56 protein-coding genes and 2 tRNA genes (1 of these 58 cut by a window edge) are annotated in these 53,265 nt (G+C 64.5%); 20 read left to right on the top strand and 38 right to left on the bottom strand.

What is annotated here, in order from left to right; translation table 11 throughout:
- Positions 1-307: 307 nt before the first annotated feature.
- The gene (locus tag JNM03_RS11815) at positions 308-514 is read right to left on the bottom strand and encodes a hypothetical protein (RefSeq protein WP_294036810.1); all 207 of its coding nucleotides are present in this window, start codon (positions 512-514) and stop codon (positions 308-310) included.
- 137 nt (positions 515-651) lie between these two features.
- On the opposite strand from JNM03_RS11815, the gene JNM03_RS11810 reads away from it, so the two are divergent.
- The 3 genes from JNM03_RS11810 to JNM03_RS11800 all read left to right on the top strand — a co-directional run bounded on the left by JNM03_RS11810 (position 652) and on the right by JNM03_RS11800 (position 2,758).
- On the top strand, positions 652-1,257 hold the full coding sequence (locus JNM03_RS11810) for a hypothetical protein (RefSeq protein WP_294036808.1): 606 nt from the start codon (positions 652-654) through the stop codon (positions 1,255-1,257).
- A gap of 10 nt (positions 1,258-1,267) precedes the next feature.
- Entirely contained in the window at positions 1,268-1,855 is a 588-nt protein-coding gene (locus tag JNM03_RS11805; RefSeq protein WP_294036807.1) for a hypothetical protein, read from the top strand.
- Between the two features lie 123 nt (positions 1,856-1,978).
- Entirely contained in the window at positions 1,979-2,758 is a 780-nt protein-coding gene (locus JNM03_RS11800) for an NYN domain-containing protein (RefSeq protein ID WP_294036806.1), read from the top strand.
- A gap of 6 nt (positions 2,759-2,764) precedes the next feature.
- Here the strand turns inward: JNM03_RS11800 and JNM03_RS11795 are convergent, their stop codons facing one another.
- Both JNM03_RS11795 and JNM03_RS11790 read right to left on the bottom strand, forming a co-directional pair.
- Positions 2,765-2,986: a conjugal transfer protein TraD gene (locus JNM03_RS11795; RefSeq protein ID WP_294036805.1), complete on the bottom strand. Its 222-nt coding sequence runs from the start codon at positions 2,984-2,986 to the stop codon at positions 2,765-2,767.
- Positions 2,987-3,023: 37 nt separating this feature from the next.
- Entirely contained in the window at positions 3,024-3,329 is a 306-nt protein-coding gene (locus tag JNM03_RS11790; protein ID WP_294036804.1) for a conjugal transfer protein TraD, read from the bottom strand.
- A gap of 173 nt (positions 3,330-3,502) precedes the next feature.
- Between JNM03_RS11790 and traA the strand changes: the two genes are divergently transcribed.
- Together traA and JNM03_RS11780 are read left to right on the top strand one after the other, a co-directional pair.
- Positions 3,503-6,448, top strand: coding sequence for a Ti-type conjugative transfer relaxase TraA (traA, locus tag JNM03_RS11785; protein ID WP_204994263.1), 2,946 nt, complete (start codon positions 3,503-3,505; stop codon positions 6,446-6,448).
- A gap of 9 nt (positions 6,449-6,457) precedes the next feature.
- Positions 6,458-7,162 carry a DUF6118 family protein gene (locus JNM03_RS11780; protein ID WP_204994264.1) on the top strand — a complete coding sequence of 235 codons (705 nt, stop codon included), beginning with the start codon at positions 6,458-6,460 and terminating at the stop codon, positions 7,160-7,162.
- Positions 7,163-7,394: 232 nt separating this feature from the next.
- Here JNM03_RS11780 and JNM03_RS11775 read toward each other — a convergent pair whose 3' ends face one another.
- The 12 genes from JNM03_RS11775 to JNM03_RS11720 all read right to left on the bottom strand — a co-directional run bounded on the left by JNM03_RS11775 (position 7,395) and on the right by JNM03_RS11720 (position 19,629).
- On the bottom strand, positions 7,395-7,622 hold the full coding sequence (locus tag JNM03_RS11775; protein ID WP_204994265.1) for a hypothetical protein: 228 nt from the start codon (positions 7,620-7,622) through the stop codon (positions 7,395-7,397).
- Entirely contained in the window at positions 7,619-7,774 is a 156-nt protein-coding gene (gene ccoS, locus JNM03_RS11770; RefSeq protein WP_095386789.1) for a cbb3-type cytochrome oxidase assembly protein CcoS, read from the bottom strand. The genes JNM03_RS11775 and ccoS overlap by 4 nt, the downstream gene beginning before the upstream one ends.
- Positions 7,771-9,891, bottom strand: coding sequence for a heavy metal translocating P-type ATPase (locus tag JNM03_RS11765; RefSeq protein WP_294036801.1), 2,121 nt, complete (start codon positions 9,889-9,891; stop codon positions 7,771-7,773). Before JNM03_RS11765 ends, ccoS begins: the two co-directional genes overlap by 4 nt.
- Positions 9,888-10,358 carry a FixH family protein gene (locus JNM03_RS11760; RefSeq protein WP_204994267.1) on the bottom strand — a complete coding sequence of 157 codons (471 nt, stop codon included), beginning with the start codon at positions 10,356-10,358 and terminating at the stop codon, positions 9,888-9,890. The genes JNM03_RS11765 and JNM03_RS11760 overlap by 4 nt, the downstream gene beginning before the upstream one ends.
- The gene (gene ccoG, locus JNM03_RS11755) at positions 10,355-11,806 is read right to left on the bottom strand and encodes a cytochrome c oxidase accessory protein CcoG (protein ID WP_294036800.1); all 1,452 of its coding nucleotides are present in this window, start codon (positions 11,804-11,806) and stop codon (positions 10,355-10,357) included. The genes JNM03_RS11760 and ccoG overlap by 4 nt, the downstream gene beginning before the upstream one ends.
- Positions 11,793-12,713, bottom strand: a complete 921-nt coding sequence (ccoP, locus tag JNM03_RS11750) for a cytochrome-c oxidase, cbb3-type subunit III (protein WP_294036798.1) — start codon at positions 12,711-12,713, stop codon at positions 11,793-11,795. The genes ccoG and ccoP overlap by 14 nt, the downstream gene beginning before the upstream one ends.
- A complete protein-coding gene (locus JNM03_RS11745; RefSeq protein WP_204994270.1) occupies positions 12,700-12,864 on the bottom strand; it encodes a cbb3-type cytochrome c oxidase subunit 3 in 165 nt (54 codons plus the stop codon). Before JNM03_RS11745 ends, ccoP begins: the two co-directional genes overlap by 14 nt.
- Positions 12,861-13,637 carry a cytochrome-c oxidase, cbb3-type subunit II gene (ccoO, locus tag JNM03_RS11740; RefSeq protein ID WP_204994271.1) on the bottom strand — a complete coding sequence of 259 codons (777 nt, stop codon included), beginning with the start codon at positions 13,635-13,637 and terminating at the stop codon, positions 12,861-12,863. Before ccoO ends, JNM03_RS11745 begins: the two co-directional genes overlap by 4 nt.
- A gap of 13 nt (positions 13,638-13,650) precedes the next feature.
- Positions 13,651-15,309: a cytochrome-c oxidase, cbb3-type subunit I gene (gene ccoN / locus JNM03_RS11735; protein ID WP_294036813.1), complete on the bottom strand. Its 1,659-nt coding sequence runs from the start codon at positions 15,307-15,309 to the stop codon at positions 13,651-13,653.
- A gap of 489 nt (positions 15,310-15,798) precedes the next feature.
- Positions 15,799-17,004, bottom strand: coding sequence for an NnrS family protein (locus JNM03_RS11730; RefSeq protein ID WP_204994272.1), 1,206 nt, complete (start codon positions 17,002-17,004; stop codon positions 15,799-15,801).
- Between the two features lie 2 nt (positions 17,005-17,006).
- Positions 17,007-19,259, bottom strand: a complete 2,253-nt coding sequence (locus tag JNM03_RS11725) for a nitric-oxide reductase large subunit (protein ID WP_204994273.1) — start codon at positions 19,257-19,259, stop codon at positions 17,007-17,009.
- Positions 19,260-19,290: 31 nt separating this feature from the next.
- The gene (locus JNM03_RS11720; protein ID WP_204994274.1) at positions 19,291-19,629 is read right to left on the bottom strand and encodes a cupin; all 339 of its coding nucleotides are present in this window, start codon (positions 19,627-19,629) and stop codon (positions 19,291-19,293) included.
- A 210-nt stretch (positions 19,630-19,839) separates the two neighbouring features.
- Here JNM03_RS11720 and JNM03_RS11715 point away from each other — a divergent pair, with 210 nt between their 5' ends.
- The gene (locus JNM03_RS11715) at positions 19,840-20,022 is read left to right on the top strand and encodes a hypothetical protein (RefSeq protein WP_294036794.1); all 183 of its coding nucleotides are present in this window, start codon (positions 19,840-19,842) and stop codon (positions 20,020-20,022) included.
- A 305-nt stretch (positions 20,023-20,327) separates the two neighbouring features.
- On the opposite strand, the gene JNM03_RS11710 is transcribed toward JNM03_RS11715, so the two are convergent.
- The 5 genes from JNM03_RS11710 to JNM03_RS11690 form a co-directional block, all read right to left on the bottom strand.
- Positions 20,328-20,403 (bottom strand) — tRNA-Glu (locus JNM03_RS11710).
- A 125-nt stretch (positions 20,404-20,528) separates the two neighbouring features.
- Positions 20,529-22,295 (bottom strand): single-stranded-DNA-specific exonuclease RecJ, encoded by a 1,767-nt coding sequence (recJ, locus tag JNM03_RS11705; RefSeq protein ID WP_294036793.1) that lies wholly within the window; start codon positions 22,293-22,295, stop codon positions 20,529-20,531.
- Complete coding sequence (locus JNM03_RS11700; RefSeq protein WP_294036791.1) at positions 22,292-23,794, bottom strand: PH domain-containing protein; 1,503 nt, start codon at positions 23,792-23,794, stop codon at positions 22,292-22,294. The genes recJ and JNM03_RS11700 overlap by 4 nt, the downstream gene beginning before the upstream one ends.
- Entirely contained in the window at positions 23,791-24,318 is a 528-nt protein-coding gene (locus JNM03_RS11695; RefSeq protein WP_294036789.1) for a PH domain-containing protein, read from the bottom strand. Before JNM03_RS11695 ends, JNM03_RS11700 begins: the two co-directional genes overlap by 4 nt.
- Positions 24,319-24,343: 25 nt before the next feature.
- Entirely contained in the window at positions 24,344-26,308 is a 1,965-nt protein-coding gene (locus JNM03_RS11690; RefSeq protein WP_294036788.1) for an alkyl sulfatase dimerization domain-containing protein, read from the bottom strand.
- Positions 26,309-26,370: 62 nt separating this feature from the next.
- On the opposite strand from JNM03_RS11690, the gene JNM03_RS11685 reads away from it, so the two are divergent.
- Positions 26,371-26,856, top strand: coding sequence for a flavodoxin family protein (locus tag JNM03_RS11685; RefSeq protein ID WP_294036787.1), 486 nt, complete (start codon positions 26,371-26,373; stop codon positions 26,854-26,856).
- A gap of 267 nt (positions 26,857-27,123) precedes the next feature.
- Positions 27,124-28,002 (top strand): OmpA family protein, encoded by an 879-nt coding sequence (locus tag JNM03_RS11680; protein ID WP_294036786.1) that lies wholly within the window; start codon positions 27,124-27,126, stop codon positions 28,000-28,002.
- Between the two features lie 186 nt (positions 28,003-28,188).
- Here JNM03_RS11680 and glpX read toward each other — a convergent pair whose 3' ends face one another.
- On the bottom strand, positions 28,189-29,163 hold the full coding sequence (gene glpX / locus JNM03_RS11675; protein WP_294036784.1) for a class II fructose-bisphosphatase: 975 nt from the start codon (positions 29,161-29,163) through the stop codon (positions 28,189-28,191).
- A 129-nt stretch (positions 29,164-29,292) separates the two neighbouring features.
- Between glpX and JNM03_RS11670 the strand changes: the two genes are divergently transcribed.
- Positions 29,293-29,715, top strand: a complete 423-nt coding sequence (locus JNM03_RS11670) for a hypothetical protein (RefSeq protein ID WP_294036783.1) — start codon at positions 29,293-29,295, stop codon at positions 29,713-29,715.
- Here JNM03_RS11670 and JNM03_RS11665 read toward each other — a convergent pair.
- The 3 genes from JNM03_RS11665 to JNM03_RS11655 all read right to left on the bottom strand — a co-directional run bounded on the left by JNM03_RS11665 (position 29,712) and on the right by JNM03_RS11655 (position 32,900).
- Positions 29,712-30,545, bottom strand: a complete 834-nt coding sequence (locus tag JNM03_RS11665; protein ID WP_294036782.1) for a hypothetical protein — start codon at positions 30,543-30,545, stop codon at positions 29,712-29,714. The two genes, JNM03_RS11670 and JNM03_RS11665, sit on opposite strands and share 4 nt — an antisense overlap.
- Before the next feature lie 82 nt (positions 30,546-30,627).
- On the bottom strand, positions 30,628-31,959 hold the full coding sequence (locus tag JNM03_RS11660) for a homoserine dehydrogenase (protein WP_294036781.1): 1,332 nt from the start codon (positions 31,957-31,959) through the stop codon (positions 30,628-30,630).
- A 128-nt stretch (positions 31,960-32,087) separates the two neighbouring features.
- Positions 32,088-32,900 (bottom strand): hypothetical protein, encoded by an 813-nt coding sequence (locus JNM03_RS11655; RefSeq protein WP_294036780.1) that lies wholly within the window; start codon positions 32,898-32,900, stop codon positions 32,088-32,090.
- Positions 32,901-33,240: 340 nt separating this feature from the next.
- Between JNM03_RS11655 and JNM03_RS11650 the strand changes: the two genes are divergently transcribed.
- The 5 genes from JNM03_RS11650 (at position 33,241) to JNM03_RS11630 (ending at position 36,722) form a co-directional block, all read left to right on the top strand.
- Entirely contained in the window at positions 33,241-33,894 is a 654-nt protein-coding gene (locus JNM03_RS11650) for an energy transducer TonB (RefSeq protein WP_294036779.1), read from the top strand.
- A 67-nt stretch (positions 33,895-33,961) separates the two neighbouring features.
- The gene (locus JNM03_RS11645; protein WP_294036777.1) at positions 33,962-34,774 is read left to right on the top strand and encodes a MotA/TolQ/ExbB proton channel family protein; all 813 of its coding nucleotides are present in this window, start codon (positions 33,962-33,964) and stop codon (positions 34,772-34,774) included.
- 120 nt (positions 34,775-34,894) lie between these two features.
- Positions 34,895-35,413, top strand: coding sequence for a biopolymer transporter ExbD (locus JNM03_RS11640; protein WP_294036775.1), 519 nt, complete (start codon positions 34,895-34,897; stop codon positions 35,411-35,413).
- A gap of 35 nt (positions 35,414-35,448) precedes the next feature.
- Positions 35,449-35,874 (top strand): biopolymer transporter ExbD, encoded by a 426-nt coding sequence (locus tag JNM03_RS11635; protein WP_294036774.1) that lies wholly within the window; start codon positions 35,449-35,451, stop codon positions 35,872-35,874.
- 278 nt (positions 35,875-36,152) lie between these two features.
- Positions 36,153-36,722, top strand: a complete 570-nt coding sequence (locus JNM03_RS11630) for a superoxide dismutase family protein (RefSeq protein WP_294036772.1) — start codon at positions 36,153-36,155, stop codon at positions 36,720-36,722.
- Positions 36,723-36,872: 150 nt separating this feature from the next.
- Here the strand turns inward: JNM03_RS11630 and JNM03_RS11625 are convergent, their stop codons facing one another.
- Entirely contained in the window at positions 36,873-38,471 is a 1,599-nt protein-coding gene (locus JNM03_RS11625) for an MFS transporter (protein WP_294036771.1), read from the bottom strand.
- Positions 38,472-38,578: 107 nt separating this feature from the next.
- On the opposite strand from JNM03_RS11625, the gene JNM03_RS11620 reads away from it, so the two are divergent.
- The gene (locus JNM03_RS11620; protein ID WP_294036769.1) at positions 38,579-39,061 is read left to right on the top strand and encodes a low molecular weight protein-tyrosine-phosphatase; all 483 of its coding nucleotides are present in this window, start codon (positions 38,579-38,581) and stop codon (positions 39,059-39,061) included.
- On the opposite strand, the gene thpR is transcribed toward JNM03_RS11620, so the two are convergent.
- Positions 38,977-39,585, bottom strand: a complete 609-nt coding sequence (gene thpR / locus JNM03_RS11615) for an RNA 2',3'-cyclic phosphodiesterase (protein ID WP_294036768.1) — start codon at positions 39,583-39,585, stop codon at positions 38,977-38,979. The two genes, JNM03_RS11620 and thpR, sit on opposite strands and share 85 nt — an antisense overlap.
- 159 nt (positions 39,586-39,744) lie before the next feature.
- On the opposite strand from thpR, the gene JNM03_RS11610 reads away from it, so the two are divergent.
- Both JNM03_RS11610 and JNM03_RS11605 read left to right on the top strand, forming a co-directional pair.
- Positions 39,745-40,476, top strand: coding sequence for a Bax inhibitor-1/YccA family protein (locus JNM03_RS11610; RefSeq protein ID WP_294036765.1), 732 nt, complete (start codon positions 39,745-39,747; stop codon positions 40,474-40,476).
- 76 nt (positions 40,477-40,552) lie between these two features.
- A complete protein-coding gene (locus JNM03_RS11605) occupies positions 40,553-41,452 on the top strand; it encodes a DUF2785 domain-containing protein (RefSeq protein ID WP_294036764.1) in 900 nt (299 codons plus the stop codon).
- A 135-nt stretch (positions 41,453-41,587) separates the two neighbouring features.
- Here the strand turns inward: JNM03_RS11605 and JNM03_RS11600 are convergent, their stop codons facing one another.
- A complete protein-coding gene (locus tag JNM03_RS11600) occupies positions 41,588-42,217 on the bottom strand; it encodes a glutathione S-transferase family protein (protein WP_294036763.1) in 630 nt (209 codons plus the stop codon).
- Between the two features lie 103 nt (positions 42,218-42,320).
- On the opposite strand from JNM03_RS11600, the gene JNM03_RS11595 reads away from it, so the two are divergent.
- Complete coding sequence (locus tag JNM03_RS11595; protein ID WP_294036762.1) at positions 42,321-43,082, top strand: molybdopterin-binding protein; 762 nt, start codon at positions 42,321-42,323, stop codon at positions 43,080-43,082.
- Here JNM03_RS11595 and JNM03_RS11590 read toward each other — a convergent pair.
- Positions 43,055-44,293, bottom strand: coding sequence for a TCR/Tet family MFS transporter (locus JNM03_RS11590; protein WP_294036760.1), 1,239 nt, complete (start codon positions 44,291-44,293; stop codon positions 43,055-43,057). The genes JNM03_RS11595 and JNM03_RS11590 overlap by 28 nt on opposite strands.
- A 60-nt stretch (positions 44,294-44,353) precedes the next feature.
- Between JNM03_RS11590 and JNM03_RS11585 the strand changes: the two genes are divergently transcribed.
- The gene (locus JNM03_RS11585) at positions 44,354-45,154 is read left to right on the top strand and encodes a transglutaminase family protein (RefSeq protein WP_294036759.1); all 801 of its coding nucleotides are present in this window, start codon (positions 44,354-44,356) and stop codon (positions 45,152-45,154) included.
- Positions 45,155-45,171: 17 nt separating this feature from the next.
- On the opposite strand, the gene JNM03_RS11580 is transcribed toward JNM03_RS11585, so the two are convergent.
- The 7 genes from JNM03_RS11580 to yhhA form a co-directional block, all read right to left on the bottom strand.
- A tRNA-Gly gene (locus JNM03_RS11580) sits at positions 45,172-45,245 on the bottom strand.
- Between the two features lie 7 nt (positions 45,246-45,252).
- On the bottom strand, positions 45,253-45,627 hold the full coding sequence (locus JNM03_RS11575) for a hypothetical protein (protein WP_294036758.1): 375 nt from the start codon (positions 45,625-45,627) through the stop codon (positions 45,253-45,255).
- A gap of 22 nt (positions 45,628-45,649) precedes the next feature.
- On the bottom strand, positions 45,650-45,982 hold the full coding sequence (locus JNM03_RS11570) for a helix-turn-helix domain-containing protein (protein ID WP_294036756.1): 333 nt from the start codon (positions 45,980-45,982) through the stop codon (positions 45,650-45,652).
- Between the two features lie 96 nt (positions 45,983-46,078).
- Entirely contained in the window at positions 46,079-46,795 is a 717-nt protein-coding gene (locus JNM03_RS11565) for an HEXXH motif-containing putative peptide modification protein (protein WP_294036754.1), read from the bottom strand.
- A 7-nt stretch (positions 46,796-46,802) separates the two neighbouring features.
- Positions 46,803-47,384, bottom strand: a complete 582-nt coding sequence (yhhC, locus tag JNM03_RS11560; protein ID WP_294036753.1) for a cyclophane-containing peptide 2OG-Fe(II) oxygenase YhhC — start codon at positions 47,382-47,384, stop codon at positions 46,803-46,805.
- A complete protein-coding gene (gene yhhB, locus JNM03_RS11555; protein ID WP_294036751.1) occupies positions 47,381-48,505 on the bottom strand; it encodes a cyclophane-forming radical SAM/SPASM peptide maturase YhhB in 1,125 nt (374 codons plus the stop codon). Before yhhB ends, yhhC begins: the two co-directional genes overlap by 4 nt.
- 13 nt (positions 48,506-48,518) lie before the next feature.
- Positions 48,519-48,671 carry a YhhA family cyclophane-containing RiPP gene (yhhA, locus tag JNM03_RS11550; RefSeq protein WP_294036750.1) on the bottom strand — a complete coding sequence of 51 codons (153 nt, stop codon included), beginning with the start codon at positions 48,669-48,671 and terminating at the stop codon, positions 48,519-48,521.
- 285 nt (positions 48,672-48,956) lie between these two features.
- Between yhhA and JNM03_RS11545 the strand changes: the two genes are divergently transcribed.
- The gene (locus JNM03_RS11545; protein ID WP_294036749.1) at positions 48,957-51,035 is read left to right on the top strand and encodes an SIR2 family protein; all 2,079 of its coding nucleotides are present in this window, start codon (positions 48,957-48,959) and stop codon (positions 51,033-51,035) included.
- Between the two features lie 69 nt (positions 51,036-51,104).
- Here the strand turns inward: JNM03_RS11545 and JNM03_RS11540 are convergent, their stop codons facing one another.
- From JNM03_RS11540 to JNM03_RS11530, 3 genes are all read right to left on the bottom strand, one after another.
- Positions 51,105-51,773, bottom strand: a complete 669-nt coding sequence (locus JNM03_RS11540; protein WP_294036747.1) for a hypothetical protein — start codon at positions 51,771-51,773, stop codon at positions 51,105-51,107.
- A gap of 277 nt (positions 51,774-52,050) precedes the next feature.
- Entirely contained in the window at positions 52,051-53,178 is a 1,128-nt protein-coding gene (locus tag JNM03_RS11535; protein ID WP_294036745.1) for a tyrosine-type recombinase/integrase, read from the bottom strand.
- Positions 53,175-53,265 carry the end of a hypothetical protein gene (locus JNM03_RS11530; RefSeq protein ID WP_288990432.1) on the bottom strand. 116 nt of this gene lie beyond the right edge of the window, so only the last 91 of its 207 coding nucleotides appear in the window; the start codon falls outside the window, past its right edge — the gene reads right to left on this strand; its stop codon occupies positions 53,175-53,177. The genes JNM03_RS11535 and JNM03_RS11530 overlap by 4 nt, the downstream gene beginning before the upstream one ends.

The raw sequence follows: 53,265 nt of genomic DNA, 5'->3' as shown, positions 1-53,265 counted from the left end.
GTGCCAGCAGCCGCTTGACCAGAAGCCGAAATCAGTGACAAACCAGCCCATCGATCAGGCACTCTCGCCCGGGCGGCATCAGCTCGGAATGGTGGGCGCGATCAGATCGGAATAGGTGGGCGGCATCGTCGGAATCCGCATCCGAGCAGCTTAAGGCGTCCGGCTAAATTGAATAGGCCGGAAAACAAATCAATCTCGTGGATGGCTGGCCTGCACTATCTCGCCGCGCTGTCCCAGCGCTCCCAACGCACGAAAAACACCGCTGGATTGGCCCGAGGCACGAGAACCCCGTTTCGGGGGTTTTCCGTCAGGGTGCAAACGGCCCGCCTTCTATCTTGCGTTGTTCGCTCTCCAGCCGCTCGACTTCGCGCTCCAGCACGTCCCGGATAAACGCTGCGCGGCGTTGACGCCCGACGAGCTTGTCAATCCGTTCGCCCAGACCTTCCGGCAAACGGACGTTGGTCGATTTCACGTTGAGCGGCGGCCTTCCCATAGTCGCGTCGTAACCGCGCATCCTGCCCGTTCAATCAGAAGCTGAGTAAGCGGCACCGCTTATTGAATATTCCCTGCCTTTAGTGATATAAGCGGTGCCGCTTATTGCCCCTGAGCGTCCTGAGGCGCCTCGGCACAGTGAAGAGGAAAGGCAGACCCATGACTTCACGCGGTACCTTCTTGAGTGATTCGGGGGGCGGAGCGTCGCGCCGCGCTCTGCTGCGGGGGCTGGCGGCAGCGCCGGTTATGGTTCCGGCGATCGTGTCGCCCTGGGGCGAGGGGCTGGCGTCGCTTCACGCGGACTATGGCGACGATCCGGCCGCGATCGTCCGAACTAAAGAGCGGCGAGCCTTGAGCCGCCGCCGCTATCATGTCGCCGAGGGATTCTTTCCCGCCGAGCATGAACGGGCGGATTGGCGCGGCTATCTGTATCGGGCCGGGATCACCGCCCAGCTCGCTTTGTCCTCTCATTTGCTGGACGTGGGTTTTGCTGATGACTGGTGCGCCCGTCATATCGGCCTGCGTGTCGCGAAATCGCTCGCCTACGCGAATGCGACCGGATTGGGGCACGACTGCCCCGACATGGCGCGGCTGGCGGTTGTCCTCACACCCTATTGGCGATGGAACCAAGTGCGGCTCTTTGGTGAGCCGGAACCCGATGACGATGGACTGACAGCCCCGCAGGTTCATGCGCTGCTCCGCGCCCTGCTGGACGGTGTGCGGGACGTAACCGGCCATCCGCGCCCGCGAGGGCGGCGCAGTTGATGCCATAGCCATGACGGACGACCGGCACGGCAGAATGAAAGTGGCCGGTCCCCTGCTGTTGTCGGCGCTGGCCCACATTGCACTGTTGGTGCCGCTCTCGATTCCCGGTTGCTCGATTCCGCAGCCGCCGGATGAGCAACCGGAACAGCCGGAAGAGATCGACGCTTTGACAGTCGATTTGTTGGACGAGTTTCCGCCTCCGCCGAGCAAGCCGCCGCACCTCGCAGGCGAGATATGCGATCCCAACGCTCCCGCCGAATATCAGTATTTCGATATAAAGCCCGGCCCAACAATCGATCGGATACGTCAGGCCGCTGACCCCCACTTTCGCGAGATAATCATGGCAACGGATTCCGTGACGGGAAAGCGATCACGCGCGTTGCAGGGCTGGTTCAGACCATTTGATGCCGTGCGGCTGCTGGCAGGGGATGCAGGCCTATGCGCCATCGATTTGAGGGAGGGCGTCGGCATCAATTACTGTCACGGATCACACGTCCTTTTCCGCAGATCGAACGAGGCGTGGATGCGGCAGGAATGGGAGCCGACGGATTGCACGACACCAAAGCCCGCGCCGTTGCAGAAGCCAGCCGCCGCCTAGCTATTGCGGATGGCGTTTATCTCGCTTCCGCGCAATGATGACCGCAATATTATGGCGACGGGGGCAAACGGAATAATGGAAATAGATGATCGCGCGCGGAACGGCTCTGATCGCAGGATCGCATTGCTGATCGACGCGGACAATGTGCCGCATAGCAAGATTGCCGACATGCTGGCGGAGCTTTCCAAATATGGCACCGCCAACATTCGGCGCGCCTATGGCGATTGGGCGAGCGCGGGCCTCAAAAACTGGAAAGACAAGCTGCACGATTTTGCGATCCGGCCCATTCAGCAGTTCAGCTATTCGACCGGCAAGAACGCCACCGACATTGCGCTGGTGATCGACGCCATGGAATTGCTCTACACGCAGGAACTGGACGCCTTCTGCCTCGCGTCGAGCGATGCGGATTTCACGCCGTTGGTGATGCAGCTCAAGGCCAACGGACATGAGGTCTATGGTTTCGGCGAACGCAAGACGCCCGCGCCGTTCGTGAACGCCTGCACCGCCTTCCTCTATCTCGACACATTAGACGAACCGCTTGCAGCCGCCGCACCGATGGAACCCGCGACAAAGCCCAAAGCCAAGACCAAAGCGGAAGATAAGGCAAAACCCGCACCCGCCGCGAAGCCAGCGGGCAAGCCGCTGTCGCAAGACACCAAGCTTGTCACCATATTGCGCGGCGCCGTCGAGGCCACAGCCCGCGAGGACGGTTGGGCCGCGATGTCAGCGGCTGGACTTGCCGCACGGCGGCAAGCTCCGATCGATCCTCGCAATTATGGTGTGAGGAATTTTACGACGCTGTTCGAGGCGACGGGGCTGTTCGACATAGCCCGCGTCGAGAATGGCAAGAGCTATGTCGCCGACAAGCGCAACAAGGACCGAACGCCGCAACCGAGCCGATAGGCGGGGTCAGTTATTCCTCGCCTCCTGTTCCGCCTCGAACGCACGCTTGCCCTTGCGTTGCCATAACGCCAGCGCGTTGGCGCGTTCGTCGCCTTGCAGTTTGCCCGCGACCGCGAGGAACGCGCCGTAGAGGGCAGCGCGATCATCGTCGGTCAGATCGACCAGCCCCGCCTTGACGACGAGGCCGCCGAGTTCGATCAGGTGCCGCGTTCGCTCGCGCCGTTTCATTACCCATTCCCGCGTGTCGGTTCTTGCCTTACTTGCTTCAATGCGATGCCGCGACGCCTTCGAGCGGCAGAGCGCTCTCCGGCTGGCGTTCAGATCGCGGCGCAGGCTTACGTTGCTTGCCGCGAAAGAACGCAGCGCCCGCCTTGCGCCAGCCCTCCCGTTTCGCGGCGTCCTTGGTGGCGACAGCATCGAGCAACGCCCCGGCCAATAGTTCAGCGTCTAACGCGTCAGCGCCGGTCGCAATGACGAGTTCGCCAAGCTGGCGTGTGCGTCGTTCCTTGATCGCCTTGGCCTTGTCGGCAAGCGCCTTGAGTTCCGAATCAAAATCACGGGGTTTGCGCATCGTAAAGTCTCCATTGAGTGACGATGCAGCCATGTTAGAAGAAGCGCGCCTCTAGCGCAGTAGAGTCGCCGGGACAGTCTGACACCGCCTAGTCCCTGCTCGGAATTTATTCGAGGAGGGCGCGCTTATACGTCGTGCCGACGTCCGCTTAGTGGCGTAGATGGATTGCCGTCATGGCAATCTTTCACTTCTCCGCGAAAGTCATCGGGCGCACCGCCGGGCGCAGCGCCGTCGCCGCTGCCGCCTATCGCGCGGGCGAGCGGCTGCACGACGAGCGGCTGGATCGCGACCATGATTTCCGCGCCAAGTCGGGGGTCGAGCATAGCGAGATCATGCTGCCCGATGGCGCGCCCGAACGCCTGTTGGATCGCGTGACACTTTGGAACGAAGTCGAGGCGGTGGAGGTCCGCAAGGACGCGCAACTCGCCCGCGAAGTGGAGTTCGCCATCCCGCGCGAGATGAGCAAGGCCGATGGCATCGAGTTGGCCCGTGATTTTGTGCAAGCCGAGTTCGTCGATCGCGGGATGATCGCGGATTTGAATGTGCATTGGGACATCGGTGCGGACGGCATGGCGAAGCCGCACGCCCATGTCATGCTCACCATGCGCGAGGTCGGCGAAGACGGTTTCGGCGCCAAGGTCCGCGACTGGAACCGCACCGAACTGGTCGAGCAATGGCGCGAGCGATGGGCCGACCATGTGAATACGCGCCTTGCCGAACTCGATATCGAAGCGCGCATCGATCATCGCAGTTTGAAGGCACAGGGCATCGACCTTGAGCCACAAGACAAGATCGGCCCCGCAGCGACGCGCATGGGTGAGCGCGGTCTTGAGTCCGAGCGTATCGAGGATCATCGCGCCACCGCGCAGCGGAACGGCGAACGCATCATCGCGGAACCGCGCATCGCCTTGGACGCGATCACGCACCATCAGGCGACGTTCACGCGGCGCGACATGGCGATGTTCGTGCATCGCCACACAGACGGAAAGGACCAATATGATCGGGCGATGAGCGCGGTTCGCGGTTCGCCCGACTTGATCGAACTCGGCAAGGACGGGCGCGGTGAAGATCGGTTCACGTCGCGCGAGATGATCGAGACCGAGCAGCGGTTGCAGCGCGCCAGCGAGTTGATGGCCGAGCGCGAGCGGCATCGTGTCAGCGAGAGCGACCGGGAGGGCGCGCTTCGCGCGGCGGCGGCGCGTGGGCTGGACCTGTCGGGCGAACAGCGCGCGGCGTTCGACCATGCGAGCGATGGCAGGGACTTGAGCGTCGTCGTCGGCTACGCCGGGACCGGCAAGAGCGCGATGCTGGGCGTGGCGCGCGAAGCATGGGAGAACAGCGGCTTCGAAGTGCGTGGGGCGGCGCTGTCGGGCATCGCGGCGGAGGGGTTGGAGAATGGTTCGGGCATCGCGTCGCGGACGATCGCCAGCATGGAACATGGCTGGTCGCAGGGGCGCGAAATGCTCGGCCCGCGCGATGTTCTCGTCATCGACGAGGCCGGCATGGTCGGCACGCGCCAGATGGAGCGGGTGCTGTCCCATGCCGCCGATGCCGGCGCCAAGGTCGTGCTGGTTGGCGACCCGCAGCAATTGCAGGCGATCGAGGCGGGCGCGGCATTCCGCGGGGTTTACGAACGGCATGGCGGCGTCGAGATTACCGAGGTCCGTCGTCAGAACGAAGGCTGGCAGCAGGATGCGACCCGGCATCTTGCGACCGGTCGAACCGGCGAGGCGATCCATGCCTATGTCGAGCGCGGCATGGTGCATGCGGCCGACACGCGCGAAGCGGTGCGCGGCGCGCTTGTTGAACGGTGGGATCGCGAGCGCATCGCCGCGCCCGATCAATCGCGCATCATCCTCACCCACACCAATGCCGAGGTGCGCGAGCTCAACGAGGCGGCGCGCGACCGGATGCGTACGGGCGGCGAGCTCGGCGATGACGTATTGGTGAAGGCTGAGCGTGGCGACCGCACCTTTGCATCCGGTGACCGTGTCATGTTCTTGCGCAACGAGCGCAGCCTGGAGGTGAAGAACGGCACGCTGGGGACGGTCGAGCGGGTTAGCCAGCAGAGCATGACCGTCCGCACCGATGACGGGCGCAGCGTCGCGTTCGACACCAAAGATTATGCCCATGTCGATCATGGTTATGCGGCGACGATCCACAAGGCGCAGGGGATGACCGTGGACCGCAGCCATGTCCTCGCCACCCCCGGCATGGACAGCCACGGCGCCTATGTCAGCCTGTCTCGTCACCGCGAGGGTATGGCGCTTCATTATGCCCGCGACGACTTCAAGGATGATGCCCGCCTTGTCCGCACCCTATCGCGTGAACGCACCAAGGATATGGCGAGCGACTATGCCAAGGCCGATCCGGCGCGCGACTTCGCCGAGCGGCGCGGGATCGGCATTCGCGAACGGGTCGCAGAGATCGTCCGTACCGGGAAGGAAAAGGCGCGCGGGATCTTCGAGGGCTTGCGTCTCTCGCGACCCGGTCAGCAGCGCGAGCCAGGCATGTTCGCGGGGTTCCGTCCGCCCGAACGGACGGGCGAGCAGGCGAAGGCCGAGCCAGCCTATGCCACCGGCCAACGCCGCGCCGTCGAACGCTATGCCCGCGCGGTCGATGACATCGCCCGGATGCGCGATCGGGGCTTGCCGATGCTGCCCCACCAGCATGACGCCCTGAACCGCGCAGGAGAGGCACTGGACGCGATGCGGCCTCAATCCTCCACTGACCTAGGAAACGCCTTCCAGCGCCAGCCAGAGCTGATCCACGAGGCCGCACAGGGTCGAGGTCAGGCCGCGGTGCGTGCGATGAACAAGGAAGCAGAACTGCGCGCCGATCCGTTCCAACGCGCCGACCGCTTTGTCGAGGGCTGGCAGCAGCTCCGGCAGGCGCACGACGACTTGCGTCGCGACGGGGATTTCCGGGGCGCGAAGCGCGTCGGGCAGGAAATGGCGGGCATGGCGAAGAGCCTCGAACGCGACGCGCAGGTCGAATCGCTGCTGCGCGGACGCACTCGGGAATTGGGCATCGATGCGGCCATGGGCCGCAGCGTGGCGCGCGATCTCGCGGACTCGGTGCCGTTCGATCACGGACGCAACCTTGGCATGAGCCGATAGGAGGAAGACATGAACAACGACAGACAGCTACCCCGACTGCCCTATGACGAGCCGGACCCTGATCCGGCGACGCGAGCCTTTACCCGCCTTGAAGGCGAAATGGCCATGATGCGCCGTGCGGTCGAACATCTCGCCACCGAGAAATCCGAGATCGACATTCCAGATTACAGCAAGACGCTGGGAGAGATGGCCAACCGGCTTGTCTCCATCGAGCGCCAGCCCGCCATGCAGATGACTCCGGAGGACTTCGAGGCGCGGATGACGGCGGCGGCGGCGCGCGCGCGACGCGACGACGAGGTCTTGATTGTGGCTGCGAAGCGGGAGCGTGGCGAGGCCATCCGCGATCTGCGGACGATTATCGGCACGGCCAACACCATCTACGAGCAAAAGCGACTCCGCTGGTGGTACGTCGGCGGCGGCTTGCTTGCCGGGTGCCTCCTGTGGTCCGCGCTTCCCGGCTTTGTCGCGCGCATCCTACCGACAAGCTGGCACCTGCCGGAACGCATCGCCGCGCGCACCGTTCGTGAGCCGACCCTATGGGACGCCGGAACCCGGCTGATGCAGGCCGGGAACCCCGAAGGCTGGCAGGCTATCGTTGACGCCGCCGACATGCGACAGGCGAACCGAGATGCCATCGACGCTTGCTTACAGCGGGCCACCAAGGTCAAGCAGCCGGTGCGGTGCACGATAAGGGTGAGGTATCGGCAACCTTGATCGGAGCCGTGCACGGGACAAGCCTGGCGATGGCGGCGTTAGTGCACTGACAATCCGCGCGGACCACGCGGTGGGGGGCTGGTCAATCATCCCGTCAACCACGTCGGAAAATCTCATGTCTTGGACCGCCGTGGCCTGAAAACACGGGTTACGATGCTCTCGCAAAAAGGGATATGGACATAGAGCGCGACCGGGCGCTGCGACATTGACCGGGATCAACGGCGGCGGATTTTCAGCAACAACGCTTCGACTCTACCGATTTGCCGCGACGCTCGGTGACCGCGTGACACGCCTTGGCGCAGTCGCGCCGCTCCGCAGGGTCGGCAGGGTCGCCCGGCAGCAGCATCCGATGCGCCGCGCCGCCGCATGCCCGGAGTGTCAGCACGCGCGCCTCGACCGCGACGGGCGGCTGCATCAGCGCTGCCGCGCCCAGCATCAGGACGACATGGCGCGCGGTCATCGCGCGTCCTCTTCCTCATCCTCGACGAAGATGCGCAGCGCCGCACCGTCGAGATCGTCGAACTGCCCGCCCCGCAGCGACCAGAAAAAGGCGGCGAGCCCGATGAGGCCGAGCCCAAGCGCGACCGGGATCAGGACGAGCAGGCCATTCATCGCGCTGCCCCCTTCAACCGCAGCGCGTTGCCGACGACGATCAGCGACGATCCCGACATGGCGATAGCCGCGACCAGCGGCGTCACATGCCCCATGAAAGCAAGCGGCACCGCGACGATATTATAGCCGATCGCGAGCGCGAAATTCTGCCGCACGATCGCCTGTGTCCGCCGCGCGACGCGGATTGCCTGCGCGACCGGCATCAACCGGTCACCGAGGAAGATGCAGTCGGCGGCATTCTTGCCCGCGTCGCTCGCCGAACCCGGCGCGATCGAGGCATGGCCCGCCGCGAGCGCGGGACCGTCGTTGAGGCCGTCGCCGATCATCAGCACCTTGTGCCCCGCCGCCGCCTGCCGCGCGATGGCGGCGAGCTTGTCCTGAGGGCTCATGCCGGTCTGGGCGGTCAGCCCGAGCACGCGCGCGACCGGCGCGACGGCGGCGGCGCGGTCGCCCGACAGGATGCCTGGCGCAACGCCCGCCTGCTCCAGCGCGGCGATCGTGTCGGCGGCATCGGGGCGCAGCGCGTCGGCGAAGCGGACGGTCATCGCCGGCGCGCCATTGATCGCGAGTTGGGTCGCGAGCGTGCTGTGGGCGGTGGGCTGCGCGGGGCGGCCCAGCGTCACCATGCGCCCTTCCCACTGTGCCTCGACCCCGAAGCCGGGCGTTTCGCGGATCGCCTCGACCGCGAGCGGGGTCACGCCTGCCGCGGTTAGGTCGCGGGTCAGCGCTTCGCTGAGCGGATGGCGGCTGGCGCGTGCCAGCGCGAGCAGCAGGGCGCGGACGGTCGCGTCCGCCCCGTCCAGATTGGTCGCGACCGGGCGGCCCAGCGTCAGCGTTCCCGTCTTGTCGATCATCGCGCGGTCGACCTCGGCCAGCCGTTCGAGCGCCGCCCCGTCCTTCACCAGCACCCCGACGCGCATCAGCGCGCCCGCTGCGACGATCTGCGCCGCCGGCACCGCGAGGCCGAGCGCGCAGGGGCAGGTGATGATCAGCACCGCGACCGCGATCAGCAGGCTGTGATGCCAGCCCGCGCCGACGATCATCCACCCCGCGAAAGCGAGCAGGGCGAGCGTGTGGACGGCAGGCGCATAATAGCGCGCGGCACGGTCGGCGATGCGGACATAGCGCGACTTGCCCTGCGCCGCCTCGCCCATCAGGCGCGCAATATCGGCGATCGCGGTGTCGGCGCCCGCGGCGGTCACCCGGACGCGGATCGGCGCCTCCACGTTCAGCGTTCCCGCGTGAACCGGGTCGCCGAGCGAGACCTCCTGCGGCGCGCTTTCGCCGGTCAGCAGCGACAGGTCGATCCGGCTGGCGCCGCCCGCGACGACGCCGTCCGCTGACAAGCGCTCGCCCGCCGCGACGAGCATGACCATGCCGGGCTGAAGCGCGGTGGCATCGACCCAGCGGCTCGTCTCGTCGGCGCCCGCCACCATCGCGCCGGTGCCCATGTTGCGGAGCAGCGCGGTCACCCCGCCGCGCGCGCGGTCGCGCATCACGCTGTCGAGCCAGCGGCCGCAAAGCAGGAAGAAAAGCAGCATCACCACGCCATCGAAATAGGCGTGCGGGCCGTGCGTCGCGGTTTCATAGAGGCTGAGCGCGGTCGCGATCAGCACCCCGATGCTGATCGGCACGTCCATGTTGGTGCGGCCGTGGCGCACCGCGCGCCACGCCGAGCGAAAGAAGCTGCGCCCGGCATAGGCCACGGTCGGCAGCGCGATCGCCGCCGACAACCAGTGGAAGAGGTCGCGCGTCGCGCCGCTCGCGCCCGACCAGACCGACACCGACAACAGCATGATGTTCATCATCGCGAAACCCGCGACCGCGACCGCGCGCAGCAACGCGCGACTGTCGGACGCGCCGCCATCGACTTCGGCCGGACCGTCGCCGATCGGATGCGCCTCGAACCCGAGCAGCGAAAAGGCGCCGATCAGTTCGGGCGTTTCGGCGTCGGGGGTGCAGGAAATATGCACGCGCTTTTCGGTGAAATTGACACGCGCCGCCGCGATCCGCCGGTCGCGCACCAGCCCCTGCTCCAGCTTGGCGATGCAGCCAGCGCAGCGGATGTCGGGCACCGCGAAATCGCGCTCGACGAGCAGGGAAGCGGCCTGGGTCATTTGAGGTCGATCCGGTAGCGGGCCTCGTCGGCGCCGCGATGCACCGACAGGTCGAGCTGCCAGCGCCCGGCGGGCAAGGCTTCGAGCGAGCGCAGCGCGCCGTCCGCCGCGGCGACGAAGCGCATCGCGCGCGCGGGCGCGCGGCCGAGCGGGTGGCGAAGCGTCGCGACGATGCGCAGCCCCTCCACGGGGGCACCGTCCTTGCGAACGATCAGCCGGACATGGCGCTCCTCGTTGACCGTGACGCTCTTGTCCCAGCCGAGCCGGTCCTGCGCGTCGGCGCGCGCGAGCCATTCGTTGTAATGCTGGCTCGCGACATAGCTGTTGTCGACGACGGTGCCGCCGAAGGTCGACAGCGCGAAGCTCGCCATCACCATGTTGACGCCGATGACGGTGCCGAAGAAGGCGACGAGGATCATCGCCGCATGGCGTCCGGTGAAGGCTTTGCGCTCGCGCTTGTCGGTCATGGTTCGGTCCCCGGCCGGTCGAACTGGATGGTCTCGCGGTCGCCGCGCGGATCGTCGTCGAGCGCGCGCACCGCGATGGTGAAATCCTGCCGCGCCGGTCCCGCGCCGGGGGCGACGACGAACAGCCGCGCGCTCGTCACGCTGTCAGGCGCCAGCGGCATGTGCAGGCTCTGCCGCGCCGTTTCGCGCGATCCGCCGTCGATCCACAATCGCGCCTCGGGCAGGCCGCTGACGCTGATTTCGACCCGACGCGGGCGAAGCTCCATATTGCGCAGCTTCAGCGTGTAATTGTTGCGGATCGCGCCGTCGGACAACTGGACGTAAAGCGGGCTGCGCTCGTGCTGGACGGCCAGGTCGAGCCGGGTGCGCTGGCCGAGGGTGAAGAGCATCGCCAGCCCGATCGCACCCCACAGGCCGAAATAGAACAGGGTGCGCGGGCGGAAGAGCGTCTTGCGGATCGGCGGCGCGACCCCGCCCGCCATTTCGGTCGCGGCGTCGTCGAGGGTGCAATAGTCGATCAGCCCGCGCGGCCGCCCGACCTGCGCCATCACGCTGTCGCAGGCGTCGATGCACAGCGCGCAGGTGATGCAGCCGATCTGCGGCCCCTGCCGGATGTCGATCCCCGTCGGGCACACCGCGACGCACTGGTTGCAGTCGATGCAGTCGCCGAAGGCGCCGGGGTGGGCCATCGCCTTCTTGACGCTGCCGCGCGGTTCGCCGCGCCAGTCCTTATAGGTCACGAGCAGCGATTTTTCGTCCATCATCGCGGTCTGGATGCGCGGCCAGGGGCACATATAGATGCACACCTGCTCGCGCATGAAGCCGCCGAGGATGAAGGTCGTCGCGGTCAGCACGGCGACGGTGCCATAGGCTACCGGCGCCGCCTGCCCGGTCCAGAAATCCTGCGTCAGCGTCGGTGCGTCGGCGAAATACATGATCCACGCGCCGCCGGTCCAGAAGGCGATGACAAGGTAGATCAGATATTTGAGCCCGCGTTTTGCGACCTTCTCGAAGGTCCAGGGTCCGTTCCCCAGCCGGATCTGTGCGTTGCGGTCGCCGTCGACCAGCCGGTCGACGTGCTGGAACAGGTCGGTCCACACCGTCTGCGGACAGGCATAGCCGCACCAGGCGCGCCCCACCGCGCTGGTGACGAGGAACAGGCCGATCCCCGCCATGATCAGCAGGCCCGCGACATAATAGAATTCATGCGGCCAGATTTCGATCTGGAACATGTAGAAGCGCCGGTTCGCGAGGTCGACGAGCACCGCCTGATCGGGCGCATAGGGACCGCGATCCCAGCGAATCCACGGCGTGCCGTAATAGATCGCCAGCGTCACCGCCATGATCGCCCATTTGAAGCGGCGGAAGAAGCCGTTCACCGCTTTCGGGTAAACGCCCTTCCGCGCCTCGTAGAGCGCGGGGTGGGTCAGGTCTTCAGGGCTTGCCATCGGCTTTCGGCCCTTCGGGCGCGGGAGCGGGCTTTTCGCCGCCACCGAGCGAATAGACATAGGCGGCGAGCATCTTGATCGTCACCGGGTCGAGCCGCTCGCCCCAGCGCGGCATGACGCCGTTGCGCGGCTGGGTGATCGTCGCGGTCAGGCTGGCGCGGTCGCCGCCATAGAGCCAGACCGCGTCGGTCAGCTTCGCCGCACCGACCTGCCGCCCGCCTTCGCCACCCGCGCCGTGACAGACCGCGCAATTGTCCGCGAACAGCGTCGCGCCGCGGGCCGACGAGGCGCCCGGCTTTTCCTGCCGGCTGATCGTGCGGACGAAGCTGACGACATCGGAAATCTGCGCCGCGTTCAGGATGCCGTCGCGACCGAAGGCGGGCATCAGGCTGGTACGCGTTTCCTTGTGATCGGGATTCCGGATGCCGTGGGTGATCGTATAGTCGATGGTGGCAAGGTCGCCGCCCCACAGCCAGTCGTCGTCGGTCAGGCTCGGATAGAGCGTCTTCACCCCCGCGCCGCCCGCGCCGTGGCACTGGACGCAATGGACGCGAAAGGCGGCCGCCCCGCCCTGCACCGCCGCCTGCATCAGCTCGGGCTTCGCGGGCAAATCGGCAATCGGCGTTGCGGCGATCGCATTCATCACCGGTGCGCGGCGCGCCGCGTCGGCCCGCATCTCTGCTTCGAGCTGGCCGCGGCTGGTCCAGCCGAGCACCCCCTCGGTCGCGCCATGGACCATCGGCCAGGCGGGGTAGAGGATGACATAGGCGATGCCCCAGACGATCGTCGCATAGAGCGACCACAGCCACCAGCGCGGCATCGGCGTGTCGAGTTCCTCGATGCCGTCCCATTCGTGGCCGGACGTGCTCGTACCGGTCACTTCGTCGATGCGCTTATGATCGGCCATTGTCGTCGTCCTTGAAGATCATGTTCGCCGCTTCGTCGTGATGATGGCGCGCGCCCTTGCGAAAGGGCCAGGCGATGAAGAGGAGGAACATCGCCACCATGACGATCAGCCCCCAGCTGTCGGCGAAATGCCGCACCTCGTCATAAGTCATCGCGACGCCCCCGATGCGACGGCGGGCACATGCGCCTGCTCCTGCGGCGCCGCCTTCTCGACATCGACAAGCGTGCCGAGCATCTGGAGATAGGCGATCAACGCGTCCATTTCGGTCACGCGGGCGGGGTCGCCGTCGAAATCGCGCACCTGCGCCTTGGGATAGCGCGTGACGAGATCGCCCGCGCCCGCATCGGGATCGGCCTGCGCGCGGATGTCGTCGTTCGCCTTGCCGATATCCTGTTTGGTATAGGGAACGCCGACGCGCGAGAGCGCGGTCAGGTCGCGCGTCATGTCGCCCGCCTCGAGATCGCGATCGGCGAGGAAGGCGTAGCCGGGCATGATTGATTCGGGCACGACGCTGCGCGGATCGATCAGATGCGCCTTGTGCCATTCATCCGAATAGCGACCGCCGACGCGGGCAAGGTCCGGCCCAGTCCGCTTCGATCCCCACTGGAACGGATGGTCGTACATGCTCTCGGCCGCCAGGCTGTAATGACCATAGCGTTCGACCTCGTCGCGGAACGGGCGGATCATCTGGCTGTGGCAGGTGTAGCAGCCTTCGCGCATGTAAATGTTGCGCCCCGCCAGCTCGAGCGGCGTATAGGGCCGCATCCCGTCGACCTTCTCGATCGTGTTGTCGATCCAGAACAGCGGCGCAATCTCGACGATGCCGCCGATCGCGACGGCGATCAGCGAAAAGAAGCCGAGCAGGCTGACATTGCGTTCGAGCTTCTTGTGGCTGAAGCGCTTTTCGGCGGGTTGGGTAGCCATTTGCCTTGGCTCCTTATTCGGCAGGAACGGGCGCCAGCGGGCGATCCGCGGCGGCGTTGTGGGGCGTTTCGGTCATGGGCTTTTCCTCGCGGACCCGGCCCGCGAGCGTCGCCCAGACGTTGAACACGAGCAGCAGGAAGCCAGCGAGATACATCGCCCCGCCCGCGGCGCGAATCAGATACATCGGGTGCATCGCCGCGACGGTTTCGGCAAAGCTGTAGACGAGGTAGCCGTCGGCGCCATATTCGCGCCACATCAGCCCCTGCATGATGCCCGCGACCCACATCGAGGCGGCGTAGAAGACGATCCCCAGCGTCGCGAGCCAGAAGTGCCAGTTGACCATGCGCAGCGAATAGAGGCGTGGGCGTCCCCACAGGCGCGGCACCAGATAATAGACCGCGGCGAAGGTGATCATCCCGTTCCAGCCGAGCGCCCCGGCGTGGACGTGCGCGATCGTCCATTCGGTATAGTGGCTGAGGCTGTTGAACGCCTTCACCGACAGCATCGGCCCCTCGAAGGTCGCCATGCCATAGAAGGCGAGCGCGACGACCATCATGCGGATGATCGGGTCGGTGCGGATCTTGTCCCACGCGCCGTTCAGCGTCATCAGGCCGTTGATCATGCCGCCCCAGCTCGGCATCCACAGCACGACCGAAAATACCATGCCCAGCGTCTGCGCCCAGTCGGGCAGCGCAGTATAATGGAGATGGTGTGGTCCGGCCCAGATGTAGAGGAAGATCAGCGACCAGAAGTGGAGGATCGACAGGCGATAGCTGTAGATCGGCCGTTCCGCCTGCTTGGGCACGAAATAATACATCATCGCGAGGAAGGGCACGGTCAGGAAGAAAGCGACCGCATTATGCCCGTACCACCATTGCGTCAGCGCATCCTGCACCCCGGCGAAGGCCGAATAGCTCTTCGACCCGAAGATCGTCGCCGGCACCGCCAGATTGTTGACGATGTGGAGCATCGCGATGGTGACGATGAAACTCAGATAGAACCAGTTGGCGACATAGATATGCGGCTCGCGGCGCTTGACGATCGTGCCGACGAAGACGACGAAATAGACGATCCAGACGATCGTCAGCCACAGATCGACATACCATTCGGGCTCGGCATATTCGCGCGCGCCAGTGACCCCCATCAGATATCCGGTGGCGGCGAGAACCAGGAAGAGCTGATAACCCCAGAAGACGAAGCGGGCGGCGCCGGGAAAGGCGAGCCGCGCGCGGCAAGTGCGCTGCACGACATAGAAGCTCGTCGCGATCAGCGCATTGCCGCCAAAGGCAAAGACAACCGCCGACGTGTGGAGCGGGCGCAGCCGTCCGAAGCTGGTATATTCAATCTCGAGATTGAGCGCCGGAAAGGCGAGTTGCAACGCGATATAGAGGCCGACCGCCAGTCCCGCGACGCCCCAGAATATGGTCGCGATTACGCCCCAGCGCACCGGGTCGTCGTCGTAGGCTCCCTGGTCGGCAGGCATCTTCAGCAATCCGCGCGCCATCCCCGCATAATCGGCGCGTGAGACGCGGAACCACAGCGCGATCATACAGGTGATCGCGATGATAATCATATGAACCGCAAAGGGCGTGTCGACGGCCAGCGCCGCAAAGACCAGCGCCACCAAGGCGAGTCCTAGCCAGCCACCTGCTTTTAAAACCAGATCGTCCATCGTCGCGAATCCCTGTTCTGCGTCGCTCCCTCGCTCGCGCTCATGATCGTCCATCACCGCACCAGCGGTCTTGAACAATGCCTAGATCAACGAGCAACGTCCAGCAGGGACACTGGGGCAATTTGTCCCAGTGTCCGGTCCGGCAGCCCGCAACAGGCCCATATCCAAGGTTTTCTGCCATAAACTGATGCTCGGCCCGCGATAGCTTCCATCGCCGGGCGGCCATTGATCGCGACCTCACGGCGCGACGGCAAGTCGAGCAGACCTTTGGCGCGCATCCAAGTGAGCCGGCGACTCGTCGTTTCGATCGTCAGCCTCAATATGTCGGGGATATGTTCGCGTCCGTTGCGTCGTCCTCTTCCTAGAGCAAATTGAGGCTCGAACAGATGGCCTGGTTACGGACAGCGCAGGATTCACAATCGGTGTCCGATCCGCCATAATCGACTGCGACAATGGTGGGAACGGATGATGGCCCCATATGCGCTCCGCTCAAACTGCGGGAGCCCGCCGCACCGCCATCGGGACATAGGCGATCAGGAACAGCAGGAAAGCCGCCGCCCAAAGCGCGCCGGCGAGCGCGATGACCGCCAAATAATCGAACGGCAGCAACGGCGCGATCACGCGCAGCAGCGCGCCCGAATGAGCCAGAATATAGATGAAGATGGTCGCGCGGTCAGCCTTCAGGGGGCGCCCGGTGTGCCCCCGCGTCGCGCGCGTCATCACCGCCAGCGTCATCGCCCCCATCGCCCCGGCGCCGAGCGCGTGAACGGCGCTCGACACGGGCAGGAACGGAGACAGCATCGCGCCCCCCAGCAGGATGAGCCCGACCGGCAACCAAGCATAGGAAAGATGGAGGACAAAGACGATCGGATCGCCGAGCGCCTTCAATCCCGCCCAGCGCGCGAGGCGGACCACCTGAAGGGCACCCGCCGCGATCAACAACCCCGCCGCGATCGGGCTTTCGGGACCGACGACCCACGCCGCGAGCGCGAGCGCGGTCGATCCGATCACGACCATGTCGAAATGGTTCGGCATGGTCGGTAGGCCTTCTGCGGCACCCTGCCGTACCAGCCAATTACGCGTAAAAGCGGGGGTGATGCGACCGCCGATGAGCGCGATCAGCAGCAGGATCAGCGCGAAGCCCAGGCGCATCCCGAGCATCGGGTCGGCAAGCGCGCCCATCATCGCGGCATGGTCGACTGCGGAAGCGGCGGCGAACAGAAAGAGGATAAGCAAGATCGGCTTGTTATGATTGCCCGACGCGAAAATCTCGCGCGCCGCATAGGCGAGGAGGATGAGCAGATAAAGGCTGTCGAGCGCCGCGCCGAGCAGCGGCGGCACCGTCGCCGAAAACAGGATCGCCAGCCGCGCCGCCAGCCATAGGCCGACCACCGCGGCGACGCGCCACCCGGTCACCGTCGGGCGCCCCGTCCAGTTGGGCATGGCGGCGCTGACGAAGCCGCCGATGATCGCGCCCAGATAGCCGAACAGCATCTCATGCTGGTGCCAAGCGAGCGGCGCCATCGCAGTCGGCATCGTCCAACGATCGGCGAACGCGCCGACCCACAGGACCACGACGAGCGCCGCCCATAATGCGCCGCAAGCGAAGAGCAGTCGATAGCCGCCGCGCAGCCAGAGCGGCGATTCCCCCACGGTCCCCGAACCGCTGGTGCCCCCGGCCGTATGTCGGCCCATCGTCACCCTCGCGCACCCTTGCGCCACAGGCCGAGGATTACAACCTGCCATGCGACCGCGACCGCGCCGACGATGAACACCACGTCGCCGAAGGTGCGGACCCAGCGTAAAGTTTCTAGGAAGTCTTGCTGAAGGAACTCGTCGCTGCGCGCATACCACATGCCGGTGGTCACGCTCGCCTCGAACTGGAACAGGCCGACTGGCAGCAGGCTGGTGAAGATCATCAGCACCAGCCCCGCGTTGAGCCCCCAGAAGCTGAGGCGCATCAGCCGCTCGCTGAACCCGATCTCGGGCCGGATATAGCGCAGCACCAGCAGCGTGAAGCCGAGCGCGAGGAAACCATAGACCCCGAACAGCGCCGCATGGGCATGGACCGCGGTGGTGTTCAGCCCCTGGAGATAGAAGAGCGCAACCGGGGTGTTGATCATAAAGCCAAAGACCCCGGCGCCTAGCATGTTCCAGAAAGCGACCGCGACGAAGCACATAAGCGGCCAGCGCAGCGGGCGCATCCATGGCGCGCGGTCGCGCAGGCTCCAATGCTCCCACGCCTCATATCCCAGCACGATCAGCGGCACGACTTCCAGCGCGCTGAACGCGGCGCCGACCGCCATCACCGGGGTCGTCGTCCCCGAGAAATAAAGGTGGTGGAAGGTGCCCGGAACCCCGCCGACCATGAACAGCGAGGCCGAGGCAAGGCAGGCCGCGGTCGCGATCCGCTTCGACACCAGCCCCATCGACACAAAGACAAAAGCAATCGCTGTCGTCGCGAACACCTCGAAAATGCCTTCGACCCACAGGTGGACAACCCACCAGCGCCAATATTCCATGATCGTGATATGGGTGCGCTCGCCATAGAAGAGGCCCGAGCCGTAGAAGAGCCCGATCGCGACGGTCGAGACGGTGAGCAGCAGGAGCAGGCTCCGGTCTCCCCCCTTCTCGCGCCGCAGCGCCGGCATCATGCAGCGCAGCATCAGCACCAGCCAGACGAGCAGCCCGGCGAACAGCGCGAACTGCCAGACGCGACCGAGGTCGAGAAATTCATAGCCCTGATGCCCGAGCCAGAATCCGAGCCCGTCCGGCATTTCCTGCGCGATCGACAGGTAGTTGCCGCCGAACGATCCGACCACGACAAGGACGAGCGCCCAGAACAACAGATCGACCCCCAGCTTCTGATGCTTGGGATCGCCGCCGTGGATCACCGGCGCAAGAAACAGCCCGGCAGCGAGGAAAGCGGTGGCGATCCACAGCACCGCGCTCTGCACATGCCAGGTGCGGGTCAGCGCATAAGGAAACCACTGCGAAACATCGATGCCGTAAAAGCTTTGCCCCTCGATCGTGTAATGCGCGGTGAAGCCGCCGATGAACACCTGAAAGACGAACAGCGCGAGCACCACGAACAGATATTTGCCGAGCGCTCGCTGCGACGGGGTCAGCGCCGCGAGCGTTAGCGGATCCTTGTCGGCGGCGACGAGCGGCGTGTCGTCGTGGCGGCGCAGGAACGCCCAGCCCCAGATCAGCGACCCGACGCCCGCGATCAGGATGACGACGCAGGCGAGCGACCACAGGATATTCTCGGGCGTCGGCTGGTTGCCGATCAGCGGTTCGGGCGGCCAGTTGTTGGTATAAGTGGCAACCGTCCCCGGCCGCTCGGTCGACGCGGCCCACGCGGTCCAGAAGAAGAAATCGGTCAGCTTCTGCCGCTTCTCCGCGCTCGGCAGCGTCGCGTCCTTCATCGCGTAATTGTCGCGCGTCGCGCGCAGCGCCGGGTCGCTGCCATACAAGCGGTCATAATGATCGGCGGTCTGAGCGATCGCACGCGCGCGCCGATCCGACACCATCACTGCCTCGGTTGCAGGGTCGAGGCTGTTGTGCCGATATTCCTGCTTCAACCGATAGGTGAGCGCCGCCTTCTGCTCGATGGCGAGGTCGTCGAACGGCTTGCCATATGTCTCTTCGGCGGCAAGGCTCAGCCAAGCGGTCAGTTCGCGGTGCAGCCAGTCAGCCGACCAGTCGGGGGCCTGATAGGCGCCGTGCCCCCAGATCGACCCGAGCTGCATCCCGCCCGTGCTCTGCCATGCGGCCTGCCCCGCCATGATGTCCTCGCGGGTCATCAGCACCTCGCCCGAGGCGCTGACGACCTTGGCCGGGATCGGCGGCGCATTGCGATAAACCTCGACCCCCGAAATGCCGAGAATCGCGAAGGTCACCGTCAGGACCGCGATCAACGTCCACCAGAGTTTGCGATATGCGCCCATGAGAACCCCCTGTCGTTTCAAGAAATCCCTGTCAGTCGGCGACTCCGCCGCCTTCGTCGAACAGGATCGTCAGCAGCAGCGACGTGTCGGCGACCGTCTCGACCGAGTGCGGCGTTCCGGGGTAGAGGAACAGCCAGTCCCCGGCCCGCAACTCGGCGGGCGCATCGCCGCCCAGCCGCATATGCCCGGCGATGCAATATAGCGTCATCGACCCGGCGACATGGTGTCGCGCGATCGACTGTCCGGCGCGCACCACCAGTTGGATCGCCTCGAAGGACGGTGTGCGGGCGAGCGCCGCCGTCACCGTCGCCAAATCATCGATCACGCCAAGGCGCGCCACTTCGCCGGGTCCGCAATGATGCAGCGCCATGCTCAATCCTTCCGGGGTTTAGCGCGGCGAAGGCAGGTACGCAGCCATCGCCCGATGATTTTAGCAATGCCGTCATTGCAAGTATGGCGGGTCCGCCGCAGGTCGAGCGGTCCCAATCCGATCACTTCGCCGCATTCCGGACAGAACATCGTTCATCCTCCGTGAGTTGGCCTCGCCCCTCCGTCGTAGTAGGTAGCAAGGTCTCCGGCAATGAATTTGCGCTGGATCAAATTTCTACGCTTCCGGTTCGACGGCCCGTCGAGGGCCGTCATTGATGCCTCGATTGCCGTCGATGCGAAGGCATTTTCAGACACCGCCCTGTTAGCGGCGATACTGCTTCTCTTTCTCGATGGAACAGCCGCCTTGGCCCGCCGGGCTGCACGCTCATCTTGACCCGACGGACTCTGCCCGGCCGAAGCGCGCAAATGACTACCGCCAGCGAGTTATGGCGTCGGTGTGCTCGGGAACGCGGGAACACCGATATTGCGGGACGGGGCGATCTCAAGCCCAGCAGACAGATGACATCGCGCACCCAAGCGCACCACCGTTCGAAAAAATCCTCGGAGCGGGAGCGATTCTGTCCTGTTGCGTTCCGGGATATGCCATCACGCCCCACGGAGAATGTGGGAACGCTTGTGGTATCAGTTCTAGGGCAATTTCAACTTATCGAGTAAAATCAACGCGATAAACCGCTTGACTGGTGACCCCTACGGGACTCGAACCCGTGTTTTCGCCGTGAAAGGGCGACGTCCTAGACCGCTAGACGAAGGGGCCGTCTGATCGGTGAAGCGGCGCCTTAGACTCGGCTGTCCATAGGGTCAAGCGCAGCGACGTCGGCCCGCGCAAAAATATTGCGCCGCAGCGGAATCAACGGACCTTCGACCCGTGCTTGCCGGTTCTCAATCCGCCCAGGCCGCGTCTTCCAGATGCAGCTCGGCGGCGGGTCGGCTTCCCCAATCGTCGCGCTTGGCTCGGCCGGCGAGCCACAGCTTGCGCCCGCGGGCATGGAGCAGCGTCTGCCCCAGTTCGGTTTCGGCATTGCGGAACGCGATCGCCTTGAACCGGCCGCCATCCTCTCCTGCGACGATCAGGCGCAGATGGTCGGTCCCGACGATGCCCGATTCGACGATGCGGACCGGGCCCGTCGCGACGCGCGGCGCGGGCCAGCCGGCGCCATAGGGGCCCGCGCTCTCGATCGCGTCGCACCACAGCGGGCTGATGCCCCGCGGCGCCAGGACCGCGTCGATCAGCAGCGACTTGTCGCCGCTCGCGCGTTCGACGTCGGCGGCGAGGCGGTCGTTGAGAAAGGCGCCGAGTGCGTCGATCCTGTCGGCATGGACCGTCAGCCCGGCCGCCATCGCATGGCCGCCGCCCGCGACCAGCAGCCCCGTTTCCTTCGCGGCGAGGATCGCGGCGCCCAGATCGACGCCGCTGATCGAACGCCCCGAACCCTTGCCGATGCCGGTCTCGTCGACCGCGATGACGATCGCCGGGCGATGCAGTTTCTCTTTCAGGCGCCCGGCGACGATTCCGATCACGCCCGGATGCCAGCCCTGTCCGGATACGATCGCAACCGGCGCATTGGCGCAGGCGATACTCGCTTCCATCGCCTGATCGAGCACCGCCGCTTCGATCGCGCGCCGTTCCTCGTTCAGCCGGTTGAGCTCGACCGCGATGTCGGCGGCCTCCTGCGGATCGTTCGTCGTGAGCAGCCGCACGCCAAGGTCGGACTTGCCGACGCGTCCGCCGGCGTTGATCCGCGGGCCGAGGGCAAAGCCCATGTCGCTCGCGGTGGGCGGCTTGGTCAGCCGTGCCGCGTCCATCAGCGCCGCCATGCCGATGTTGCCGCGCCGCGCCATCACTTTCAGCCCCTGTGTGACCAGCGCGCGGTTGAAGCCCGTCAGCCGCGCGACGTCGGCGACGGTACCCAGCGCGACAAGATCGAGCAGGTCGATCAGCGACGGCTCCGCACGACCGCCGAAAAACCCGCGTGTGCGCAGCGTGCGGAGCAGCGCCGCGCCGAGCAGGAAGGCAACGCCGACCGCGGCGAGATTGCCGTGCAGCGCCGCATCGGGGTCTTCGTCCAGCCGGTTTGGATTCACGACGGCCAGGGCATCGGGCAGGGTGGTCCCGCATTGGTGGTGATCGACGATGATCACCTCGACCCCCGCGGCATTGGCTTCGGCGATCGCGTCGAACGCCTGCGCGCCGCAATCGACCGTGACGACCAGCTTCGATCCCGCCTCGCCGATCCTCACCAGCGCCGCGCCCGATGGACCATAGCCTTCCATAAGCCGGTCGGGGATATAGGCGCCGACGGGAACGTCGAGCGCGCGGAGCAGGCGGACGAGCAGCGCCGCCGACGTCGCGCCATCGACGTCATAATCGCCAAAGATCGTCACGGCTTCGCGTGCCTCGACCGCATCGGCAAGCCGCGCGGCGGCGGCTTCCATGTCGCGGAACAGCGACGGGTCGGGCATGAAACCGCGCAGCGTCGGCACCCGCTGGCGTTCGATGTCGTCGCGCGCCACCCCGCGCGCGAGCAGGAGCTGGGTGACGAGATCGTCGGGCGCCAGCGTCTCCGCGCTCGTGCGGCGCCAGTGCCAGGGCTGGCCGAGAATCGAGCGTGTGATGCCAAGCGCGGCGGTGGCGGAGTCCTCGTTCATGCGCACGCGCCGCCAGCCAGAATGCGCGCGCGCAGGTCGCGGGCGATATCGACCGGAATGGCCGGGATCTCATGGCTCGCAAGGCTGCTGCCGCCGGGCACGCCGAAGATCAGAGTCGCGAGGCCGAACGGACGGAGGATGAAATCGGTCTTGAGGTCGATGCTTTGCACCGACGCATGCGGGAGCAAGGTCGTCTTGGGTTTCCAGAAGCCGCGGCGGATGGCGACCATGTCGCCAAGGTCGCTCCAGTGATGAAAGCGCGAACCGATCATCGCGAACAACCCGATCAGGGCGGCCGCGATGACCGCGAGCCAGCCGATCGGCTGCCCAAAGGCGATTGCGGTACTGCCGCCGAGCGCGGCGCACGTCGCGCCGACGAAACCGCCAAGCGCGACGATGCGATGGCTGTGCTGCCAGGGGATGCCGGCATCGGGGCGGCGGATCGCGATCTCGTCCAGCACGGGATCGATCTCGTCCAGCCGGCCGAAGGGGACGACCTGATGGTCCTTTTCCTTCTCGCCGTCGGTCGCGAGGCTTTGCAGGCGGAGTTCGTGCCAGCCGAACCGCTTGCGAAACCAGCCGGTGACGAGGATGGCCGCCTGGATGCGCTTTACCGGCACGGCGACGTCGGTGCGCGTCGTGAGGCCGCGGGTCCGGCGAAGCGCGCGTGGCTCGCGCGTCAGGCGGAAATTCCAGTTGGCGAATACCATCGTCGCGATGCCGCTTGCGAAGCCGATGAAGAGGAGAGAGATCGCCGCTCCGATCCCCGCGACCCATCGATGCGCCACCAGCCAGGTGTCGAGGCCATAGCCTTCGGCGACATCGATCCAGTCCATCGGATTGAAGATGTTGAAATCGAACGGCAACAAGCCGTCGAAGAACTGCATGCCGGCGCCGACCACCGCCAGCGCGGCGAGCGAGAAGTTGAACAGCCCCGCGATCAGCAGCCGTCGCGGCCCCATTGCGAACAGCAGCCGGTCCTCGCCGGACGGAGCAGACGCGGCTTCAGGAACGTTCGCGGCGGCGGACAGCGGTTCGCTGCGATGCGCGCGGATCGTCGTCCGCAGCGCCTGCGCCGCGTCGAGCCCGATCGCGTCGAGATGCGCGTCATTCTCCTTGCCGCCGCCCGCGCCGGTTTCGAAACCCACCTTGGCGATGCCGAGCGCACGTGCGACCAGGCCCTGCTCGACGCTGACGTCCTGAATGCGGTCGAAGGGGATGGTGCGGTGTTGACGCGACAGCACGCCGCTTTCGATCACGATTTCGTCGGCGCCGACCGCAAAGCGGAAGCGCAGCCAGTGCAGCCAGGCGATGACGAGCGAGACCAGCAGGAAAAGCAGAAGCGCCGGGGCGACATAGACCCATTTCCCGGCGATCCCGATTGCGGCGAGCGCGGGCAGGAAGTTGAGCGTCCGTGGGCCAAGCCGGACGATCGCAAACGCCAGCGTCGCGGGATGCAGACGCTGCCATCCGGTTCCGGGGACGGCGTCTTCGCTCACGCGAAATCGGTCTGGATATGACGGCGGATCGTCTCGCGCATGGCGGCGGCCAGATCCGCATGCAGGCCGGGCAGCGTCACGGTGCTGTTGTGGGTGCCAGAGGTGTGGACGACCAGGTGCGACAGGCCGAACAGCCGCTCGACCGGCCCTTGCCCGACGTCGATGTGCTGGACGCGAACGAACGGCACGATCGTGTCGGTGCGGAACAGCCAGCCGCGCGCGACGCGAAGCTGCCCCTCGCCGATCTTGAAGCCCCAGCGGGCGACGCGCCGCGTGGGCAGGACGGCGATCGCGATCAGCGCGATCAGCCAGGCCGCGGTCGTGACCAGCCCGTAAGGCCCCTCGATCCGCGGCATGATCAGCCGGTCGGCGACGCTCGCGGCGATCGCGATCGGGATCAGGTTCAGCGCTGTCGCGATCCGGATGACGTGGCCATAAGCGGGATTCACCGGATCGAGCCCCTCGGCCGCATTGAGTACGTCGTGCGCAAAGGGGTCGGTGGGGGCGGGCGGCGTTTCGGTCATGATCCTCCGTTAGTCGTTCAAGCCCTTAGGGGACAACAATATTAAAGCGCGGATCGGCCGGCGGATGCAGCGCGAACCAGGACAGGAACGCCATCCTGTCGCCATCGATCCGGATCGCGCCCGACTGCATCAGCGCCGGGAACTGCGCTTGCCCCAGCATCACGTCGTCCAGCGTCTTGCGATCGATGGTGAGCGTCGCGGTCGGCGCGGGGTCGGTGATGCCGTAACGCGGGAATTCGACCCCGCCGCGAACGACCACCGCGACGCTTTCCCTGCTGTCGGGCAGGACGAACTGGAAGACGCCGTTGAGCGCCGATCCCTTTGCCGCATCAAAGCGCGTCGCCAGCGCGTCGAAGAAGACGCTGGTGGGAATCGCGCTCACGAAGCTGCGGCTCTGGCCGTTGCCCGAGGTGCTTTCGACCGCATTGCCGCGCAGGCTTGCTGCTGCGGCAAGATAATAGTTCCGCCATGCCCCCGATTCGGCCTGATAGCCCATCTGGTCATAGGCCGAGGCCAGCGCCGCGCGCGCATCCCCGTTGCCCGGTTCGGCAAAAACCAGCTTGTTCAGAAGCTCCGCCGCCCAGCGATAATCGCCGGCCTTGATCGCATCCCGGCCCGCGGCCAGCAGCTTGTCGGCGCCGCCAGCCAGTGCGACATATTTGGATGCCGACTGTTCGGGCGGCAACGGATTGAAGTTCGCGGGATTGCCGTCCCACCAGCCGAAATAGCGCTGATAGGTCGCCTTCATGTCGTGATTGAGGGTTCCGTAATAGCCGCGCGTTCCGAAATCCTTGCCTTGCACCGGCGCTTCGGCGGTCTGATCGGCCAGCTCGTGCAGGGTCGCGCCCCGGTTGGCGAGAAAGAGCGTCCGGTCGTGGACATAGCGATAGGCGTCGCGCTGGTTGCCCAACAGGGTGCCGACCTCCCCGACCCCCCACGTCGGCCAGTGGTGCGACGCCATCGCAACCTCGGCCTTGCCGCCCCATTTAAGCAGCATCGCGTCGATGACCTTCGACCAGTGCAGCGCATCGCGCACCTGCGCTCCACGCAGCGTCAGCACATTGTGCAGCGTATGCGTCACGACCTCGGTCGTATGCAGCGCCTTGTAGGCGGGAATGTAAAAGACGAACTCCGACGGCGCCTCGGTGCTGCCGGCATCGAGGAACTCGAACGCCAGCCCGTCGATCGTCAGCGTCCCGCCCTTCTCGCTCACCGTCTCGGTCGGCTCCATATAGCCGATCGTTCCGGAGGAGAGTTTCGGGCCCAGCCCGGTATCGACCTGCCCGCGCTCGCCGGGGGGCAGGATCGATCCGAACATGTACAAGGCGCGGCGTCCCATCGCGGTGCCCGCCAGAACATTCTCCGACGTCGCTTCTTCCGAAAAGCCATGGGGCGCGATGATGCGGATCTTCTGCGCCTTCACCTGCTCGGGTGTGACGATGCCGCCGACGCCGCCAAAATGGTCGCTGTGGCTGTGGCTGAAGATCACGGCCCTGATCGGCAGCACCTTGTCCTTCGCCTCGACCGTGTCGGCGAACAGCTTCCACCCCGCCGCCGCCGTTTCTTCGGACAGCAACGGGTCGACGACGATCCATCCGGTCTTGCCGCGGATGATCGTCATCACCGAGATGTCATAGCCGCGAATCTGCCAGATCTTGCCCGGCACCACCTCGAACAGCCCGTGGACGGCATCGAGCCGCGCCTGCCGCCACAGCGACGGGTTCACCGTATCGGGGGCCTTGGCGTTCGATAGAAATTCATACGGCCGGCGGTCCCACACCGTCTTGCCGTCCTTGTCGGTGATGACGCCGCCGGGGATTTCGGCCAGCTTGCCGCGCAGCACATTGGCCTCATCGCGCGGATCGTCCAGCGGCAGGCGCTTGGCGATTTCGGCCTGTGCGGTGCGGGTGGCGTCGCTCGCATCGTCCTGGGCGATGGCGGCAAGCGGCAGGCAGCTCGCGAGCAGCAGGGTTGTCAGTCGGCGGATCATGGTCTCCCCCTCGTTTTGGGGACAGCTTGCGCCGCACGCGCAGGCTTGGCAAGCATCGCGGCATGACCGACGCGCCGCACCTGCTGATCGCCTGGCATAGCCGCACCGGCGGCAGCGAGGCGCTTGCCGACGCCGCGGCCCGGGGCGCCGCCACGGCGCGCCTGATCGCCGCCGATGCGGTGACGCCCGCCGACCTGCACGCCGCCGCTGGCTATCTCTTTGTCGGCCCCGAAAATCTCGCCGCGCTTTCCGGCGCGATGAAGGAGATGTTCGATCGCTGCTACTACCCCTGTCTCGGCAGGCTGGAAGGGCGCCCCTATGCGACGATCATCTGCGCGGGCTCCGACGGCGCGAATGCCCAGCGCCAGCTCGACCGCATCGCCACCGGCTGGCGGCTGAAGCGCGTCGCCGATCCGGTGATCGTCAACACCGCCGCCCAGACGCCCGAGGCGATCTGCGCGTCCAAGACGATCCCGGCGGCCCGCCTCGCCGAAGCCCGCGACCTTGGTGCCGCGCTTGCGGAAGGGCTGGCATCGGGGATTTTCTGAGCTGGGCGGCATCGGTTCTCACACTGTATTATTTATACAATACAGTTTCCCGTGCCTTGGGGCAAGCGCCGTCCCCGCGCACGCCCCATCGCCCGCTCTGCCATCGGCAGCGGCGGAAAAAATAACGGTTCTTCGCCATAGCTTTATCGGCTTGCCGTGCAATTCCGCCGACGACCCGCGCAACTTTCGACATTGCCGCGAGTATCCTTGTGCCAGAAGGGGTCACGAAACAGGTGGACCCTGCTGATCCAATCGAAGGAGTAGCATATGGGTGCCGTTTCCAGGAGTTCGAGACTGTTTTTGATGGCGGCGATGCTCGCCGGAGCCGCGACGGGCGCGCTCGCCGCGCAGGAACAGGATGCGTCGGGCGGCGACGTCATGGCGACCGTCTACGGCACCATTCCCCCGGCATCGGAGATGACGAAGGGACCGAAGATCGAAGGCATCATCTCGGCGCGGACCGAGGGTCGGATGCACGTCACGACCGCCGACGGGAACACCACCACGATCGCGCTGATCCCCGAAACGCGCGTCAAGGCCGGCGGCGGCTTCCTGGGTCTGGGCAGCAGCAAGCTGGCTGCGGATTCGTTGCTGAACGGTCTGCCCGTGACGGTGGACACGCTGCAGTGGAGCGGCGGTCTGGCGGCGGGGCAGGTTGCGCTCAAGAGCAAGGACCTGCGCACCGCGAACATGATCCGCACCGGCACCGACCAGCGCTTTGCCGAACAGACGGCGGCGACAGAGGCGCTGCGCGGCCGCGTCGGCGACATCGACCAGTATAATGTCAAGGCGACGACCAGCGTGAACTTCGACACCGGCAAGGCGGTCCTGTCCGAACAGGCGAAGGCCGAACTCTGCGCCGTGGCGAACCAGGCCAATGGCACCGACAATGCGCTGCTGCTCGTCGTCGGCTACACCGACTCGACCGGCAGCCAGGAGTTCAATCAGACGCTGAGCGAAAAACGCGCCAGCCGCGTGGTGAACCATCTGCAACAGGCGTGTGGCTGGAAACCCTATCGTATGCTGACTCCCACCGGCATGGCAGAGGCCGACCCGGCGGCGGACAACACCACGCCCGAGGGCAAGGCGCAGAACCGCCGTGTCGCGGTGAACATCCTCGTCAGCAAGGCTGTCGACGGCATGTAAGGCGCAGGGCGGGCTTGCCCGTCCTGCCGCCCTCTCTCCGTGGAGAGAATCGGACAGCCGCTTCCGGCAGGAGGCGGCTGTCCCCGTTTTGGGGAACCGACGTCGCCTTGGCGCGGCTCCGCTTTACGCGGCTCTGCGCGACTTCGGTCCGCGGCTCGTTGGGCAAGCCGATCCGCGGACCCGGATTCAAGCGCTCCGGTGTTCGCCCTTCACCCAGCGCACCGTGCCCGAGGAGGCACGCATCACGACCGTCTCGGTCGTCATCACGCCGTCGCGGCGGCGCTTGACGCCGCGCAGCAGCGACCCGTCGGTGACGCCGGTCGCGGCAAAGATCACGTCGCCCTTGGCAAGGTCTTCGAGGTCATAGACGCGGTCGAGATTTTCGATGCCCCACTTCTTGGCGCGCAGTCGCTCGTCGTCGTTGCGGAACAGCAGGCGACCCTTGAACTGGCCGCCGACACAGCGCAGCGCGGCGGCGGCGAGCACACCTTCGGGGGCGCCGCCCGATCCCATATAGATGTCGACATTGGTGTCGGGGTTGGTCGTCGCGATCACCCCGGCCACGTCGCCGTCGGGGATCAGCGCGACGCCGCAGCCGATGGCGCGCAGTTCGGCGATGATCGCTTCGTGGCGCGGGCGGTCGAGAACGCACACGATGATGTCTTCGGGCGCGCAGCCCTTTTCGCGGGCGACCGCCTCGACATTCTCGCGCACGCTGTTGTCGAAATTGACGATATTCGGCGAATAGCCGGCGCCGACCGCAAGCTTGTCCATATAGACATCGGGGGCGTTGAGCAGGCAGCCCTCCTCGGCGATCGCCAGCACGGCCAGCGCGTTGGGGCCGGCCTTGGCCGTGATCGTCGTGCCTTCCAGCGGATCGACCGCGATGTCGATCTTCGGACCCTTGCCCGGCGCATTGCCGACCTTTTCGCCGATGAAGAGCATTGGCGCCTCGTCACGTTCGCCTTCGCCGATGACGATGGTGCCGTCCATGTAGAGCGTGTTGAACGCGGTACGCATCGCCTCGACGGCGGCGGCGTCGGCGGCTTTCTCGTCGCCGCGTCCGATCAGCTTGGCGGCGGCGATCGCCGCCGCTTCGGTGACGCGCACCATTTCGAGCACGAGGACCCGATCGAGGTTGCTGTCGCTCATGTTCGTCATCGCCCTGACTCTCCGTCTTTACTTGTGTCGCCCCCTGGGCATGATGGGCGCCATATGGTCGCCTGCGTCGCTTGTCGAGAATACATCGCCCGATTCGCTGCCGCTTTTGCGGCAATTTGCGTCGTTGCGATGACGACGGCCCCGGGCGGCGCGCAAATGATCGGCCCGCCGGTGCCGAAGCCGGCAAAGTCGGCAGCCGACACCGCGGTCGAAAAGAGCAGGGAGATGACCGACCCCGTCAAACGCTGCAAACCCGCGGATGACGGTTCGATCGATGTCTGTGGCAGCGATACCGAACGCCACCGCTTGTCGCCTGAATTGCGCGCGATCGCCCGCGAGGGCCGTGAGGCGCCACCGAAGCTGCCGCGCGCCGAGGCAAAGGCGATGAGCCTCGACAAGCTGCCGTATAACTGGATGTCCTTGGGCGGTCGCTATGCGCCCGGCCCCGAATATAACGCGCTCTATGAAATGGCGAAGCGCGCGACCGATCCGGACGCCGGCAATCCGACGCCTCCGGCAGAGACGCCCCCTCCGGCAGAGACCCCGCCCTAGGCGAACACCTCGGACGCGGCGCGGGGACGCGAAGCGCGCAGGAATCCGGCGGCGAACAGGATTTGCCCGATGAAATAGGCCGCGAACAGCAGCACCCAGCCAAAACTCATCGCCGTTTCTAGCAGGGTGCCGGGCGCCTGCGCATTGTTCCAGATGACGGCGCCGTGCAGCAGAGCGAGGCCGCCCAGCGCCGCGCCGATCAGCAGGCCATAGAGGAAATAGAAGGCAAAGAGCCGCCATTGGGCTTCGTGGGTACGCCGCCACGATTCGGCGAAGGCCGAAAAGGGTTCGAGCTTGCCCGACGCGCCCATGATCGCGCCGGTCAGGCAAAGCCGCGCACCGATCCAGGTCCCGGCAAGCGACAGCAGCAGACGATAGGCTGCGCTGACCGCGCCGCCGCCCAGGCTATTCCATTCGGCGATACCGATCGTCGCGGTGATCGGCAGGACGGCAAGCAGGCCGGTGCCGACATAGATCAGGATGTTGGCGGCCAGGAAAGCCGTCCCCGCGACCATGCCGTACATGATCTCCGACACGAAGCCTTCGCGAATCTCGGCCAGGATCGCGTTCCACGCCGCCAGCATCGCGCCCGCCGCGACCACCGAAACGATCCCCAGCAGATAGAGCGGCCCCGCGATCGAACCGCTGACATGGGCGCTGTAGGGCGACACGATCATCGACATCACGGTGCGCAGGTCGAAGATCGGTTCGCTCGACAGCAGCAGGTAGGGAATGACGACGCCCAGCACCGTATAGGCGGCAAGCGCGCCCTTGTGTTCGCCCGCCAACGCCCGCGCTTCGGCCAGGCCGCCCCTGATGTCGATATCCATGACGCTCCCCTGTTCCCCGGTGCAACGGGTACCAAAGGACGGCGTGATTACAAGCGTGCAGCGCGAGCCGCGGCGGCTCGTTTCAAAGCGTTAGGATGGGCATGTGCATCGGGGTGCCGACGACATGGTCCGATGCGGCGAGCGCGGCGAGCGCCGCATGAATCGCACTGGTCGGGCCTTCGTGGGTGACCAACGCAATGACCACGCCATCTTCCTCGTCGGTGCCGCGCTGGATGAAGCTTTCGATCGAAACGCCCGCGTCGCGCATCGCCGCGGCGATTTCGGCCAGCACGCCGATGCGGTCCTCGACGATCAGGCGGACATAATGTTTGCCGACGCGCGCGCCCGCATCGGCGATCGGTGCCGCGTCGAGCCTCTCGACTGGCATCGCGAAGGCGGGGCCATATTCGTCGCGCGCGATGTCGATGATGTCGGCGACGATCGCCGATGCCGTCGGCCCCGCGCCCGCGCCCGCGCCTTCGAAGAAGAGCCGCCCGACGAAATTGCCCTCGGCGACGACGGCGTTGAGCGCGCCGGGCACATAGGCGAGCGGATGGTCGGCGGGCACCAGGCACGGCTGGACATGCTGGTAGAGCGCGCCGTTGGCCTGGGCGCCATCGCGCTCGGCCATGCCGATCAGGCGAACCCGGTGGCCCAGCGCTTCGGCCTCGCGAATGTCGGCGGCGATCAGCCCGCGAATGCCGTCGGCAGTCACCGCGTCGATGTCGAGCCGGGTGCCGAAGCAGAGCGCGGCGAGGATCGACAGCTTGTGCGCGGCGTCGATCCCGTCGACGTCGAAGGTCGGATCGGCCTCGGCATAGCCTTCGGCCTGCGCTGCGGCGAGGGCGTCGGCGAAGCTCGCGCCGTTCCGCTCCATCTGCGTCAGGATATAATTGCACGTGCCGTTGAGGATGCCATAGACGCGCGCGATCTGGTTCGCCGACGCGCCTTCGCGGATCGCCTTGATGACCGGGATACCTCCGGCGACCGCCGCTTCATATTTGAGCGGCGTGTCTTTCGCCTCGGCCAGCCGCGCGAGATCCAGCCCGTGATGCGCGATCATTGCCTTGTTCGCGGTGACGAGCGCCTTGCCGGCGCTCAGCGCCTGCCGGGCGAGGGTCAGGGCCATGCCGTCGGCGCCGCCGATCATCTCGACGACGACATCGACGTCGTCGGCGGCGACGAGCGCGCCGAGGTCATCCTCCCAGCGATAGGACGACAGGTCGACGCCGCGATCCTTGTGCCGGTCGCGCGCCGACAGCGCCACGATCTCGATCGCCCGTCCCGCGCGGCGCGCGATCAGGTCGCGATTCGCCTCGAGCAGCCGGACGACCCCGCCGCCGACGACGCCAATGCCCGCAAGCGCGACGCGGAGCGGCGGGCGAGGGGCGGCAGGCGCGGGAGAAGGCGACATCGAGGCACTCCATGTTACGGGCGCGGGCAATTGCCCGCAGAGTGCCAGCGCCCCTATCGGCTTTTCCCGTCGAGGCAAGGAAAAGGTCCGCCCGCCGGCTTTTCGCCGAGGGACGCGGGGCGCGTGCCTCAGTTCCCCGTGGGCGGCGTCCGCGTCCGCGTACAGTCGCCAAGCGCACCCAGCACGACGCCATAATCCGACGCCGCCTTCCGGCGATCCTCGGGTGCCGTGCCGCCGAGCTTGGCGAGGGGCAGGGTGCGCGGCAGGCCGCAGGCGAGGCGATACCAGGCCAGCGTGTCGCGCGCCGGAACCGCGGCCGACCCGTCGACGATTTCGCCGAACGCCGCGGCCCAGCGGCGCGTCCCGTCGGCGGCCGTCAAAATGGTGAGCGACACGGGCTCGCCGGTTCTGGTGTCGAGGAACAATTGCGTCTCTCCCTCGCCGGGCAAGGTGCCGGGGACGTGAAAGCCGTTCGCGATTCCGGTGATCGCCGGGGGTGCGCCGGGCCTGACAAGCTCGGTCAGGATCGCGCGCAGCTTCGCCTCGGTCGCCGGGTCCCAGGGCAATTGCGCATCGGGCGCGACGAGGCGAACGCTCGCGGTGCTGTTCGTTCCGGCGGTCGCCCCCGCGACCGGCCGCGCGAAGATCAGAACCGGCTGCTTCTTTTTGAGCTTCGGCGGCTTGCCCTTCGCGTCCAGCGGAAGGTCGACGAGATAGTTGATGCGCGCCGCCAGCGGGCCGCTGCCGCGAATCAGCCCGACCACGTCGGCTTCGACATAGAGTCGCGCCTGACCCGCTTTCAGACCGGCCGCCTGCTCCGGCTTCAGGGGTACTACCTTATAGATTCGCCCTTGAATCGCCATCGGCGCGATTGTCGCCAAATCGGCGATATCGGCATAGCTATAGGGCGAGGCCGTTGTCACCGGCGTCGCTGTCTGCATGGCAGAAACGCTTGAAAAACCGAATGTTAGCATAGCAAGGCCGATGGCCAGAGCTGGCGGGAGGGCGCGCATTGTCGAACCACCTTCTATTGTTCAAAGCACCCGAACGGGGCCAAAACCCCTTCATGGGGAAGCGGACATTAACCGCTGATAAAGGGTTTGCGAACTTGCCGCCACCGCGATAGGACGGGCGACGAAGCGTCCGGCAAGACCATAATAAAGCCGGCTGCGACGCCGCCGGGTCTGTGAAACGCATCGGAAATCATCCGGGCATTTGGCAACCGAACCCGTCGGTGTGGATTTGGTGTCAGGATGATCTAGCAAGGAGCGTCGTCCCTGAATGGCTTATGGTGATAATGTCGACCCTAAAAACAGGGTAGTGGCAGTTGTCTTGGTTGGTCTGTTAACGGCAGTTCTGGGTTACGGCCTGGTGAACGGCCTGAATATCAGCATCGTCAAGAAACTGGCCGAGAAACTGGACGTGGTGGACGTGGAAGAGCCGCCGCCGCCGGAGGAACCGCCGCCGCCGCCGCCGCCGGATAACAAGCTGCCGCCGCCGCCGCCGGTCGTGACTCCGCCGTCGCCGTTCCCGCCGCCGGTCGCCGCGCCGCAGATTCAGTCGGTGCGCGAACCGCCGCCGGCGCCTCCGCCGCCGGTCTATGTCCCGCCCGCAGCTCCCGCCGCGCCGGTTCAGGATCTCAGCCAGGCCGGCACGCCGAAGGGCAATCCGGGCCGCTGGGCAACGAACGACGACTATCCGGCGCGCGCCATGCGCGAGGAACGGGAAGGCACGACGGGTTTCCGCGTCGCCTATGGGGCCGATGGCCGCATCACCTCGTGCGAAGTGACCTCGTCGAGCGGGCACGCCGATCTCGATGCCGAGACGTGCAAGCTCATCCAGCGTCGTGGCCGGTTCAATCCGGGCAAGGACCGCGCGGGCAATCCGACGGGTGGCACGTACAGCAACCGCATTCGCTGGCAGATCCCGCGCTAAGGCGCCGGGTCTCCACGAACCACATGAGTTTTTTGATCTTTTCGTTTTCTGAGAGGGAATAACCGAAATGTTTAATCTGATTGCAAATGCCGCCGCTGCGGCGCCGGCGGCCGCCCACGAGGCCGGCCTCAGCCTGATGCCCGCATCGATGTGCGTGAAGGAAGAGGGCCAGAATCCTTACGGTCTAGTTCCCGCACTGTGCGAAGGCGGCATCGTGTCGCAGATCACGTTCCTCGTCCTGCTGATCATGTTCATCGGCACGCTCTACATCCTGTTCACCAAGCTGTTCGAACAGAACAAGGTGATCAGCCAGGGCAAGGCGGTCGATGCCAACTTCTGGCGCGCCCCGACCCTCGCCGACGGCATGTCGAAGCTGGAAAAGAACAGCGCCTATCGTCAGGTCGTCGAAGACGGCCTGCGCGCCAACGAAGAGCATAACAAGCTGACCGATCCCGTCGAAGCCCATGACTGGATGCACGGCACGCTCGAGCGTTCGCAGAACCACATCAACTCGAAGCTGAACTCGGGCCTCGCGTTCCTCGCGACCGTCGGTTCGACCGCGCCGTTCGTTGGTCTGTTCGGTACCGTTATCGGTATTCTTCGCGCTCTGGTGAAGATCGGTGCGTCGGGTCAGGCCTCGATCGACACCGTCGCCGGTCCGGTCGGTGAAGCGCTCATCATGACCGCCATCGGTCTGATCGTGGCGGTTCCCGCGGTGCTCGCGTTCAACTGGCTGCAGAGCCGCAACAAGACGATCGCACGCCGCCTGTCGACCTTCTCGAACGACGTTCTCGGTTCGATCATGTCGGGTGGTCAGGTGAAGCCGGCAGCGGCTGCAGCCAAGGCGGCTGCTCCGGCCGCAGCGCCGAAGAAGGCCTGAGGTCTTCGGGCTCCGTGACTGTCGCCGACGGCGACGCGCGGAGCCGCTGGACGGGGCGGGTCGCCATTCAGGCGTTCCGTCCCGGCCATGACAGTAATTTTGTGACAGGATGCTAATCCTATGGCGATGAGTTCAGGCAACAAGGGCGAAGACGCCCCGATGTCCGACATCAACACGACCCCGCTCGTGGACATCATGCTTGTGTTGCTTATCATCTTCCTCATCACGGTTCCCGTGGTGCTGAAGACGGTGACGCTCAAGCTGCCCGACGTGGTCTTCGAGCCGACGACGACGAAGCCTGAAAACGTGCTTCTCTCGGTCCGCTCGTCGGATACGGACGGCGATGGTGAGCCTAATCCGGAAAGCACGGGCTGCGAAGTCTATTGGGGCCAGACCCCGGTCGATTCGCGTCAACTGCTCGAAAAGGGGCAGAAGAAGCTCGAACAGCTTATCGCGGATATCGGCGGTGTTCAGAACATCACTGAAGAAAACTTCCCCGAAGTGCATATTCGCGGCGACGTCAACACGCCGTACCAGTGCATCGGCGGTGTGATCTATACGATGCAATATGCCGGTTTCCAGAAGATCGGGTTCATTTCCGAACCGGCTGCTGGCTCGGGTACGCTGGGCCGCCTCTAAGGCGTCGGTCCACTTAGGAATGAAGGAATAATCCTATGTCCATGGCCGTTGGCGATCGGGACGACAATGAACCGATGATGGAAATGAACACGACGCCGCTGATCGACGTCATGCTCGTGCTCCTCATCATGTTCATCATCACCCTCCCGGTCCAGACCCACGCGGTGAAGATCGACCTGCCGATTCCGACCGACGCGAAGAACAACGTCGATCCGGAAAAGAACAAGGTGATGATCGACCCCCGGGGCGTGATCACCTGGAACGGCACGCCGATCGATCTGGCGCAGCTTTCGCAATATCTGGAACAGACCAAGGCTCTGCCCGTCGAACCCGAATTGCAGGTGCAGCCCGATCCTTACGCCCGCTACATCGTTGTCGACCGCGTGATGGCGGTGGTCAAGCGGAGCGGCGTCGGCAAGCTCGGCTTTGTCGGTAACGAACAATATGCGCGTGTCTTCTGATCGCTGATCAGGGGTTTCGCTCAAAGGAAGGGCCGCGAAGCGATTCGCGGCCCTTTCTCTTTTTTGGCGCCGGGCGTTGCTTTGCTCATCCGCCTTTGTCCGCCGAAGGTGATCCGCGCGCCTCTCTTTTCGACCGCGGCGCGACAGGCGTCCTCAGGGCCTATCCATCGGCCCAACGCAGACACCGCTTGGAAACCCGGCAGATTGAGGGCATCGTGAGGCGGATCGCAATCGGCGCTCGTCGCGTTATGAAACCGAACCAACCGGAGAAAAGATCGATGTCCATCCCCTCGCACGTCCGTCCCCTGATCGCCATGGGTCTTACCGCTACCGCGGCGCTGGCGCTCGCCGGCTGTGCCAGCATGGGTGGTGGCGCGACCAAGAAGCTTCCCGCCGCGGATGCCTCAGCGCAACTCTACGATGCGCGCGGCGCCGACCGGGGGCGCGCGGACTTCTATCGCGACAGCGACGGTTTGCGCATCGAACTCGTCGCGCGCGGTTTCGCGCCCGGCACCTATGGCATGCACGTCCATGCGGTCGGGCAATGCACGCCGTCCGATTTCGCGAGCGCGGGTCCGCACTGGAACCCGACCGGTGCGCAGCATGGCCGGGACAATCCGTTGGGTGCGCACCATGGCGATTTGCCCAATCTGGTGGTCGAACCGGGGGCGATCGGCCGTGCGACGCTGAAACTCGTCGGCACGCGGCTTGCGGGCGAGGGCGGCTTGCTCGATACCGACGGCGCCGCCTTCGTCATCCATGCGCAGGCCGACGATCTCAAGACCGATCCCAGCGGCAACAGCGGCGCGCGCATCGCCTGCGGCGTGATCACGGCAAGCGGGAGCTAGGGCCCGGACCGTAGAGCGGATCGCGCTCCGGCGAATCGTCATCCCGGCGCAGACCGGGATCTCGTCGTCTCGCCCTTGCGCATCTGAAAGATCCTGGCGTTTGCCGGGATGACGGGAGGGGCCGGGCTTTCAGTTCAACCCGATCAGGCTCTACTCACCCGCGCGCTCGGCGATTGTCGCTTCGGCCGTTGGCAAGGCGCGATAGGCATAGATCAGCAGGCCAAGCGCAATCGGCGCGACCGCGATCAGCGACAGGATGCCGGTGCGCAGATTGCCGACCGGCTGGCCGTTGACCACCGTTCCCGTCAGGTCGGAAATCTGTCCGACCATATAGGGCCCGAACGACAAGCCGACGAGCGTCGTTCCGAGGAAGAAGGCCGCGGTCGCCGTCCCGCGCATCCGCGGCAGCACCAGATCCTGCGTGGTGGCCGCCGCGGCACCCAGCGCGGCGGCGCCGAACATGCCGGCAAGAAAGTTCATCACATAGAACAGCGTCGCATTCTCGGTGGTGTAGCCGATCCAGATCGGAACGATCGGCGCGACCACGCCAAAGATGATCATCAGGATGCGGCCCGACGGGTTTCTTACGCGGAGGGCATCGGCCGCCCGGCCGCCGATGATCACGCCGATGAAGCCGCTGACCGCGCCATTGGCGCCCAGGATGAACGCCAGTTCCTGCTTGGGCAGGCCCAGCACCGTTTCGGCATAGGGCGCCGACCAGAAACCAAGCGCATAGGCCGCCAGACTGACCAGCCCATAGCCCAGTGTCGTGCAGATGAAGGCCGGCGTCCCCCAGATCAGCCGGAAGGTCGCGGGATCATGCGCGCGAAGCGTGCTGGCCCAGGAAAACACCGCATAATAGCCAAGCGCCACGGCCGACCATTGCGGATAATTGCCGGTAAGGGCGATCATCAGCCACGCAAACGCGGTAACGGCGACGGCGAAACCGATGTTGATCGCCAGCGCCGCCGGGCCGCGCGTCCAGGCGCTATAAAGGGTCAGCGGCGGCACGATCATCGACAGATCCTTGCCGAACTGGCGAAACGGGGCGGGCGAACTCGGGCTGACCACGCCGTCCATGGCGCCGCGCACCGGCTCGCGCAGGGTTGCGACCCACAGGGCGAGGAGCAGGCCGGGCACACCGACGGCAAGGAATGCGGCTTGCCAGCCGACCAGCCCCATCGGGCCGCCGGCGGGATAGGCCGTGTCCCACGCCTTGACGATCAGCGCTCCGATGAACAGCGATACGCCGCCGCCAAGATAGAGGCCCGACGAATAGATCGCGAGCGCCGTCGCCTTCTGCCGCTTCGGAAAATAGTCGGAGATCAGCGAATAGGCGGTCGGGCTTGCGGTCGCCTCGCCGACGCCGACACCCATCCGGGCGAGCGTCAGGGTGAGCTGATTATAGGCGAGGCCTGACATCGCGGTCATCGCCGACCACAGGGTCAGCCCGATCGACAACAATCTCACCCGGTTCCAGTTGTCGGCAAGACGGCCCAGCGGAATGCCGAACAGCGCATAGAAAACGGCAAAGGCGGCGCCGCCGAGGAAGCCCATGTCGGCATCGGTCAGCCCCAGGTCGGCCTTGATGTCGACCGCAAGGATGCTGAGGATCTGCCGGTCGATGAAATTGAGGATATAGACCACGACAAGGACGAACAGCACGTACCAGCTATAGCCGCTGGCGCGGGTCACGGGCAGCGGTTGCCGATCGGACGCCGCCATTTCATCGCTTGCGCTCACCGCCATCTGGCAACCCTCTCCCTGACCCGTTATCTTGTATCGAGCATGGCTAGCAGAGCCGGGAGCAGGTGCAAGTTGAAAGTCGGTTCAACTTTGCGGGAAAGCTGGGACATATGCGCAACGATAGACAGAAACGACCTCCCGCCATCCTGTTTCTCTGCCTCGGCAATATCTGCCGCTCGCCGCTTGCCGAAGGTGCCGCTCGCGCCGCCTTTCGCCGCGCGGGGATCGATGCGACGATCGATTCGGCGGGTACCGGCGACTGGCATGTCGGCCATGCGCCCGATCGTCGCGCGCAGGCCGAGGCGCGTCGCCGTGGGGCCGATATTTCGGATCTTCGTGCCCGGCTGCTCGTTCGGGATGATTTCTACCGCTTCGACCTGATCCTCGCGGCCGACGGGACGAATCTGGCGGATGCGCTGGCGCTCCGCCCCGCCGACGCGACGGCGGAGGTCACGCTGATGCTCGACATGGTTCCGGGCCGTGCGGGGGAGAGCGTTGCCGACCCCTATTATGGCGCCGACGAGGGCTTTGCCGTGACATGGGACGATGTCGATGCGGTCGCCGCCGCGCTCGTCGCCGCTGCAAGAGGATAGCGGGCGACCGGATGATAGCGCGATCCGCCGTGGCCCATCTCGCTTTCATACAGCATGACATGGTCGAAGGCGAAGGGCGGGCTGGCGAGATCGCCGTTCAGCGCGAGGAATGCCGCGACCGGACCGGATCCGCGATTGAGCCGCGCGAGCGTGATATGCGGCAGGAAACTCCGCGTCTCGGGCGCGATACCGACCCGGCCGAGCAGATGATCGACCTTGCGTTGCAGGGCCGTCAGCGGCGCATGTGGATCGACCCCTGCCCAGACCATATGTGGTCGCGCCTGCCGATCGAACAGGCCGACCCCGGCGATGCGCGCGGTGATCGCGGCCGCGTGGAGGCCGCCGAGCACGGCGGCGATGTCTTCCGCGCGGTGATGATCGACTTCACCGATGAAGCGCAACGTCAGGTGGAGTTGGTCATCGGTCTGCCAGCGCGCGCCCGAAATGCCCTGCATCGCGGACAACAGGCGTTCGCGGATCGGGCGGGGCGGGCGCAGGGCGACGAACAGGCGATGCGTGGACATGGCCGACCCGGCATAGGCGGTTTGCGGCGCCGCGCGAACCCAAAGCGGCCAGACGCGGGGCGCCGGACAGCACCTTGTCCGGTTTCGCTTGAAAGAGAGGGCAAAAATCCCGATATTGCGTGCATGGCCGGATCGTCCGGCCGGTGATGGAGAATGACAATGGCTAATTGGAACGACCCCAATATGGCGGCGTCCGGCTTCCCTGGCAGCGCGAGCGCGATGGATCAGGCCGTCGATGCCGGCCTGCGGTCGTACATGCTGTCTGTTTACAACTATATGGGTTCGGGCGTGCTGCTGACCGGCATCGTCGCGATGCTCGCCTATAATTCGGGTTTCACCGCCTCGATGATCGGCAGCCCGCTGATGTGGGTTGTCGCGCTGGCGCCGCTGGCGTTCGTCATGGTGCTGAGCTTCGGGATCAACAAGCTGTCGACGACTGCCGCGCAGATGCTCTTCTGGGCCTATGCCGCGGTGATGGGCCTGTCGATGTCCACGATCTTCCTCGCCTTCACCCAGACCTCGATTGCGCAGACCTTTTTCGCGACCGCGGCGGCCTTCCTCGGCCTCAGCCTCTATGGCTACACGACCAAGAGGGACTTGTCGGGTTTCGGCACCTTCCTGATCATGGGCGTGGTCGGCCTGCTGGTCGCGATGCTGCTCAACGCTTTCCTCTTCAAGTCGGGCGCGATGGGCCTGGCGATCAGCGCGATCGGCGTCCTGCTCTTCGCGGGCCTGACCGCCTATGACACGCAGAAGATCAAGAGCATGTATTTCTACGTCCGCGGGACCGACTTTGTCGGCAAGTCGGTGGTGATGGGCGCGCTGACGCTCTATCTCGACTTCGTCAACATGTTCACCTTCCTGCTCAATCTGTTGGGCAGCCGCGACTGAGCGGACGGACAAGACGCAAGACAAGAGGGCCCGGCGGAGCGATCCGCCAGGCCTTTTTTCTTCAAGGATGGGAGGGATGTCGATGCTGCGGGTCGCGATGATGGCTGTTGCCGCGCTGCTGGTCGTCCCGGCGATGGCCTGGGAAGATGGGCCGCGCTGCGCCGTTGCCCGCCCGGCGGACAATGATCTCAAGGCTTATGCAGCCACTTTCTTTGCGAAGGCGGGCGACACTGGCCTCGAAGCGCTTGCGACCTGTCTTGGCGACCCCGATCCGGCGGTGCGCGACGGCTTTGCCTTCACGCTCTGGTCCGAAGGCCTGCGTGGACGCCATTTGACGGCGGCGCAGATGCGACAGGCGCTGACGTCGCTGACCAGCATGGCTGCGGGTCCCGAAGATGCCGATGGCTTCCGTCGCCCCTTTGCGGTGCTCGCGCTTTCGGAGGTTGCGCGGGCCGATCGGATCGAGCCCTATCTCAGCGAAGCCGAACTTCACGCCCTGGCCGAAACGGGCGCCGCCTATTTGCGCGGCGTGACCGATTATCGCGGTTTCATACCCGGCGAAGGGTGGCGACACGGTGTTGCGCATGGATCGGACCTTGCGCTCCAGCTCGCGCTCAATTCGCGGCTGGCGCGCGCCGATGCCGACCTGCTGCTCGGCGCGATCGCGGCGCAGGTCGCCCCGGCGGCTTCGCCCTATTATCATCACGGCGAGCCGCAACGTCTCGCGCGCCCGGTGCTGTTTCTCGCGAAGCGCGCCGACATTGATGACGCAGCCTGGGCGGCATGGTTCAAGACGCTCCACCCCGATGCCGGCCCGCGCTGGAAGGATGCGTATGAAAGCGATGCCGGCCTTGCGGCCGTGCATAACGCCACCGCTTTCGCCACCGCCGTCTACGTCGGCGCGGCGGAGACGCAAGACCCCGGAATCCGACGCCTCGCGCCGCTTGCGGCCGGCTTGCTGCAGGCGCTGCCTTAGGGGCATGGAATGATGATGGCGCTCAGATGCCGCACGGTCTGCCACTGCGGGACAATGGCCTGAACCGGGGATCATCGTCGGGCTTCAGCGGTTGAAGCCGGAATCGTCAGGGCACAGGCGCTGCGATCCTCGCCATCACTGCGCCGCCTGCATCTCGGCGATCAGGGCATTGTCGATTGCCTTTGCCGCCTTGTAGCCGGCGCGCTCGCGCAGGCCGGCGGCATAGGCTTCGAACGCTGGCCGCGAGGGGATCGTCCCGAACTGCAGCCCCCAGTCGATCTGGCTGCCGACATAGACGTCGGCCGCGGTGAAGCGATCACTCGCGACAAAGGCTTTGCCCGCAACCGCACTTTCGAGCGCGTCGAGCGCATGATCGAGCGTTCCGAACCCGGCCGAGCGTTGCTGGTCGGCATCGGGATCGATTCCGAAATGCTTGGCGGTGATCGCCTGCTCGACCGGCCCCGCGGCAAAGAACATCCAGCGATAATAGTCGGCCCGGTCGGCCGCCGCGGGCGCAAGCCTCGCCGCCGGGAAGGCATCGGCCAGATAGGCGCAGATTGCGGCGCATTCGGTGACGATCTTGCCGTCGTGGACGATCGCCGGGACTTTGCCCATAGGATTGATTGCCAGATAGGCTGCCTCCTTCATCGATGTCCCATATCCCAGGATATGGGTTGTGTAGGGTGCGCCGACCTCTTCGAGCATCCAGCGGACGATCTGTCCGCGCGACATGGGATTGGTATAGAAAATCAGGTCGTCGGCCATCGTCGGTCTCCCTTGGCTCTGCGATTCGGGAAAGAACATATAGGAAACAAATCTGTTGTTCCAGCGGGCTTGTTTTGTCACCGCCTGCGGTTATGGCAAGAGGATGAGCGACGAACGCATCTGGACCGCCGCCGTGCTGGTGATTGGCGACGAAATCCTGTCGGGCCGCACGCAGGACAAGAATGTATCGCAGATCGCGACCTGGCTCGACGTTCAGGGGATTCGCCTGCGCGAAGTGCGCATCGTCCCCGATGTCGAGGGGGAGATCGTCGATGCGCTGAACGCGATCCGCGCCCGTTACGACTATGTTTTCACCACCGGCGGCATCGGCCCGACCCATGACGATATTACCGTCGATGCGGTTGCGAAGGCGCTGGGCGTCGGGGTCGTCATCCACCCTGGCGCGCGCGCGATCCTCGAGAGCTATTATACGGGGCGCGGCGGCGAACTGACCGAGACGCGGCTGCGCATGGCGCGCGTCCCCGACGGGGCGGACCTGATCCCGAACCGGATGTCGGGCGCGCCCGGCATTCGTATCGGCAATCTCTTCATCATGGCCGGCGTCCCGCACATCACGGCGGGAATGCTCGATGCGCTGACCGGCGAGCTGGAGGGCGGGGCGCCGCTGATCGCGCATACGATTGGCGCCTGGGCCCCCGAAAGCGAGATCGCCGACCTGCTCCGCCTCGGCGAAAAGGAGCATCCGGGCGTTGCGATCGGCTCCTATCCCTTTTTCCGGGAGGGGAAAGTCGGCGCGAACTTCGTCATCCGCTCGACCGACGGAGATGCGGTCGGCGCCTGCGTCGGGATGCTGACCGCGGGGTTCGAGGCGGCCGGTTACGCGGTGACCGACGGCGGCATCTGATCCGCGACCCGCGTCGCGGGTGGCAGGCGGCGCAGCATGGCGATGGCAAGCAGGCCGAAAATCGCGGCGACGATGAATGCGGCACCCGGAAAATGCACCGGCGCCTTGTCGGCGGTGAACCAGGCCATCGTCCCGGTGAGCAGCACCGGCGCGACGAGCTGGCCCAGCCCCATGGCCATCGCCGAAATCCCCTGCACCTCGCCCTGCGTCTCGGGCGTTGCGCGGCGCGACATCATCGCCATCAGCGACGGCTGGACCGGCGCCTGCAGTGCGACCGGGATCAGCAACAGGAAGGCGCCCCAGGTTGTCGTGGTAAAGGCATAGCCGATATAGACGGCGACCGCGACGCAGATCCCCAGCGTCGCGGCATCGCGTTCGCCGAACCGGGCGACCGCGGGGCCGACGACGAACGCTTGACCGGTGGCAATCGCGACGCCGACCGCGGCGAGGCTCGCGCCGATCATCCCCGGCGACCAGCCAAGCTGCGCGATGCAATAAAAGCTCCACGTCATCGGATAGACGAGGCTGGCGATCTGCCACAGCACGAACACCACCGCGATACCGCCCATGCCCGGCAGGCTGCGCATCGTCCGCAGCGCGCCCAGCGGATTGGCGCGGCGCCAGTCGAACGAACGGCGGCGGTCGGGAGACAGTGTTTCGGGAAAGATGATCAATCCATAGAGCATGTTCGCGGCGGCAAGGATCGCCGCCGCGACAAAGGGCGCGCGCGGGCTCATCTCGCCCAGAAAGCCGCCGATCGCGGGGCCGACGACGAAGCCGACCCCGAACGCTGCGCCGACAAAGCCAAAGTTGCGGGCGCGCTGCTCGGGCCGGGTCACGTCGGCGATCGCCGCCTGTGCCGCGGCGTAGCTGCCGCCGAATACCCCCGAAATCGCACGCGCGACGAACAGCCAGGGCAGGGTGCCGACGATGGCGAGCAGCGTATAGTCGGTGGCAAGCCCGCCGAGCGAAAGCAGCAGCACGCGCCGCCGCCCGAATCGATCGGACAGGTTGCCCAGCACCGGCGAGGCCAGAAACGTCGCCACCGCCATGACCAGCCCGATCCATGCGCCGATCTCGATCGCATGTGGCAGGTCGAGCTTGCCGACCTCCATCACCAGTTGCGGCAGGACGGGCATGATGATCCCGAATCCGATCGCGTCGATGAAGATGGTGATGACGATAAAGGGTATGGTCCGACCCGGCGTCACTTGTTCTTTGCCTTCGCTGTCTCTAGCGCCACCGATCCCTCCCTCGTGCGTTGCCGATAGATGAAACTCGAAATTTCCGCTTCCCTTAATTATCGCCTGCCCGAACCCGTCGATGTGATGCTGCAGATCGAGGCGGCCGACGGGCACGGCCAGCGCATTCTGCGGGCCGCGCTCGACCTCGGCCGGCCCGAATATCTGGCGCGCATCCCCGCGAGCGACGGCATTTGCGAGCCGGTGTGGCTGCGCAGCGCAGGCGAACTGCGCGCCGCATATCGCGCGCTGGTGGACATTGACCGCCCGCGGATCGACGTCCGTGGTCTCGACGCCGTGCCGCTCCACCGATTGCCCGCCGCGGTCGTCCCCTATCTCAATGAATCGCGATACTGTCCGTCGAACAAGTTCCATGCGTTCGTCGAGCGTCGTTTCGGCGAGCATGAAGGCGGCGCGAAGATCGCCCGGATGCGCGACTGGATCGAGAGCCGGTTCACCTATGCCTCGGGATCCAGCAATTCAGAGACTGGCGCGCTCGACAGCTTCGTCGAGCGGCGAGGGGTGTGCCGCGACTATGCGCATGTGATGATCGCGCTCGCCCGCGCCGCGCATATCCCCGCGCGCATGGCGAGCGTGTATGCGCTCGGCGTCGATCCCCAGGATTTTCACGCCGTCGCCGAAATCTATCTGGACGGCGACTGGCACATGGTCGATGCGACGGGAATGACGTGCCCGACCGAGGCCGCCCGAATCTGCGTCGGCCGCGACGCCGCCGACATCGCCTTCCTCACCGCCTACCGCGAGATAGAATTCGTCAGCCAGGACGTGCAGGTGAAGCGCGCAGGGGACATACCGGTTCGGCAAGCCTGAGGCACTTGTCGTAACGCTGGAGCGGGTGAAGGGAATCGAACCCTCGTCGTAAGCTTGGGAAGCTTCTGCTCTACCATTGAGCTACACCCGCATTTCAATCACTTAGCTGTTCTTTTGGTCCATTTTTTACAATGTTTTTTACAGGAGCAATCGAAGGCACTGCCTTTGCCGCGATCTGTAGCGCTGGTCAATGGGGTTGAGGCCAAGCAATGTGAGCCGCTGATGGCCGTTTCCTCACGCCATGGATCGCAGATCATCATCAACCTGAGAAAGGGGATGTTTTCTTCGCTCTTGGAGAATTCTGGATCGCGGTCGACCCACTCGGCGAATTCGCGCCGTAGCTCGTCTCCACGACGGAAAAGTTGATCGAGGAGATAGCGGTCGTTCTCCGGTCGCGGCTCGGAGCCGTCGGCGACGCGCCTGTAGATTTGCCCCGAGCGATGTACATGCGGGGCCGAGAGGCTCTGAGGCACGCGTATTGCGATTACGACGCGATCAGATCCGAAGCTCGCGCCGTCGGCGCCTTCGATCGCGCGCGCATCGAAATGATGCGGCAGGATTCATATGATCCGCAACCGCCTGCCTGATGCGCTGCAGGGCGGCATCGGCGTTCGCGCAGGGAACGCCCGGAAATGCCCCAGCTACGGCATTGTCCTTCGCAAGTTCTTCGATACCGAGAAAAAGCCAGCCCCCATAGGTATTGGCGAGCGCCGAGATTGACTTGGCTATGGAAGAAGCTTGGGGAATCTCCCGCTTATACTCAACATACCATCCTTCGGTCGTTCCGCGAAGGCGCTCGAGATCCGCCGCCGTCAGTTCCTCAAACATCGCCGGGAAGGGTGAGAACAAAATTCGTTTCCAATCAATCCCTGCGCGTTCAGCCCAACCACGACCGGTTGGAAAATCGGGGGCGTCCGGCGTCGTTCATTTGCTCTCAAATCTTACCGATCGTACCGCGCCGATCGCCAGCGCATGGACATGCCGACCCTTCTCGGTCAAGGCGGCAAGAAGGATTTCATGGTCGATGAATTCTAACTCTTTTCCTATTTCAGAAATCCGGTTTTTCGCGTGAAGCGACTGGGACGCATCGAGGAGGCCCTCATTGATCAACCGTCCAAGTGCATGGGCTATGCAGCCAAAAACATACGTGCCGTGAAGCACACCGCTCGCCGGTCGCTCGCTCATCTTCCAAGGCGAATAGGCCGCCCGGTTTGACGCAACGAGGCTAGTTGTCGCCTCGACCGCCGAGAGATGGTGATGCATCGCCTCATGAATGATGCCTTCCGCTAGCCGAAGGTCCCCCACTGGTGTCGAAGGCGGCATCGACACGCAGATGAGGCCCGGCCAAGCCGGATCGCTATGGCTGACATCATAACATTGGTCCGCGCAGTGCAGGATCGCCACGCGATTGACGCGCATGGCCACGACGTTCCACAAATCGGGAATCCGGGAAATGAGCGATCCAGCCCTCGCGAGTGCCACATTATCGGCCGCGGTGCGGGGAGTCAGCTCAAGGTTCAACTGCCGAAAAATGCGCGCGGCCTCGGTCGGCACATTATCGGGCATCGTTTCGAGGCGATCCAGCTTGCGCGCCTCAGCGGCCTCTCCTTGGACGTGCAGCGCCCAAGGCGCCGCAATCACTGCGAGGTCAGTCATGGGTTCGAAACGTGTACACGAGTGTGTAGCGCTCGCCGCTTTTGATCGTCGAGACTGCGTGAAATGATTGCGATGAGATTTCAAAGGCGAATGCACTACCGTGCATTGGCAGCAGCGCACTGCGAACATCGTCTGCCGCGTCGCTCCCAAACAGCATCAGCAGGCCCCCATTGTCGATCGACCAGCCGCGATTGAACTGGATGAGCAGCCGATGCGTTTCCTCCGGGCCCAGATAATCATTGTGTACGCGGATAGTCTGGCCAGCGGTCAGCCGGTGCGCCGACACGTCTACCAAGACGAGACAGCGATCAAGTTCGAACAACTGTTCGAGGTGACCCGCGAGTTGCGATACCGTATCCCTCGACACGAGCGTTTCCAACTCGGCCGGCGGCGGCGCATTGAGCAAGCTGAACTCATGCTGCTCGTAGAAGCTCTCGATCCGGAGGCGCCATGGCGCGTCGGCTTCCAGCCAGTCTAGCACCGCATCAGCTTCGGCGGCAGGAAAGAACCCATCCCATCCGCAATGCCGAAAGGGCGCGCTTTCGACGAAATCCGGGGCTGAGAGGCTAATCATGCCGCCTTCCCCTCGTGAGGCTTCAACCATTGGCGAAGGCGTGCGACGACCATTTTTTGATCAGAACAAAAGACTGACGGATTGTCGAGGCCGCGCTTGGCGCTGAAGCGATGCGTCGGCATGCCTCCACCGCAGACCGCAAGATCAGCGCATGTCCTACAGACCGAAGATATCGGGCGCTGGCTTTCATGATAGTCGCGGAACTCCCTCGACCGCACAACATCGACCAGCCGGTCGCGCACGACCGACCAGTTTTCCGAGAAGACGTCGCCCGCATTCGTCGTACTCTTGAGCGTATCATTCTTTGAAATCGTGCCGTCGGTGTCGATCACCATGATGCCATAATCCGACAGGCCTACGCCTTCTTTCCGCGCCGCGCCGCCGAGTAGGAGCTTGATCATGTCGTCGACGACTCGGATCCGGGGCGGCGTCGGGTCGGTGAGATAAGCGTCGATCAAGTCGCACATCCATCGGCCATATTCGGTGGATTCGAAAGAGGCTTTGCCGAAGGGCAACTGGTCGTGATTACCGTCGCGGTAAAGGAAATCGACGCTCGGCGTGCCCGTACCCTTGAAGAAATCATAGATTTCGCGCGCGTTCGTTTCGGGATCGACGACCGCCAGCATGCCGGAGAAGAGCTGACTCGCCTTCGGATGTCGCCGGATATGCTCAACCGCTTTGTGAACGCGCTGGAAAGACCCCTTTCCCTTGTGATCGATGCGGAAGCGATCGGTCACCGCTTCAGGGCCGTCGAGACTGATCGAGATTCCGACCCCAAAACGCGCGCACAGGTCGAGAATCCTGTCGTCGAGCAGCGTCCCATTAGTCTGCAGGTGCAGGCCACACGCCGGTATTTCTTCATGTAGGGCCGAGAAAAGAGCCTCAAGCCGATCGCGACCGAGCATGAGGGGCTCGCCGCCGTGCAAGACGATGCTGAAGGGCCGCCCTTGATACCGATACAGGTCGCCAAGCTGCTCGACGATTCGCGCGGCTACCGCGTCGCCTAGGCGCTTGGGCTGCCGCTCCCAGCCAGTGTCGCCCATATTGAATACGTAGCAATAGGTGCAATTAAGATTGCACCTGCTTGCCACCTTCAACAGAACGGTATCGATTACCGTCATCGAAAAACGCTTGTCAGCGATTGTGCCGGTTGTGCGTCCGGTCGTAGCTACGGGCGACGCCCTTCTCCTCGTTTCGGACTTCTTCGATCAGCCGCGCCAGCACGGCGCTTCCGAGGGCCTCGCCTCGAACGTCGAGTGGACGATTAGCATTGGTGCGAACTTGCATGACGAATCTCCTAAGCTGCCCGGTAGCATATCATGAAAATTAGCGGGCGCACGAAAAATCGAGAAATATATATTTAGCGCGAATATCATGCATATATTAAAAATAATTTGAAATCAATATGCCGATTCACCTCGTATCTATGAGTAAATAAAAAACTATCTAATATATAAAATAAGATTTATCTTTAAATGCAGGCATCACACCGCACAGATTGACACGCCCTGATGAAATACGTCAAATTGCTAGCGAATTTCAGCATATGAAGAACGCATCAACGCGTCGAATATGGGGGCGGTTTTTGATATGGATTGGGATAGTGTCGGCACCAGCGATGATAATCGCCCCGGACTGAAGGCTCGCACCGTTAAGCAACTCGCGCGTGACTTGCGCCTCGCACGCGATATAGAGCCGCCCAAGACCTCCAGGGAAGAGAGGCCGCTTCTCGACGTAGGCGAGCTTTCCGGCCGGCGGGGTCGTGCGATATTTCTGCTCGGCGCCGGCTGTTCGGCAAGCGCGAAGATTCCCTTAGCATCGAGCGTTGCCGAGCGATGCATTTGCGTCCTCGCCCGGCGATATTCGGTGGGACAGGCTCCCGCGAGCGAATTCAGCGATTCTGGCAAGGCGCTAAAATTTCTGATCGGGCGCGGGATCATCCCTTCCCGCTTCGAGCTTGCCAGCGGCCAAGGTGACTGGGCGGCGCTGTACACCTATTTATTTGCGGAACATCTCAAAAGCCCGAACCAACAGCGCGAAATCATATCGCGGATCATCGAAGAGCGCGAGCACGGGATGAACTGGGCGCATGCGTGTCTCGGCACCCTCGTCCAGCAACGCTATGTACACACCGTACTGACAACTAATTTCGATCAGTTAGCGCTCGAGGGGATTGTTCGGACCGGAATTACTCCCGTTGTCGCAGATGGCCTCGAGTCGCTGACTCGTATCTCCCCTACCCCAGCTTGGCCGCAGGTCGTCCATCTACACGGCTCAATGCATACCTACGATTTGCGGAACAGTCCGACGGCGCTGACCGAGACCGGCGACGACCGCAACTTGCAAACCGTAATGATGAGCCTCCTCAAGCACGCGACCGTGCTCGTCGTCGTCGGCTATGCGGGCGGCGAGGAAGGAGTCATGAACCTCCTTCAATACGCCGCACGGACGATCCCACGCATGGTCGTCTATTGGGTGGCCTATGAGAAGAGCTATCGTGAGTTTTCCCCGCGTGCGCAGGCATTACTCCAGACCGGCGAGAATAAATTCTTCGTTCCCGATCAGGACGCCGACAAGTTCTTCCAAGGCCTGATGCGCGAACTCGGCGAAGGCCAGCCTGCGTGGGTCGCCGATCCGATTGCGGCCCTCGTCGAGCAGCGCGACCGGCTTCCCCTTCGGGGCGATCACGAAATCGACGAATTGATCAACGACTATCGAGAGAGGATCGATCACGCGGGAAAGAATCGCCACAATAAAGGCCTTGCTATCGCCGCCGCCCTGCAGGCGCGAAGCGTAGGCGATTTCAAGAAGGCGGCCGAGTTGCTGGCGCCGACCAAGGAAACCGATCTACGCGCGCGATTTCTATATGCCCAAAGTCTTCAGGACACTTTCGACGAGAATCCTGCCGACAATACTTCACTTATCGATCAAGCGATCAAGGAATTTGAACATCTCCACAGGCACGGTAGGGTGGAGCATCGTGTCCGCTACGCCGAATTCTTGATCGAAGCCTTGTTTGACCGGCTCGAAATCATGGCCCAGTCGTCCGATGAAACAATCGAGGGACTCAAGGAAATCATCGCGGTGATCGGCGCGGCGCGGCCGCGTATTCCCCAATCCTCTCAATCGGGCAAGGCACTGCTCAATTTCTATGAGGCCCGGGCGAAGCAGGAGTTATGGGCCCTCACCAAACCGGGTACCGCCGATCGCGGCGTGATCAAGGCTTATCAGGCGGCGTTGAAGCAGCCGGGTGCACTCGGAGAAAAATACGTCGAAGCCCGGGACGGACTTGCGCAGGCGCTCGCGACACATACTGATGACACGCTCACCACAGATCCCGATGCCGGACGACTGGCTAGGCGCCGCATGCGCGGGGACATTACCGACGCGATCGACATTCACACCAGCCTCGTAGAGCATGCGTGGCACAATCAGCCCAACGCTAACTTCGCGGGCATGTTGAAAAACCTTGCATCGGACTATGAGATATTGGCCAAGCTCAAGCGCAAAGGCCCCCTCAAGGAAACGCCGATCCGCGAAGCCGTCCGGGCAATGGAGCGCGTCGTCGCCGCTTATGAAGCAGATGCAGACAGCAATGCCGCAGCCGATGCGCAGGCACGCCTCGATCGCCTGCGGGAAGTAATGCGCTAACCCGCGACGGAGGAAGCATGAGCGCGAAGGCCACTGCCGTCCAACGACACGGAAAAAATTATGAGCGCACTATTCTCGCCGGGGATTCCAAATGCTAGCTAGCGCAGGCAGCCCTCCTACTGGAACAGGCAGGCGCTCGTGAAAATCGCCAAGGGTCGATTTCAGTCTCTCGTCGTGGGTTGCAAACACTCGAACAAAGAAATTGTCGTTGAAGGCCACCAGTGCCGCTACGATCGTTCGTTCGTCGGTGTTGAACCGGTAATTGAATAGTCGGCCCGAACTCTTTCGACCCTGCTTCAATTCCCCAGAATCCGGCATCATCGAGACAAGGGCTTTTGCCTCGCCTCTAACGAGGCCGGAATTCAGGTAGTGCTGTGTGAACACGACCCCAGCTTTGGGTAGTGGCTGACCAATGTGCTCCCGGTATAGCGCCATGCCGATCTTGGCGGCGAAAGCCGTCAGGAGCGCGTGGGAAACGGGTCCATCAAGCTCGATACGTCGCTTCGGTCCAAAAACGGCATCGCGGCCCTTTTCCCAAACTGGGCTGACTTTGCTCGGGTCCATCAGTTCGCGGACGAATTGCGGAGCAATCGAAGTCATGGTTGCCAGCAGGCGGCGAGCCTCCTGCAGTTCTAACGCGTCGATGAAATTTGTTGGTGAGATTCGTGCCATGATCGCTGCTGCAGTATCGGCAGCTCGACTGTTATGGTTGCACGGCTCGCACGAAGCGTATTCCATGCCGCTCAATCTGTGCTTTCTCGGGAAAATAGCCTTGGGAGGCATATGTTCGACTGTGGATGGAGGATTCATGCAATATATACATCGCAATTCGCCGGCGAGTATCTGGTCGCGTCTCCGGCTCTTCTGTTTAGATTCGCCCATCAGCTAAATATAGATACGGCATGGGGAATGCCAATATGGCTTGGCTTGCCGCTCGGTCATGGGACGACGCTGAAGTCAGCTTTCGGGAATCGGCCTCAGCCTCAGTAACGGCTTAGATCAGGCGCAGAGCTGCCTATTGTGCGCGCTTGGACGTATTTGCCATCCGCTCCGCTATTGAGGATATCAGCGAGCTCTGATCCACATAGATACGCCGGATCGATGCCACCTGCGCGACAGACCAGCCCATAATGCCGGCGGCCTCCTCATCGGATAGGGCGGCTACGGTGAGGAGTTTCGTGCAGAAGGTTCCCCGAATATCGTGGAGATGCTTGCGCTTCCGCTCCTTCGAGTCCTCATCGATATGAACGATATCGGCTTCATCCCGCACCCGATTGAAAGTGCCGCCAAAGCCATCCCCACTCCACGGCGCCCCATGACTATTCACCAGCACGGTGGTGACGCCGTCTTTTCGCGGCCGATCGCGTAGCTCGTCGAGGAGCGTGCGGAGATCTGCTATGATCGGGACGGTGACATATTGCCGCTTTCGGCGACTGGATTTGAGCGCGAGCTTGCGAATGGCGGTGTCGCCGACATGGCTCCACTCGAGAGTGACGAGATCCGCGCGGCGCAGTCCCGTCAGCGCGGCCAACCGCATGCCATCGATCACATGCGGCCGCTCCAGCCGTTTCGCGGTCTCGGCAAAGCGCTCCATATCCTCGTCTGTCCAGATAATCGCGGCACGCTGTCCGTTTCGATACAGGGTCGGAATGTTCGCAGCGGCATTGAAGGTGACGCGGCCGCGTAGGCGCCCAAATTCGAGGAGGGCGCGAAGCGTACCGACACCGATGTCGGCGCCGCGCGGCGTGTCGGCGCGGCTATCCCGCCAAGCGACGACCTTGGCCGTCATCCGCGGATCGGACCAAAGGGAGAGCGGAACCTCACCCCATTTTTCCTCGATGAGATCGAGCGCGTGTCCCCACGTCTTTTTGGTACCATCAGCCAGCGCCTCCCATTCGGGGCTGGAAGGGCGGTCTGGATTTTGCGAGCGCCATTCGCGGATCAGCGATCGCAGCGTCGTCGGGTCCACGGCATTGCGTTGATCTAGATGCTCCTTGAGAGCAGCAAGTTGCTGATGCGTGAGCAGCGGCTGCGTTCGCGACTCAACTCGGCCGATTCTGGGGCCGCCGCGCCATGCGTAGATATACCAGACGGGCAGCTTTCCGTTTCGCTCCGCCCTGACCATGTGAACTCCCTGGATCAAAGACGTCCCGCCTTTTCCCAGGCGTCGAATTCATCTTTGGCCTCTTCGTCGGCGGAACGAAGTTCGGCATTGGGCATGAGGCGGATC

Source organism: Sphingopyxis sp. (assembly GCF_016793825.1).
Taxonomy (GTDB): domain Bacteria; phylum Pseudomonadota; class Alphaproteobacteria; order Sphingomonadales; family Sphingomonadaceae; genus Sphingopyxis.
Note: the sequence above shows the minus strand (reverse complement) of the source record. Positions and strands in the feature narration are given on the sequence as shown.

What these genes read in the sequence shown, in the direction of transcription:
- JNM03_RS11725 (WP_204994273.1), bottom strand. Translation starts at nt 19,259, where the DNA reads ATGGGCGCATATCGCAAACTCTGGTGGACGTTGATCGCGGTCCTGACG.
- JNM03_RS11795 (WP_294036805.1), bottom strand. Translation starts at nt 2,986, where the DNA reads ATGAAACGGCGCGAGCGAACGCGGCACCTGATCGAACTCGGCGGCCTC.
- JNM03_RS11720 (WP_204994274.1), bottom strand. Translation starts at nt 19,629, where the DNA reads ATGGCGCTGCATCATTGCGGACCCGGCGAAGTGGCGCGCCTTGGCGTG.
- JNM03_RS11635 (WP_294036774.1), top strand. Translation starts at nt 35,449, where the DNA reads ATGTCCATGGCCGTTGGCGATCGGGACGACAATGAACCGATGATGGAA.
- JNM03_RS11775 (WP_204994265.1), bottom strand. Translation starts at nt 7,622, where the DNA reads ATGACCGCGCGCCATGTCGTCCTGATGCTGGGCGCGGCAGCGCTGATG.
- ccoP (WP_294036798.1), bottom strand. Translation starts at nt 12,713, where the DNA reads ATGGCCGATCATAAGCGCATCGACGAAGTGACCGGTACGAGCACGTCC.
- JNM03_RS11815 (WP_294036810.1), bottom strand. Translation starts at nt 514, where the DNA reads ATGCGCGGTTACGACGCGACTATGGGAAGGCCGCCGCTCAACGTGAAA.
- JNM03_RS11665 (WP_294036782.1), bottom strand. Translation starts at nt 30,545, where the DNA reads ATGGATATCGACATCAGGGGCGGCCTGGCCGAAGCGCGGGCGTTGGCG.
- JNM03_RS11570 (WP_294036756.1), bottom strand. Translation starts at nt 45,982, where the DNA reads ATGTTTGAGGAACTGACGGCGGCGGATCTCGAGCGCCTTCGCGGAACG.
- JNM03_RS11745 (WP_204994270.1), bottom strand. Translation starts at nt 12,864, where the DNA reads ATGACTTATGACGAGGTGCGGCATTTCGCCGACAGCTGGGGGCTGATC.
- JNM03_RS11810 (WP_294036808.1), top strand. Translation starts at nt 652, where the DNA reads ATGACTTCACGCGGTACCTTCTTGAGTGATTCGGGGGGCGGAGCGTCG.
- JNM03_RS11765 (WP_294036801.1), bottom strand. Translation starts at nt 9,891, where the DNA reads ATGACCCAGGCCGCTTCCCTGCTCGTCGAGCGCGATTTCGCGGTGCCC.
- JNM03_RS11595 (WP_294036762.1), top strand. Translation starts at nt 42,321, where the DNA reads ATGAGCGACGAACGCATCTGGACCGCCGCCGTGCTGGTGATTGGCGAC.
- ccoO (WP_204994271.1), bottom strand. Translation starts at nt 13,637, where the DNA reads ATGGCTACCCAACCCGCCGAAAAGCGCTTCAGCCACAAGAAGCTCGAA.
- traA (WP_204994263.1), top strand. Translation starts at nt 3,503, where the DNA reads ATGGCAATCTTTCACTTCTCCGCGAAAGTCATCGGGCGCACCGCCGGG.
- JNM03_RS11730 (WP_204994272.1), bottom strand. Translation starts at nt 17,004, where the DNA reads ATGGGCCGACATACGGCCGGGGGCACCAGCGGTTCGGGGACCGTGGGG.
- JNM03_RS11650 (WP_294036779.1), top strand. Translation starts at nt 33,241, where the DNA reads ATGGCTTATGGTGATAATGTCGACCCTAAAAACAGGGTAGTGGCAGTT.
- JNM03_RS11680 (WP_294036786.1), top strand. Translation starts at nt 27,124, where the DNA reads ATGGGTGCCGTTTCCAGGAGTTCGAGACTGTTTTTGATGGCGGCGATG.
- JNM03_RS11605 (WP_294036764.1), top strand. Translation starts at nt 40,553, where the DNA reads ATGTCGATGCTGCGGGTCGCGATGATGGCTGTTGCCGCGCTGCTGGTC.
- JNM03_RS11640 (WP_294036775.1), top strand. Translation starts at nt 34,895, where the DNA reads ATGGCGATGAGTTCAGGCAACAAGGGCGAAGACGCCCCGATGTCCGAC.
- JNM03_RS11760 (WP_204994267.1), bottom strand. Translation starts at nt 10,358, where the DNA reads ATGACCGACAAGCGCGAGCGCAAAGCCTTCACCGGACGCCATGCGGCG.
- JNM03_RS11670 (WP_294036783.1), top strand. Translation starts at nt 29,293, where the DNA reads ATGACGACGGCCCCGGGCGGCGCGCAAATGATCGGCCCGCCGGTGCCG.
- ccoG (WP_294036800.1), bottom strand. Translation starts at nt 11,806, where the DNA reads ATGGCAAGCCCTGAAGACCTGACCCACCCCGCGCTCTACGAGGCGCGG.
- JNM03_RS11655 (WP_294036780.1), bottom strand. Translation starts at nt 32,900, where the DNA reads ATGCAGACAGCGACGCCGGTGACAACGGCCTCGCCCTATAGCTATGCC.
- JNM03_RS11780 (WP_204994264.1), top strand. Translation starts at nt 6,458, where the DNA reads ATGAACAACGACAGACAGCTACCCCGACTGCCCTATGACGAGCCGGAC.
- JNM03_RS11600 (WP_294036763.1), bottom strand. Translation starts at nt 42,217, where the DNA reads ATGGCCGACGACCTGATTTTCTATACCAATCCCATGTCGCGCGGACAG.
- JNM03_RS11685 (WP_294036787.1), top strand. Translation starts at nt 26,371, where the DNA reads ATGACCGACGCGCCGCACCTGCTGATCGCCTGGCATAGCCGCACCGGC.
- glpX (WP_294036784.1), bottom strand. Translation starts at nt 29,163, where the DNA reads ATGACGAACATGAGCGACAGCAACCTCGATCGGGTCCTCGTGCTCGAA.
- JNM03_RS11625 (WP_294036771.1), bottom strand. Translation starts at nt 38,471, where the DNA reads ATGGCGGTGAGCGCAAGCGATGAAATGGCGGCGTCCGATCGGCAACCG.
- JNM03_RS11545 (WP_294036749.1), top strand. Translation starts at nt 48,957, where the DNA reads ATGGGGGCGGTTTTTGATATGGATTGGGATAGTGTCGGCACCAGCGAT.
- JNM03_RS11630 (WP_294036772.1), top strand. Translation starts at nt 36,153, where the DNA reads ATGTCCATCCCCTCGCACGTCCGTCCCCTGATCGCCATGGGTCTTACC.
- ccoN (WP_294036813.1), bottom strand. Translation starts at nt 15,309, where the DNA reads ATGGACGATCTGGTTTTAAAAGCAGGTGGCTGGCTAGGACTCGCCTTG.
- JNM03_RS11645 (WP_294036777.1), top strand. Translation starts at nt 33,962, where the DNA reads ATGTTTAATCTGATTGCAAATGCCGCCGCTGCGGCGCCGGCGGCCGCC.
- JNM03_RS11715 (WP_294036794.1), top strand. Translation starts at nt 19,840, where the DNA reads ATGAATTTGCGCTGGATCAAATTTCTACGCTTCCGGTTCGACGGCCCG.
- yhhA (WP_294036750.1), bottom strand. Translation starts at nt 48,671, where the DNA reads ATGCAAGTTCGCACCAATGCTAATCGTCCACTCGACGTTCGAGGCGAG.
- yhhB (WP_294036751.1), bottom strand. Translation starts at nt 48,505, where the DNA reads ATGACGGTAATCGATACCGTTCTGTTGAAGGTGGCAAGCAGGTGCAAT.
- JNM03_RS11790 (WP_294036804.1), bottom strand. Translation starts at nt 3,329, where the DNA reads ATGCGCAAACCCCGTGATTTTGATTCGGAACTCAAGGCGCTTGCCGAC.
- JNM03_RS11585 (WP_294036759.1), top strand. Translation starts at nt 44,354, where the DNA reads ATGAAACTCGAAATTTCCGCTTCCCTTAATTATCGCCTGCCCGAACCC.
- JNM03_RS11690 (WP_294036788.1), bottom strand. Translation starts at nt 26,308, where the DNA reads ATGATCCGCCGACTGACAACCCTGCTGCTCGCGAGCTGCCTGCCGCTT.
- JNM03_RS11660 (WP_294036781.1), bottom strand. Translation starts at nt 31,959, where the DNA reads ATGTCGCCTTCTCCCGCGCCTGCCGCCCCTCGCCCGCCGCTCCGCGTC.
- yhhC (WP_294036753.1), bottom strand. Translation starts at nt 47,384, where the DNA reads ATGATTAGCCTCTCAGCCCCGGATTTCGTCGAAAGCGCGCCCTTTCGG.
- JNM03_RS11610 (WP_294036765.1), top strand. Translation starts at nt 39,745, where the DNA reads ATGGCTAATTGGAACGACCCCAATATGGCGGCGTCCGGCTTCCCTGGC.
- recJ (WP_294036793.1), bottom strand. Translation starts at nt 22,295, where the DNA reads ATGAACGAGGACTCCGCCACCGCCGCGCTTGGCATCACACGCTCGATT.
- thpR (WP_294036768.1), bottom strand. Translation starts at nt 39,585, where the DNA reads ATGTCCACGCATCGCCTGTTCGTCGCCCTGCGCCCGCCCCGCCCGATC.
- ccoS (WP_095386789.1), bottom strand. Translation starts at nt 7,774, where the DNA reads ATGAATGGCCTGCTCGTCCTGATCCCGGTCGCGCTTGGGCTCGGCCTC.
- JNM03_RS11540 (WP_294036747.1), bottom strand. Translation starts at nt 51,773, where the DNA reads ATGGAATACGCTTCGTGCGAGCCGTGCAACCATAACAGTCGAGCTGCC.
- JNM03_RS11805 (WP_294036807.1), top strand. Translation starts at nt 1,268, where the DNA reads ATGACGGACGACCGGCACGGCAGAATGAAAGTGGCCGGTCCCCTGCTG.
- JNM03_RS11620 (WP_294036769.1), top strand. Translation starts at nt 38,579, where the DNA reads ATGCGCAACGATAGACAGAAACGACCTCCCGCCATCCTGTTTCTCTGC.
- JNM03_RS11695 (WP_294036789.1), bottom strand. Translation starts at nt 24,318, where the DNA reads ATGACCGAAACGCCGCCCGCCCCCACCGACCCCTTTGCGCACGACGTA.